The organism is Desulfobaccales bacterium (assembly GCA_041648175.1).
In the GTDB taxonomy this organism is placed as follows: domain Bacteria; phylum Desulfobacterota; class Desulfobaccia; order Desulfobaccales; family 0-14-0-80-60-11; genus 0-14-0-80-60-11.
In genome coordinates this window covers 1-43,055 of record JBAZPO010000024.1, presented here as the reverse complement: position 1 = coordinate 43,055, position 43,055 = coordinate 1, and the positions used below count along the sequence as shown (strand labels likewise).

34 protein-coding genes are annotated in these 43,055 nt (G+C 57.8%); 28 read left to right on the top strand and 6 right to left on the bottom strand.

Translation table 11 applies throughout. The features are described 5' to 3' along the window. The 11 genes from WC600_16830 to cbiB form a co-directional block, all read left to right on the top strand. Window positions 1-694: precorrin-8X methylmutase (locus WC600_16830; GenBank protein ID MFA4904401.1), on the top strand; the 694-nt coding region annotated here is incomplete at its 5' end. After that, complete coding sequence (gene cobI, locus WC600_16825; GenBank protein ID MFA4904400.1) at window positions 691-1,413, top strand: precorrin-2 C(20)-methyltransferase; 723 nt, start codon at window positions 691-693, stop codon at window positions 1,411-1,413. The genes WC600_16830 and cobI, both read left to right, overlap by 4 nt. Then, the gene (locus WC600_16820; GenBank protein MFA4904399.1) at window positions 1,410-2,471 is read left to right on the top strand and encodes a hypothetical protein; all 1,062 of its coding nucleotides are present in this window, start codon (window positions 1,410-1,412) and stop codon (window positions 2,469-2,471) included. The genes cobI and WC600_16820 overlap by 4 nt, the downstream gene beginning before the upstream one ends. Before the next feature lie 107 nt (window positions 2,472-2,578). Further along, window positions 2,579-3,751, top strand: coding sequence for a cobalt-precorrin-5B (C(1))-methyltransferase (locus WC600_16815; protein MFA4904398.1), 1,173 nt, complete (start codon window positions 2,579-2,581; stop codon window positions 3,749-3,751). Beyond that, entirely contained in the window at window positions 3,748-4,983 is a 1,236-nt protein-coding gene (gene cbiE, locus WC600_16810) for a precorrin-6y C5,15-methyltransferase (decarboxylating) subunit CbiE (protein ID MFA4904397.1), read from the top strand. Before WC600_16815 ends, cbiE begins: the two co-directional genes overlap by 4 nt. 48 nt (window positions 4,984-5,031) lie before the next feature. Then, the gene (cobM, locus tag WC600_16805; protein ID MFA4904396.1) at window positions 5,032-5,820 is read left to right on the top strand and encodes a precorrin-4 C(11)-methyltransferase; all 789 of its coding nucleotides are present in this window, start codon (window positions 5,032-5,034) and stop codon (window positions 5,818-5,820) included. Between the two features lie 116 nt (window positions 5,821-5,936). Beyond that, the gene (locus WC600_16800; protein ID MFA4904395.1) at window positions 5,937-6,983 is read left to right on the top strand and encodes a cobalamin biosynthesis protein; all 1,047 of its coding nucleotides are present in this window, start codon (window positions 5,937-5,939) and stop codon (window positions 6,981-6,983) included. A 5-nt stretch (window positions 6,984-6,988) separates the two neighbouring features. Then, window positions 6,989-7,774: a precorrin-3B C(17)-methyltransferase gene (gene cobJ, locus WC600_16795; protein ID MFA4904394.1), complete on the top strand. Its 786-nt coding sequence runs from the start codon at window positions 6,989-6,991 to the stop codon at window positions 7,772-7,774. Between the two features lie 31 nt (window positions 7,775-7,805). Further along, entirely contained in the window at window positions 7,806-9,326 is a 1,521-nt protein-coding gene (locus WC600_16790; protein ID MFA4904393.1) for a cobyric acid synthase, read from the top strand. Further along, window positions 9,323-10,405: a threonine-phosphate decarboxylase CobD gene (cobD, locus tag WC600_16785; protein MFA4904392.1), complete on the top strand. Its 1,083-nt coding sequence runs from the start codon at window positions 9,323-9,325 to the stop codon at window positions 10,403-10,405. The genes WC600_16790 and cobD overlap by 4 nt, the downstream gene beginning before the upstream one ends. A gap of 225 nt (window positions 10,406-10,630) precedes the next feature. Beyond that, entirely contained in the window at window positions 10,631-11,599 is a 969-nt protein-coding gene (cbiB, locus tag WC600_16780) for an adenosylcobinamide-phosphate synthase CbiB (protein ID MFA4904391.1), read from the top strand. A gap of 143 nt (window positions 11,600-11,742) precedes the next feature. On the opposite strand, the gene cobO is transcribed toward cbiB, so the two are convergent. After that, complete coding sequence (gene cobO, locus WC600_16775) at window positions 11,743-12,279, bottom strand: cob(I)yrinic acid a,c-diamide adenosyltransferase (protein MFA4904390.1); 537 nt, start codon at window positions 12,277-12,279, stop codon at window positions 11,743-11,745. A gap of 234 nt (window positions 12,280-12,513) precedes the next feature. On the opposite strand from cobO, the gene WC600_16770 reads away from it, so the two are divergent. Beyond that, a complete protein-coding gene (locus WC600_16770) occupies window positions 12,514-16,143 on the top strand; it encodes a PAS domain S-box protein (protein ID MFA4904389.1) in 3,630 nt (1,209 codons plus the stop codon). 59 nt (window positions 16,144-16,202) lie between these two features. Here the strand turns inward: WC600_16770 and WC600_16765 are convergent, their stop codons facing one another. Then, complete coding sequence (locus WC600_16765; GenBank protein MFA4904388.1) at window positions 16,203-16,673, bottom strand: NUDIX domain-containing protein; 471 nt, start codon at window positions 16,671-16,673, stop codon at window positions 16,203-16,205. Window positions 16,674-17,070: 397 nt separating this feature from the next. Between WC600_16765 and WC600_16760 the strand changes: the two genes are divergently transcribed. The 10 genes from WC600_16760 to WC600_16715 all read left to right on the top strand — a co-directional run bounded on the left by WC600_16760 (window position 17,071) and on the right by WC600_16715 (window position 31,196). After that, on the top strand, window positions 17,071-17,727 hold the full coding sequence (locus WC600_16760; GenBank protein ID MFA4904387.1) for a hypothetical protein: 657 nt from the start codon (window positions 17,071-17,073) through the stop codon (window positions 17,725-17,727). A 501-nt stretch (window positions 17,728-18,228) separates the two neighbouring features. Then, window positions 18,229-18,858 carry a hypothetical protein gene (locus WC600_16755; GenBank protein ID MFA4904386.1) on the top strand — a complete coding sequence of 210 codons (630 nt, stop codon included), beginning with the start codon at window positions 18,229-18,231 and terminating at the stop codon, window positions 18,856-18,858. A 161-nt stretch (window positions 18,859-19,019) separates the two neighbouring features. Continuing rightward, a complete protein-coding gene (gene glgB / locus WC600_16750) occupies window positions 19,020-20,954 on the top strand; it encodes a 1,4-alpha-glucan branching protein GlgB (GenBank protein ID MFA4904385.1) in 1,935 nt (644 codons plus the stop codon). Window positions 20,955-21,739: 785 nt separating this feature from the next. Beyond that, a complete protein-coding gene (locus tag WC600_16745) occupies window positions 21,740-22,387 on the top strand; it encodes a DUF2284 domain-containing protein (GenBank protein ID MFA4904384.1) in 648 nt (215 codons plus the stop codon). A gap of 300 nt (window positions 22,388-22,687) precedes the next feature. Continuing rightward, window positions 22,688-27,133 (top strand): FAD-dependent oxidoreductase, encoded by a 4,446-nt coding sequence (locus tag WC600_16740; GenBank protein MFA4904383.1) that lies wholly within the window; start codon window positions 22,688-22,690, stop codon window positions 27,131-27,133. Window positions 27,134-27,204: 71 nt separating this feature from the next. Beyond that, window positions 27,205-27,624, top strand: coding sequence for a hydrogenase iron-sulfur subunit (locus WC600_16735; protein MFA4904382.1), 420 nt, complete (start codon window positions 27,205-27,207; stop codon window positions 27,622-27,624). A gap of 130 nt (window positions 27,625-27,754) precedes the next feature. Next, complete coding sequence (locus WC600_16730; protein ID MFA4904381.1) at window positions 27,755-27,949, top strand: hypothetical protein; 195 nt, start codon at window positions 27,755-27,757, stop codon at window positions 27,947-27,949. 80 nt (window positions 27,950-28,029) lie between these two features. Further along, window positions 28,030-28,974, top strand: a complete 945-nt coding sequence (locus WC600_16725; protein ID MFA4904380.1) for a hypothetical protein — start codon at window positions 28,030-28,032, stop codon at window positions 28,972-28,974. An 11-nt stretch (window positions 28,975-28,985) separates the two neighbouring features. Continuing rightward, the gene (locus WC600_16720; GenBank protein MFA4904379.1) at window positions 28,986-30,332 is read left to right on the top strand and encodes a Ni/Fe hydrogenase subunit alpha; all 1,347 of its coding nucleotides are present in this window, start codon (window positions 28,986-28,988) and stop codon (window positions 30,330-30,332) included. A gap of 324 nt (window positions 30,333-30,656) precedes the next feature. Then, window positions 30,657-31,196 (top strand): YceI family protein, encoded by a 540-nt coding sequence (locus tag WC600_16715; GenBank protein ID MFA4904378.1) that lies wholly within the window; start codon window positions 30,657-30,659, stop codon window positions 31,194-31,196. Between the two features lie 30 nt (window positions 31,197-31,226). On the opposite strand, the gene WC600_16710 is transcribed toward WC600_16715, so the two are convergent. Beyond that, window positions 31,227-31,781: a GAK system XXXCH domain-containing protein gene (locus tag WC600_16710; GenBank protein MFA4904377.1), complete on the bottom strand. Its 555-nt coding sequence runs from the start codon at window positions 31,779-31,781 to the stop codon at window positions 31,227-31,229. 101 nt (window positions 31,782-31,882) lie between these two features. Then, the gene (locus WC600_16705; GenBank protein MFA4904376.1) at window positions 31,883-33,787 is read right to left on the bottom strand and encodes a cation:proton antiporter; all 1,905 of its coding nucleotides are present in this window, start codon (window positions 33,785-33,787) and stop codon (window positions 31,883-31,885) included. A gap of 336 nt (window positions 33,788-34,123) precedes the next feature. On the opposite strand from WC600_16705, the gene WC600_16700 reads away from it, so the two are divergent. After that, entirely contained in the window at window positions 34,124-34,510 is a 387-nt protein-coding gene (locus WC600_16700; GenBank protein ID MFA4904375.1) for a hypothetical protein, read from the top strand. Between the two features lie 98 nt (window positions 34,511-34,608). On the opposite strand, the gene WC600_16695 is transcribed toward WC600_16700, so the two are convergent. Both WC600_16695 and WC600_16690 read right to left on the bottom strand, forming a co-directional pair. Beyond that, a complete protein-coding gene (locus WC600_16695) occupies window positions 34,609-35,379 on the bottom strand; it encodes an ion channel (GenBank protein MFA4904374.1) in 771 nt (256 codons plus the stop codon). 445 nt (window positions 35,380-35,824) lie between these two features. Continuing rightward, window positions 35,825-37,483 (bottom strand): adenylate/guanylate cyclase domain-containing protein, encoded by a 1,659-nt coding sequence (locus WC600_16690; GenBank protein ID MFA4904373.1) that lies wholly within the window; start codon window positions 37,481-37,483, stop codon window positions 35,825-35,827. Window positions 37,484-37,781: 298 nt separating this feature from the next. On the opposite strand from WC600_16690, the gene WC600_16685 reads away from it, so the two are divergent. From WC600_16685 to pstB, 5 genes are all read left to right on the top strand, one after another. Beyond that, window positions 37,782-38,666 (top strand): phosphate ABC transporter substrate-binding protein, encoded by an 885-nt coding sequence (locus tag WC600_16685; protein ID MFA4904372.1) that lies wholly within the window; start codon window positions 37,782-37,784, stop codon window positions 38,664-38,666. Beyond that, complete coding sequence (gene pstC, locus WC600_16680) at window positions 38,663-39,505, top strand: phosphate ABC transporter permease subunit PstC (protein MFA4904371.1); 843 nt, start codon at window positions 38,663-38,665, stop codon at window positions 39,503-39,505. The genes WC600_16685 and pstC overlap by 4 nt, the downstream gene beginning before the upstream one ends. 93 nt (window positions 39,506-39,598) lie before the next feature. After that, window positions 39,599-40,435 (top strand): phosphate ABC transporter permease PstA, encoded by an 837-nt coding sequence (gene pstA, locus WC600_16675; GenBank protein ID MFA4904370.1) that lies wholly within the window; start codon window positions 39,599-39,601, stop codon window positions 40,433-40,435. A 22-nt stretch (window positions 40,436-40,457) separates the two neighbouring features. Next, the gene (locus tag WC600_16670; GenBank protein MFA4904369.1) at window positions 40,458-41,225 is read left to right on the top strand and encodes a phosphate ABC transporter ATP-binding protein; all 768 of its coding nucleotides are present in this window, start codon (window positions 40,458-40,460) and stop codon (window positions 41,223-41,225) included. Further along, window positions 41,197-41,997: a phosphate ABC transporter ATP-binding protein PstB gene (pstB, locus tag WC600_16665; protein ID MFA4904368.1), complete on the top strand. Its 801-nt coding sequence runs from the start codon at window positions 41,197-41,199 to the stop codon at window positions 41,995-41,997. Before WC600_16670 ends, pstB begins: the two co-directional genes overlap by 29 nt. Window positions 41,998-43,055 lie beyond the last annotated feature (1,058 nt).

Sequence of the window (43,055 nt, the reverse complement as noted above, 5' to 3'; positions counted from 1 at the left end):
CGGGGGACCCTCGTCCCCCGGTCCTCCCCTCAAGATATGCTTCAAAGGAGAAAACATGAACTGGCAACCCCGTCTCCCCTCAGAGATCGAGGCCGAGAGTTTCCGCCGCATCGAAGCCCAGGTGGGACCGCACCACCTGCCGCCCGAGGTCTGGTTCGTGGTCCGGCGCATGATCCACACCACCGCGGACCCGGAGTACCTCACTTCGGCCCGTATTCATCCTGTGGCCATTGCCGCCGGGGTGGAGGCTTTGAAACGGGGCAACCCGGTGGCCACTGACACCCGCATGCTCCTGGCGGGCATCTCCACCGGCCGTCTGGGCCGTCTGGGGGCGGAGGCCTTCTGTCTCATGGACGATCCGGAAGTGGCGGAAGAAGCGCAGCGCCGCGGCACTACCCGGGCTGCGGTAGCCCTGGAGCGGAGTTTGCCGAGACTGGCCGGAGGTATCGTGGCCATCGGCAACGCCCCCACCGCCCTGTTGCGCTTGCTGGAGTTGCTGGCGGATGGGGCCCCGCGGCCGGCCCTCGTAGTGGGAGTGCCGGTGGGATTTGTCAACGCTGCGGAATCAAAAGACGCCCTGGCTCGCCAGGATTGCCCTTACATCACCGCCCTGGGGCCGAAAGGCGGCTCCGCGGTGGCAGCCAGCATCATCAATGCCCTGGCCATCATGGCCTTGGAGGAGACGCCGTCATGACCACAAAAACCGGGACACTTTACGGGATCGGCGTAGGACCGGGAGATCCCGAATTGATCACCCTGAAGGCGGTCAAGGTGCTGCATCGGGTGCCCCACATCTTTGCGGCGTGCTCCACCAAAAACAGCTACAGTCTGGCCCTGAGCATCGTGCGCTGCCACCTTAATGGCGCCGGCATCGAGCACCTGCCTTTCCCCATGAGCAAGGACCCCCAGGTGCTGGCCTCCGCCTGGGAGGAGAACGCCCGGCGAGTCCTGGAAGTGCTGGATACCGGCAGTGACGCTGCCTTCGTCACCCTGGGAGACCCCCTGACCTACTCTACTTTCGGGTATCTGTTGAAGACCCTCAAGCGGCTGCAACCCAAGGTGCGCATCGTCACCATCCCCGGCATCACCTCCTACAGCGCCGCCGCGGCCCTGACCCACATTCCGCTCACCGAAGGGGAGGAATCTTTCTATTTGGTGTCGGGGGCCTTGGGTGCGGCCAACCTGAAGGAAGTTATCGATAAATCAGATAATATCGTGATCCTCAAGACCTATCGCTATTTTGATGAAATCTATCAGACCTTGGAGGAGATGGACCTTCTGGACCGAACCACGTGCATCAGCCGCTGTGGCCTGGATGGTGAAACCGTCGTAGAAAACCTGCGGGACCTGAAAGGCCGGGAATTGCCCTATCTCTCCATGGTCATCATTAAGAAGCAAGGCAAAGGCTATTGAAAGTCCATTCCAAGGCTCTGGGAGGCCGGGGAGTCTGGCTGTTCCTTCTGGCTCTGAGCCTGCTGGTCGCGATCTCCTGGCTGGGTCTGGGCGGGGCCTCGGACCGCCTGACGGTCAGGAAACTTTACCATCATCTGGGCTCTCCTTTGCTCTGGCTTCTGGCTTATATGGGGGTAGGCCTGCTGGTGGGGCAGGCCATCGAATCCCTGGGTTGGGCGAGCAAACTGGGAGGCTGGACCGCGCCTGTGCTGCGTTGGGGGCACCTGAAACGGGAAAGCGGGGCCACTTTTACCGCGGCGTTTTTCTCCAAAATCCTGGCCAACACAATGTTGTGGACTTTTTACCAGGAAGAGAAAATCAGCCGCGAGGAGATGACTCTGACTTATCTGTTCAACGGTGGGCTGCCGGTTTACCTGCTCCATCTCCCCACCACGTTTTTTATCATTTTGCCCCTGACCCGGGAGGCCGGGCTTATCTACTTGGCCCTGACCGGGGTGGCGGCCTTGCTCCGGAGCATGGTCATTTTGGGCTATGCCCGCTGGCGGCTGCCAGCCGGGACCGATGCCGGGCCAGGGATTTCCGAACCAACTCTGCCGGTCAGGAAGGAAAAGGTGTCCCAGGAAATCTGGCGGAAATTTCGACGGCGGTTTTCCCGGGTGGTGCTGTTCACACTGCCCATCTATTTTCTGATCTTCCTGGTGAATGACTGGGGTCTGTTCAAGTGGCTGCGGGAGGCCACGGCTTCCCACGTGGCTTTAGGTTTTTTTCCGGTGGAAGCTGCCAGCGTAGTAATCTTCAGCGTGGCCGCGGAATTTACTTCGGGAATGGCCGCAGCCGGGGCTCTTCTCCAAACCGGCGCCCTGACGGTCCATCAGACCGTGTTGGCCCTGGTCCTGGGCAATATTGTAGCCACCCCCATCCGGGCGCTGCGTCACCAACTGCCGTCTCACATGGGGATCTTTTCGCCAGGCCTGGGGACCAAGCTCCTGCTGTCAAGTCAGGGTTTGCGGCTCTTAAGTCTGGTACTGGTGGCGGTGCCGTACGCGGTGTGGAGTTGAGTTGAGAGGGACTGTTGTCAGTGACCAGGGTCAGTTGCCAGAAATAACGGAACCTTACATGTCTCGGGATACCTCTTGCTGAACCATGAAACAGGCTGTAAAGCGATTTGAAAAAATTATCCAAAAATTATCAACACCTTGAAGACGACGACCTGCTGAAGCCCCCCCGGCCTCGGAAGGAACTGCGCCAGGGCTTTTCCACGGGCACCGCGGCGGCAGCCGCGGCTGAAGGGGCGCTGTATGAACTCCTGGGTCGACCCTGCCCGGAGCGGGTGGAGGTGCCCCTGCCCGGGGGAGGCAGCCTCACTATCCCGTTGTGCCGGCATGGGCGAACCGGTGACACGGGTGAGGCAGTGGTGATCAAAGACGCCGGCGATGACCCCGACGTCACCAACGGGGCGGAGATCGGAGCTCGGGTTTGGCGTCTGGAATCTCCGGGAACGGCAGAGGACATCGCTTTCCTCGGCGGGGCAGGGGTGGGCCGGGTAACCAAGCCGGGCCTGGCGGTGGCGGTGGGCGAGCCCGCCATAAACCCGGTGCCCCGCAGGATGATCAAAAAGGCCTTGCTGCAGGTGTGGCATGCAGTCGGTCCCGCCGAACCCCTGCGCCTGGCGGTGGAAATCTTCGTGCCTCGGGGGGAGGAACTGGCCCGGCACACCCTCAACCCCCGTCTGGGGATCGTGGGGGGCATCTCGATTTTGGGCACCACGGGGCTGGTGAAGCCCTTTTCCCATCAGGCCTACCGGGCGACCATCGCGGCCAGTCTGCGGGTCGCCCGGGCTGCGGGCCTCAAACATATTGCCTTCAGCACCGGAGGCAAGAGCGAGGGTTACCTCAAGGGACTCCTGCCTGACCTGCCCGAGGAAGCTTTTGTCCAGATGGGCGATTATGTGCGCTTTGCCCTGAAAGTGGCTGCGGGTATGGGATTTCCCGAGATCACGACAGGGGCTTTTTTCGGCAAGGCCCTGAAGATCGCCCAGGGGTTTGGGCATACCCATGCCTCACGGGGGCTGGCTGATTTAAAGGAATTGGGGCGCTGGACCCTGAATCTGACCGGGGACGCACTTCTGGCCCAGGCGGTGGCCAGGGCCAATACGGCCCGGCAGGCCCTGGAAATTCTTAACCAGGCCGGGGCCGGCCAGGTGGTGGCCCAGGTGGGTGAGCGCATGCTGGCGGCCTTGCGGGACTATACCGGACCCAGTCCCCAGCTTACCGTCGTCGTGCTCGATTTTGACGGCGCTACCCTCTGGCGGGGGGAGAGCAACGGGGTGGCGGCATGATTCCGGTGCAGGTAGTGGGTCTGGGGATGTCACCCGCGGATTTGACCCCCAAGGTCTTGGAAATTATCCGCGAGGCCCAGGTGTTGGTGGGGGGGCGGCGGCTTCTGGATTACTTCCCGAAGCATCGGGCCATGAAGATTCCCCTGGGCAAGGACCCGGAGGGGACCCTCAGGCAACTGGCGGCCCTGGCCGCAGCCAAACGAGTGGTGGTGCTGGCTTCCGGAGACCCTAATTTTTACGGCATCGGGCCGCTAGTTGTAAAAGTCCTGGGGGCCGAGCAGGTGGTGATTCACCCCAACCTCACTGCGGTCCAGGCCGCCTGCGCCCGCCTGAAGATGCCCTGGCAGGACGCCACTATCATCAGCCTGCACGGGCGTTCGTGGGAGCTGTTGCGCGCCGCTTTGAGAAAACCGGGCGCCTTGATCATCTATACAGACCCGGTTCATACACCCGGCGAGATTGCCCGGTTCCTTCTGGACCGGGGTTTAACGAGGTCGCGCCTCTGCGTGGCGGAAGACCTGGGCCAGGACACCGAGCGGGTCACCTGGTTGAGCCTGGAGGAGACTTTGGGGCGGGAATTTTCGGCCTTGAACCTGGTGTTGGCGCTGTCCGAGCCGGGCGAGGCGGTTGCCCCTGGGCCACAATTACACCTGGGGCTCCCGGAGGAGGTTTTGGTCCATCAGGCCGGGCTCATCACCAAGACCGAAGTGCGAGCTGTGGTTCTGGCCAAACTGAGGCTTCTCCCTGGCCAAGTCCTCTGGGACGTAGGGGCCGGTTGCGGCTCCGTGGGGTTGGAGGCCAGCCTGCTTATCCCCGACGGGAAAGTTTTTGCGGTGGAGCGCCACCCGGAGAGGGCGGCCCAAATCGCCGCCAACCGGGATCAGTTTGGGGTGCCTAACCTGGAAATAGTCTGCGCCCCGGCCCCATTGTGTCTGGCGGCCCTGCCCGACCCCCAGCGGGTTTTCGTGGGGGGCGGCGGCCCGGAAGTCGGGGCTATCGTCCGGGAAGCCATGCGGCGCTTGATGCCCGGTGGCCGGGTGGTGATCAGCGCGGCCCTTTTAGAGACCTTGGAGACGGCCCGAAACGTCCTGACCGAAGCGGGCTGGGAGGTTGAAGTGGTCCACCTCCAGGTAAGCCGTTCGCACTCCCTGGCCGGCGGGACCGCGTTGCAGGCGTTGAATCCGGTGTGGATAGTTACTGGAGTCAAGAACCAGGCAGGGGTTAGGGTTTAGAACAAAAAATGGCAACTTTCCGCTGGCTGCTGAAAGAAGGGAAATTGCATGACTGAGCGTCATCCCGTTATCTTCATAGGAGCCGGGCCCGGTGACCCGGAGCTAATCACAGTCAAAGGGCAAAAGGCCCTGGCCGCGGCAGACCTGGTGCTCTATGCCGGGTCCCTGGTGTCGCCGGCTATTCTTACCTGGGCCGGCCCAGGGGCCGAACTCGTGGACACCGCGGCTCTGAACCTGGAAGAAATCGTTGGCCGGATGATGGGGGGGCACCGGGTCGGCCAACGGGTGGTCCGGGTCCACTCCGGCGACCCTTCCCTCTACGGGGCCATCCAGGAGCAGCTGGAAGTTTTGGAACAAGAACAGATCCCTTGCCAGGTAATCCCCGGAGTGACCGCGGCCTTTGCTGCGGCTGCGGCTCTGGCCCAGGAACTCACCCTGCCGGAGGTGACCCAGACCGTTATTTTAACCCGGGCGGCGGGGCGCACCCCGGTGCCGCCGGGGGAGGCCTTAGGTGATCTGGCTCGTCACGGGGCCACCCTGGTCATCTATCTGAGTATCAAACTTATAGATGCCGTGGTGGCCGAACTCACCCCCGCCTACGGTCCGGAAACGCCGGTGGTGGTGGCCTACCGAGTGAGCTGGCCGGACCAGCAGATTATCCGAGGCAAGATGGCAACTATCGCCGGGTTGGTCAAGGAAGCGGACATTGAGCGCCAGGCCTTGATCCTGGTGGGTCCGGCCCTGGCCGCCAGGGAAGGGCAGTTAAAGGCCAGGTCCAAACTTTATGATCGAGATTTTGCCCATGGGTTTCGGCCCCTTGTTGGGGAAGATTTGTAGGCGCGGGTTTAAAACCCGTCCCTACAGGCCCGTCCAGTTCCAGAGGGCGTGCCGTGCACGCCGCTGAATGGCGGCCACGGGCCGCCCTATGATTGTTGTTAAAAATTGGTGATGAAATGATTTCCCCGCCCCGTCCCATCAAAATCCTGGCCCTGACCCCGAAAGGCGCGGTCCTGGCCCGGCGGCTCTGCCGGAGCCTGCCCGGAGCGCAGTGTTGGTTGTCCCAGGCCCAGGCCGGGGAGCCGGGGGACCTGGTTTTCGTCAGTCTCTCCCAGACGTTAGGGGAAGCCTTTGCCCGGGGAGAAAACCTGGTCTGCGTCATGGCCGTAGGCATCGTGGTGAGGAGCATCGCGCCTTTCTTAAAGAGCAAGGCTTGTGACCCCGGGGTGGTGGTGGTGGATGAGGCCGGACAGTTTGCCATCAGCCTGCTCTCGGGGCATCTGGGCGGGGCCAACGAACTGGCCCATGAAGTAGCCCGGATATTGGGTGGGACTCCGGTCATCACCACGGCCACCGACGTACAGGGGCTGCCGGCGCTGGACCTGCTGGCGGTGGAGCATGGTCTGACCATCGAAAACCTGCCGGAGGTCCGAGTAATTTCCATGGCCCTGCTGGAAGGCCGGCCTGTCCGGGTGGTGGACCAGTATAATTGCCTGGCCGAGATGGTATCGGCATATCCGGAGCTGTTTGTCCCGGAGACTGACCTGGACCGGGCCTTGGGCATTCCAGGCCCTGTGGTTTACGTAGGTTTTCGGGAGCGCCCCTGGCCTGCCGATTGGCTGCGGCTGCGGCCCCGGAACCTGGTGGCCGGGATGGGCTGCCATAAAGGAACCCCTGAGAAAGAACTTATTGATTTCATTGAATATACATTTCAGCAGGAAGGGTTGTCCCTTCTGTCCCTGAAGGCCCTGGCTACCATCGAGGCCAAAAAGGAGGAACCCGGGTTGCGGATGGCCGCCCGGAGTCTGGGAGTCGAATTTTTATGGTTTACCGCACAAGAACTGGAAGCAATGCCGGCGCCGAACCCCTCGCCCCGGGTGGCTCGCCATATGGGAGTGGTGAGTGTCAGCGAGGCGGCGGCCCTGAAGGCCGGGGGAGTGGAACTGATCGTCCCCAAGCGCAAGGCCGCCAACGCCACCCTGGCAGTAGCCCGGGTCGCTTAACGGTGGTGAGCCTGGGACCCGGGTTTGCCGAATATATCATTCCCAGGGCTCAGAATGCCCTGGCCGAAGCTCAGGTGGTGGTGGGCTATCAAACCTACATCGATCTGGTGCTTCCCCTGTTGACCGACCAGGAAGTGGTGGCCACCGGCATGAAGGCCGAAGTGAAGCGCTGCCAACTGGCCCTGGACCGGGCGCTGGCCGGGCAACGGGTGGCCCTGGTCTCTAGCGGCGATGCCGGCATCTATGGAATGGCCGGGCTGGTTTTAGAGATGTGCGCCGCCCAGGAGCTCAAGGTGGGGCCGCCCGAAGGCGAGGCGGAGGTGGATTTTCACCTGGAAGTCATCCCCGGAATCCCGGCCCTGGCCGCAGGCGCGGCCCTGTTGGGCGCGCCCCTGATGCACGATTTTGTCGCCATCTCCTTAAGCGACCTCCTCACTCCCTGGGAGACCATTGCAAAGCGGCTGGAACTGACGGCCCAGGGGGATTTCGTTATCGTGCTCTATAACCCAAAGAGCAAGAAACGGGACTGGCAACTGGGCGCGGTGCGGGAGATGCTCTTGCGCCATAAAGACCCGCTGACTCCCGTGGGCATTGTCTCCCGGGCCATGCGCCAGGAGCAGGCGACTATCGTCACCACCTTGGCGGACATGCTCCAACATCCGGTGGATATGCAAACCATTGTTATTATAGGCAACTCTCAGACCCACGCTTACGGCCCTTACATGATCACCCCTCGGGGCTACCGGGACAAGTACAGGGGGCAGGTTTCAGGTGTCAGGGAAAAAAGCTGACTGCTGAAAGCTGAAGGCTGATAGCTAAAAAATGAAATATCGTCCTTTAATGATCCTGGGTTCGGGCTCGGATGTGGGCAAGAGCATCATGGTGGCCGGGTTGTGCCGGATCTTCCGCCAGGAAGGCATCCGGGTGGCGCCCTTCAAGGCCCAGAACATGGCCCTGAACAGTTTCATCACCCCGGAAGGCGGGGAGATGGGCCGGGCCCAGGTGGTGCAGGCCCAGGCCGCGGGCCTCACTCCCCACGTGGACATGAACCCCATCTTGCTCAAGCCCAGCAGCGACGTGGGTTCCCAGGTGATCGTCCACGGCCGGGTGTATGGGAATTATCCGGCCCGGGAGTACTACCGGCTCAAGCCCCGGCTGGTGCGCAAGGTCATGGAGAGCTACCGCCGCCTCGCCCAGGCTTATGAACTCATCGTGCTGGAAGGAGCCGGCAGCGCGGTGGAGCTGAATTTAAAGAAAAATGACCTGGTGAACTTCAGCATGGCTAAAAGGGCGGGGGCCGCGGTGCTCCTGGTGGCCGACATCGACCGGGGCGGGGTCTTTGCAGCCACCATCGGCGCCTTTCTCCTCCTGACGCCCGGCGAGCGCCGGATGCTTAAAGGCTTTATAATCAACAAGTTTCGGGGCGATGCGGCCCTGTTCGATTCGGGCGTAACCATCATCGAGACCCGCACCAAACGGCCGGTCTTGGGCGTGGTGCCTTACGACCGCGACCTGGTGCTCCCCGAAGAAGATAGTGTGGCCCTGGGCAAAAAGCGCGGCGACGGCACCTGGGGGGAGGCTGGGGGCCTGAAGATCGGCGTGGTGCGCCTGCCCCATATTTCCAACTACACCGACTTCGACCCTCTGGAGCAGGAGCCGGGGGTGGCCCTGCGCTATTTGGATCACCGGGATAAGCTGGATGGCCTGGACCTGTTGATCCTGCCGGGCACCAAGAACACCATCAGCGATTTGCTTTATCTGAAAGGGAGCGGCTTGTTCCCGCAGATTCAAGCCTACGCTCGGGCAGGTGGCCGGGTGGTGGGGATTTGCGGGGGTTACCAAATCCTGGGGCAGGAAGTCCGGGACCCCCTGGGGGTGGAAGGCGACCCCCGGACGGAGGCGGGGCTGGGACTTTTACCGCTCATCACCACCATGGCCGGGGCTAAAACGACTACCCAGGTTGAGGCCCGGTGGCAAGACCGGGCAGAAAACGGGCTGCTTTCTGCATATGAAATCCACATGGGAGAAACCGAGCCTCTGGGGGCGGGGAAGCCGGCTTTCGAGATCATCAGTCGGAACGGGGAACCCTTGCGGGTGGCCGATGGCTGGGTCAGCCCGGACCGGCGAGTCTGGGGCACCTATCTCCACGGCCTGTTCGACAATGACGGCTTTCGCCGAGCCTTCCGGGAGGAACTGCGGGAGAACCGGCCGTCTCCAGAGATGGCCCCGTTGGAAATGTCTTATGAAAAATTTCAAGAAGCCCAGTTGGACCGCCTGGCCGACTTGCTGCGGCGGCACCTGGATATGGCGCATATCAAAAGGATGATTCAACCTGAACTATGACAGATTTACCTAACAGGACTCCCCCGCATGGGGGCGACGTGTACCATCTGGTCCGCAGCCTGGGGATCGATCTTGCCGACCTCCTGGATTTCTCCGCCAACATCAACCCCCTGGGATTTCCTCCGGGGCTGTCAGGCGCTATGCAGGAGGCTATGCGTGAGATCGTCCACTACCCGGATCGCCGCTGCCTGGCGCTGCGCCAGGATCTGGCGGCCTATCACCATCTTACTCCTGAGGAGATTTTGGTGGGGAACGGCTCCACCGAGCTCCTTTATCTGCTGGCTCGGGTCCTGAAACCTCGACGGGGCCTGATTGTGACCCCGGCGTTCAGCGAATATGAGCACGCGCTTCAGGTGGCCGGAGTGCCGGTGGCATTTCAAGCCACCACGGAGGCCCACAATTTTGCCCTGCATGAGGTCTTTCAAGCCCAAGCCGGCGATTTGGTCTTCCTGGCCCACCCTGCCAGCCCCAGCGGGGCGCTGCTTGACCCGGAGTTGCTTTTGACGGTGGCGGCGCGTCTCGACGCCACGGGGGCTTACTTGCTGCTGGACGAAGCGTTTATCGATTTCGTGGAGGAGGCTTCCTTCAAGTCCCATCTCAGGCGGTTTCCCCGGTTGATGATCCTGCGCTCCTTTACTAAATTCTATGGCATCCCGGGGATGCGCCTGGGTTTTTTGTTAGGGGCACCGGAACTGGTGGCTCGTCTTGCCGGGGACCAGGAGCCCTGGTCGGTGAACACCATGGCCCAAGTCATGGGGCGGGCCTGCCTGGCTGACCAGGATTATATGGCCCAGACCCAGACCCTGATAGCGCAGGAGCGGCAATTTCTCTTCGACCGGCTGGCGGCGCTGCCGGAACTCACCCCGTTTCCCAGCACGGTGAATTATCTTTTGGTGAAGCTGAATCGGCCGGGGGCGACCGCGGCAGACCTCAGAGAGCAGATGCTGACCCACCACATCGTGATTCGCGATGCCAGCAATTTCCGGGGACTGGATGAGCGCTTCTTCCGCCTGGCGGTACGGGGCCGGGAGGAAAACTCGCGACTGCTCGCAGCGTTGGAGCAGTGTTTGGGAAGTTAATGAAGATTATAAAGGACTGATACCAATTCGCATTCAAACGGTGGCACAGGCGTCTCGCCTGTGCAGGCGCAGGCTAAAGGCTGCGGCTCCCAAAAGTAGCTATTTGAACGCAAATCGGTATGAGAAGAGAAAAACAATATGGTTGGCGGGCACGGAGGCCCGCCCCACCGTCCCAATTATCCTGGTGGGGCAGCCGTCCCTGCCTGCCGCCGAATGGAGTGAATCGTGAACCTGGCGCTGCCGTTCCTTCTGGCCTATATCCTGGATCTCCTGGTGGGAGATCCTCCCAGTTGGCCCCACCCGGTGCGCCTGTTGGGCCGTATCATTCAATACTGGGAGTCAACCTTGTACCAGGATCGGGTAATGGCCGGCGCCCTCTTCTGGCTGGCGGTGATGGGCAGCACTACGGTCCTGATCTTTGGGCTGTTGCTGCTCCTGGCTTTGCTGCCGCCCTCGGCCGGGATCGCGCTGCTCATCTATTTTCTGTACGCCGGGTTGGCCACCCGCAGCCTGCACCAGGAGAGTCAAAAGGTGGAAATGGCCCTGAAGCGTGGCGACCTGGAGGCGGCCCGGGCGGCCCTATCCATGATTGTAGGTCGGGAAACCGCCAATCTTTCCCCGGAAGAAATGTGGCGGGCGCTGATCGAAACGGTTGCGGAAAACCTGGCCGACGGAGTGGTGGCCCCCATGTTTTTTATCCTGACCCTGGGCCTGCCGGGGCTGATTTTCTATAAGGGCGTCAACACCATGGACAGCATGGTGGGCTATAAAAACTACTGGTATGCCCGCTTCGGCAAGGTGGCGGCCCGCCTGGATGACGTCCTGAACTTGATCCCGGCAAGGCTCACGGCCCTCTTGATGATTCCCACAGTCGCCCTTCTGGGCCTGGATTGGCGGGGAGCCTGCCGTACCCTGTGGCGGGACCGCACCCATGCCGCCAGTCCCAACGCGGGCTGGCCGGAGGCCGCCATGGCCGGGGCTTTAAGAGTGCGCCTGGGCGGTCCCAGCACCTACTTCGATCGCCTTGTGGAAAAACCATTTATCGGCGAAGCCCTCGAGCCTCTGGACCGCCGCCGTTACCGCCGGGCCATCAGGGTCCTGTACGGCACCTCATTGATGATGGCCACACTGACCCTGGTGGGCCTGCAGGTGAGCCAGGCCGGGGTCTGGGGATTGCTGTCATTGATGAGATGATGCCAAGTTGCGAAGATTATTTATCCACAGGTCTTATCGAAAAGCCAAATCCCCCTAAATCCCCCTTTCCCAAAGGGGGACTTCCCTGCCGCAAGTTCCCTCTGAGCACCGACGGGGGCAGCGCTGCCACATCTTTATGGCCATCACCATTCAATTCCGCGGCGGGCCCGCACGCCGGCCTGGTAATAGTGCTTTACCGGGACCATCTCCGTGATCAGATCAGCCAGGGCTAGCAGTTCCTGAGGAGCCCGTCGGCCGGTGAGGACGACCTCCACCCAGGGCGGCCGCTGGCGCAGGACCGTGAGGGCTTCTTCCAGGGGGATGAGACCGTGGGCCAGGGCCAGGTTGATCTCATCTAAGATCACCAGGTCGTGCTCCCCCGCCGCGAGCACCTGGCACGCCGCTTCCCAGGCCTGCCGGACCCGTTCCAGGTCATCTTTGGCCGGGGACTTCAGGTTTACTAGCCCCGGCCGTCCAAAGAAGCGCAGGGTCAGCTCCGGAGCCAGCCGCGCTGCAGCCCTGCTTTCGCCGGTCTCCCGGCCCTTCATGAACTGCAGCATGGCGACCTTGAAACCCTGGCCCACGGCCCTAAAGGCCAACCCCAGGGCGCAGGTGGTCTTGCCTTTGCCGTCGCCGGTGTAAACCTGGATCAAGCCCTGGGATAAGCGCTCTGGACTCATATCTGCAATCTCCCCTTACCCCTCATTAGTTGCGCCTGGGCCGTCCTGTTGTTTCCTGCCAAACCTGTCATCAACGGTGGGAATACATATATTTAGCAATTATAATACCTTTCCAGTAAAATCAGATAAATTATCTCGGTGTGCAAACGGCTATACTACAAAGCAGGTCGGTCGAGTACTGATGATGAGAACGCTTTCCCGGGTTCAGGGTATCAGAATAGAAGGATAGCGCCTATGGACGACGGTGGTAAGACCAGAAAGGAACTGCTTCTCGAAGTTGAGAGGCTGCAGTCGCGGCTGACCGCGGCCGAGCGGGATAATCAGATTGTGATGGCACATCTCAGGGACGAGTACCGGTTGGCCGAAACCGAGTGGCGTCGGCGGATAGAGACCCTGGAGGCGAAACTGGCCGAGTCTTCTTCTGAGACGCACCCGCCACTCTCCTGTCCCCCTGGGGAAAGTGACCTTCAGGGTCGCGAGCGGCAGCGTTTGCTTGACCTGGCCCAGAACCAGGCGGAAGAATTGCAGGTTGCTAATGAAGAACTGACCGTCCAGGCCGAAGAACTGCGCATCTCGAACGAAGAATTGTCGGCCCAGGCCGAAATCCTGGAACAACAGAAGGTCGAACTTGAGCACCTGGCCCGGGAGTTGGAAACCGAGCGGGCGCTCCTCATGTCCGTATTGGAACAGATGCCGGCCAGCGTGCTTATTGTCGCCGCTCCGAATGGTCCCCTGTGGTTGAGCAACCACCTGGCGAACCAGATCTGGGATGCATCCTTACAGGATCTACCCGACCTCGAGACCTTCTGGCAGATTCCCCGGCACCATCCCGATGGCCGGGTTTACCGGAAAGAAGAGATGCCTCTGTGGCGGTCCCTGCACCTGGGCGAAGTGGTGTTGAATGAAGAGTTCAGTCTCCGGCACAAAGGCCGCTCCCCCATTCATCTCAACGTTAACTCCGCCCCGGTCCGGGACGACCAGGGCTGCATCGTGGCCGCGGTGGTCACCCACTTCGACATTACCGCCAGGAAGAGCGCCGAAGAGGCCCTTAAGGAGAGCGAGGCCAGGTTCCGGGGTTTATTCGAATGTATGACCGAGGGAGTGGCGCTGCACGAGGTCATTTACGATGACCAGGACAAGGCGGTGGACTACCGCGTCCTCGCCACCAATCCTGCCTTCGCAGTGCACACCGGCCTGCAACCGGACCAGATTCATGGAAAGTTAGCCAGCCTTGCGTATGGCGTAGGCGAGGCCCCCTTTCTGGAAACCTATGCACGGGTGGCGCAAACCGGGGAACCTGCTACTTTCGAGGTCTTTTTCCCGCCGCTGCAACGGCACTTCTCTATTTCCGCCACTTCCCCCAAGCCTGGGCAATTTGTCACCGTTTTCGAAGACATCAGCGCACGCAAAAGCATGGAGGCGGCCCTGCAAGAGAGCCGGGAGGATCTGAACCGGGCGCAGGCTGTGGCCCATACCGGCAGTTGGCGGCTGGATGTGAAGTGCGAAGAGTTGTCCTGGTCCGACGAGACCTACCGAATGTTTGGAATTTCCCCGGGAACGCCGCTGACTTATGAGGCGTTTCTCGCGGCCGTACATCCCGAGGATAGGCAGTACGTTGACCGGAACTGGACCGCGGCCCTCGGTGGTGAGCCCTACGACATCGAGCATCGCATCGTCGTGGATGACACCGTGAAGTGGGTGCGGGAGAAGGCCGAACTGGAGGTCGATCCGCAAGGCCGGTTGCTCGGCGGTTTTGGCACGGTTCAGGATATCACTGAACGCAAGCAGGCGGAAGAGGCCCTGAAGCGGTCCCACGACGAACTGGAGCAGCGCGTCAAAGGGCGCACCGCGGAACTGCGGGATACGGTAGCCCAACTGATCGAGGAAGTGCAGGAGCGTCAGCGGGCCGAAGAGTCCCTGCACAAGCAGGCCCAACTCCTGGAACTGGCCCAGGAAGCCATCATCGTCCGGGACCTGGATTCCCGGGTGGTCTTCTGGAACCGGGGGGCGGAAGAAGCCTACGGCTGGCCTAGGGAGCAGGCCGCGGGCCAGGTTACTCATACCCTGCTAAAGACCCGATTCCCCTCCTCCCGGGAAGAAGTTGACCAGGACCTGTTCCAGACGGGGCGATGGGATGGGGAATTGGTGCACATTAGGGCCGATGGCGAGGAAATCGTGGTAGCCAGCCGCATGGTGGTGCAACGGAACGACGAGGGCGTCCCGGTGGCGATTCTGGAGGTCGACCGGGATGTCACGGCCCGGCGGCGGGCGGAAGAAGCCTTGCAGAACGAACGCCAGCGCCTCTTATCCGTGCTGGAGCGCATCCCCGCACACGTGGCTTTGCTGCGCCCGGATCGTGGCTTTGCCTATGTCAACGGCGAATTTATCCGGCGTTTTGGGGAACCGGGATCAAAACGTTGTTATGAGGTTGCGGGGCAGCAAAATCCTTGCGAAGAATGCCAGGCCGTGGCGGTTTTTCAAACCGGACAGCCGGTGGTCTGGGAATGGCCCGGCCCGGATGGTAACACCTACCAGATCTATGATTATCCCTTTATCGATATGGACGGTTCGCCCCTTGTGCTGGAAATGGGTGTGGATATCACGGTGCGCAAACGGACCGAAGAACAGGTGGCCAGCCTCGGCCGTATGTACCGGATGTTGAGCAAAGCCAACGAAGCTATCGTGCGGGTCACCGGCAAAGAAGAGCTTTTCCGGCGGATATGTCGCCTGATGATGGAAGAGGGCGACTTCCGGCTGGCCTGGATCGGCCTGATAGACCTGGATACGCGTTTAGTCAAGGCTGCGACCAAGTATGACTTGTCTGACGAATACGTTCAAAGTATCGCGATTCCTGTTGATGATGTCCCGGAGGGCCGCGGCCCCACCGGCATCGCCGCCCGGGAAGGGAGGTATGACGTCTGTAATGACATCGCCACCGACCCCCGCATGGCCCCCTGGCGGGAGCAGGCGTTAGCCCGAGGGTTTCAGTCCTCGGCGGCTTTTCCGTTAAAGGTGGGATCAGAAGTGGTGGGAGTTCTGTCGGTTTACGCCGACAGGCCGGGGTTTTTCACGGCTGACGAAATCGCCCTGTTGGAGTCGCTGGCTGACGACCTCTCCTTTGCCCTGGAGTTCCTGGCCCAGGACGCCCAGCGCCGCCTGGTGGAAGAGATCCTGCGGGAATCGGAAGAACGGCTGCGCTACCTGGCGTCCCAGCTCTTGCAGGCCCAGGAGAAGGAGCGCCGCTATCTGGCCCTGGAACTGCATGATGATCTGGGGCAGTCTCTCATGGTCTTGAAGATGCAGCTCAGGGCCATCGAGAAGATGGTCCCCCCGGAGCAGTGGCGGACTAAGGAGGAATGCGCCCATAGCCTAGACTATCTGAACGGGGTCATTGACAATGTCCGCCGTCTCGCCCGGAACCTGCGCCCGTCGGTGTTGGACGATCTGGGCCTGGTGGCGGGGCTGCGGGTCCTGGGGGAGGAGTTCTGCAAGTACCATGAGATTGAACTGTCACTTAAGATGGATGACATCGAAGGCCTGTTCTCCCGGGATGAAGAGGTCAACCTTTACCGGATTTTCCAGGAAACCCTCACCAATATAGCCAAACACTCCCAGGCCAGGCAGGTCAGTATTGTCATCAGACGCTCACCCGATGGGGTGTCGTTTCAGGTGACCGACGACGGCGTGGGGTTCGATCTGGACCAGATTTTGGTCCGGGACGCAGCCAAGAAGGGGTTGGGCCTGGCCGCCCTGGAAGAGCGGGTGCACATACTGGGAGGCGCACTGACGATCAAGGCTCAGAAGCATCGGGGCACCGAAATTTTCTTTACGGTGCCGTCCATGGAGAAACGACCAACCGATTAGGGCGAGGCTGCATCAACACCATCATCCAAAAGTCCCGGGACCCCTCATTGGGGGTAGGATCAGGGGCGCGAGTCCTGCACTAGGTACCCGAGTTCCTCCAGAAACCCCGCTTGACCCTTAATAATCTTCTTCCGGGCAACTTCGAGGGAAAACCAGGCGGCCCGATCCACTTCCGGGAATTCTTGGAGGTGGCCGGAGCGGGGCGGCCACTCCAGGGTAAACGTATTGCTGTGGATGGCCTCGGCGTCGCAGTCGCCCTTCAGGGCCCAGGCCTGAATAAGCTTGCCGCTGGGCTGCTTCAAGGAGGTTAGCCGGATGACCCCGCCAGCCGCCAAACAACTCGTCTCCTCGTTAAACTCACGATAAGCCGCAGCCAGGGGGTCCTCGGGCGGGTTGAATTCGCCTTTGGGGATGGACCAGGCCCCGTCATCTTTTCCCGCCCAAAACGGCCCGCCGGGATGCACCAGCAAGACCTCCAAGCCACCCGAACGCCAGCGGTACAGAAGTAATCCGGCGCTGTGTTTGGACATTAATACCCTCCGGGTTCCTTTTCCTCAGCAAATTTAAAGCTGCATTAATTTACCCAATCAGTGTTCAAAAATACAGACATACTCAATAAAATGTCTCATATTATTAACAAAATATAATACAGATATAATTTTATTCATCAATAATTTAGACAAGTTAAATATCAAATTAATGCGGTATATAAATTGCATAATATTGTTAGACATGATTCTCGGTCCGGATAACCTGAAGGAGTGTTTTAAAGTCGGGACGTCAGAGATCAGAGAAGGAGGTGAAAACTTAGCGGCAAACGTGCATGGGATGGATCCCGAAGCCTTCGTCTTGGGGACATTTTGTAGAGCTTAGATCCATCTGCGAGGTTTGAATGATAAATCACGGCTGGACCCTAAGGAGGAAAAAATGAGAAAATTTGCAATAGGATTGGCGCTGGGCCTGGTGCTGGTGTTTGGCCTGGCTATGCAGGCCATGGCCTTCCATGTGGAAGCTACTGCTGTCTATGACAACCTAAATACGATAGAGAACGTTAACACGACGGGTTCAGGGTTTGCGATCTTTGAAGATTACAATGAAACCTTTCTGACCCCCTATCCGTCGCATGACGGCTTTGCGGTCGTCGACTCGGCGGGGCATTTTTTTGACAAGGTCATTGATTTCACCGACTCTCCAGTTGGCGATCACCTTGCGACCTTCCACATCACTAACACCAGTCCCTATTGCTGGTCCGATTACCACTTTGAGCTGTGGAATGCGGACTTTACGGAACGCGCCACAGGTGTTGTCATGAAAGAACCTTTTAACAGCGACGATTTTAAACAGTTCGAGCTTTCCGCTGACGGTCTGACCCTGAACTTCTGGAATGGTGGTTTTGGGGGCAGCCGCGATGTTTGTCCTGGACCAGCCCCGGCAAATTTCGTGATAACCTTTGATGTTGCTGATGATGCTGATTTGAGCTTCGGCCTGCGGCAAATAGCCACCGCGGTGCCCATTCCCGCGGCTCTGCCGCTGTTCGGATCTGGGCTTCTGGGCTTGGGCCTGTTAGGCTGGCGGCGGAAGTAAAATCATAGATTTTACCAAATGATATGGGTTTAACGGCAGGGTCAGGGATGACCCTGCATTTTTGATTTCCCGCAAATTTTTACGGTCGCGCCAGCTTATTCGCCTGCTGCTTGATAAATTTCCCAAGCTCAATCTCTTTTAAGACCTCCGCCCACTGGCCTTCGCTTCATTAACTAACCACCATTAATTATTAATAAATTATAACCATATTTCAAAACCACCCATGCCTTAAAGATAGTGCTAATCACATTGTAATTATTTTTAATAAAATTATCTATTAGTTGACTTCTATTACATTAATATTTATATAAATATTTACACATATGTCTCGTAAGAGGCCTCAAAAGCTACAGGTCTCATGGATGAGATAACCGGCTGGCCCGAGGCGATAATCCGGTTAATCTTTTTAAGAAGGAGGTAAGGAGCGGTCAATCCAGATTGGAAGTGGAATTTTCCTCTTAACCGGTTAAAAAAAGCTAGGGCATTAAATGAGGAGGAAATATGAGAAAAATTTCAATTGCTTTGGTCTTGAGCCTGGTGCTGGTGTTCGGCCTGGCCATGCAGGCGTCGGCGTTCAACGTCGTCAATATCTCGGGCGATCCTTATTTCATCACCGAAGTGAGCGGCCACAATGTTAAGGAGGATTACAACGCCCTGTCGTTGATTCCCTTCCCGTCGCACGACGGCTATGCGGTCGTCAACCTCCCTGGCCCCCCGATCTGGTTTGATAAGGAGATCATTTTTAACGCCGATGACGCCGGTGATAACAATTTTCAAATCACCTGGGACATTACCAACACCAGCCCCTATACCTGGTCTGACTACCACTTCATCTTCAGCGATGTGGGCCAGGTCATCAGAGACCCCAATACCAGTTCCGCCGAATTCAAAGGCAAGGATACCTTCGGCAACACCGAGATAGACTTTTTCTATGACCCCCCGGGGGGCAGTCTCATCGCCCCGGGTGAAACCCTCCACGTAACCTTGGGTCTGGATTTGACGGGCCTCCCCGATGAAGGGGCTATCATGCTCTGCCGGCAGATCGCCACCGCGGTGCCCATTCCTGCGGCCCTGCCGCTGTTTGGCTCTGGCCTCCTTGGCCTGGGCCTGCTTGGTTGGCGGCGCAAGTAAGGTCATAAGTTCTGTTGCGTTCCCTCCCAGTAAGGCGGGGTCAGAAATGACCCCGCCTTTTTTCATGCGCGGGAGCCAAGGCCCGCCGCTACGACGGCATATCTCTCTCAGGCCGTGCAGCTAATCCTTGCATTACCGGGCTAAATCGAGAAAAATAGGCTATGGCAAAAACCAAGACTCCTCCAGGCGCGGTGCGGTATGACGTCTCGCTGTTGACCGACGACGACCTTTACCTCTTTAACGAAGGCAGCCACTACCGCCTTTATCATAAATTGGGTGCGCACGTCTTGAAAGAGCCCGAGCCCCTGGGAACCTATTTTGCCGTCTGGGCCCCGGATGCACAGCAGGTCTGGGTCAGCGGTGATTTCAACGGCTGGAGCAAGAGCAGCCATCCCTTGGGAAACAGAGCCCAATCGGGTATCTGGGAAGGATTTATCCCGGGTCTTCCGGCAGGGTCGCTGTACAAGTACCACCTGGCCTCCAAATATGGCGCCTACCGGGTGGACAAGGCCGACCCTTTCGCCTTTTCTCTGGAAGGTCCGCCCCGCACCGCCTCCATCGTCTGGGACCTGGACTACGCCTGGGAAGATGGAGACTGGATGGCAGGCCGCTACCGGAAAAACGCCCTGGACGGTCCCATGTCGGTCTATGAGGTGCACCTGGGGTCCTGGCGGCGAGTGCCGGAGGAGGGCAACCGCTCCCTGACCTACCGGGAACTGGCCCCGTTGTTGGCCGGGCACGTCCAGCGCCTGGGTTTTACCCACGTGGAACTTTTGCCGATCATGGAGCATCCTTTTTACGGCTCCTGGGGCTACCAGACCACCGGCTATTTCGCCCCCACCAGCCGCTACGGCACTCCCCAGGATTTCATGTTCCTGGTGGATTACCTGCACCAGCACGGCATAGGCGTCATCCTGGACTGGGTGCCTTCCCACTTTCCCGCGGATGAGCACGGCCCCGGCTTCTTCGACGGCACCCACCTCTATGAGCACGCCGACCCCCGCAAAGGGTTTCATCCCGATTGGCGCAGCTCTATTTTCAACTTCGGCCGCAATGAGGTGCGGTGTTTCCTGATGAGCAGCGCCCTGTTCTGGCTGGACCGCTATCACGCCGACGGCATCCGGGTGGACGCAGTGGCCTCCATGCTCTACCTTGATTATTCTCGCAAAGAGGGGGAATGGCTGCCCAACCAGTACGGCGGCCGGGAGGATTTGGAAGCCATCGCCTTCCTGCGCCAGTTCAATACCGAGGTCTATAAGAGCTATCCCGACGTCCAGACCATGGCCGAAGAATCCACCGACTGGCCCATGGTCTCCCGCCCCATCTATGTGGGGGGCCTGGGCTTCGGCCTCAAGTGGGACATGGGCTGGATGCACGATACCCTGAGATATATGAGCGTGGATCCGGTCTATCGGAAGTTCCACCACAACACCCTGACCTTCCGGATGCTATACGCCTTCCACGAAAATTTCCTCCTGCCCCTGTCCCACGACGAGGTGGTCTACGGCAAGGGGTCGCTTTTGGCTAAGATGCCCGGGGACGACTGGCAGAAGTTTGCTAATCTCAGGCTACTCTTCGGGTATATGTACGGCCAGCCCGGCAAGAAGCTGCTCTTTATGGGGGGCGAGTTCGGACAATGGTCGGAATGGTACCATGAAGCCTCCCTGGACTGGCACCTGCTGGACGACCCCAGGCACGCGGCCTTACAAAGGTGGGTAGAAGATTTGAACCGGGTCTATTGCCAGGAACCGGCTCTATTTGCTCAGGATTTTAGCCCTGCGGGGTTCGAGTGGATCGACTGCAATGACGTGATCCAGAGTGTCATTACCTTCCTCAGGAAGGGGCGAGAAGGAGAAATGATGCTGGTGGCTTGCAATTTCACCCCGGTGCCCCGGCACCATTATCGGGTGGGGGTGCCTGCCGGTGGGTTCTGGCAAGAGGTGCTGAACAGCGATGCCTGGGACTATGGGGGCAGCGGCCATGGCAATCTGGGCGGCCAGGAGGCCACGCCGATCCCTTGCCATGGCCGGACCCATTCCTTGAATCTGACGTTACCGCCGTTGGGAGTGGTGTTTTTTAGAGCAAGGAGGTTATAAGCTATTTCAAAACCTCAGTTCCTCATAAATTTATGGTGTGGTTGCAACCCTGATCATGTCCGCACTTGCAAAAAAAAGCTGTCACTTTCCTCATCATTGCTGGATGCCGTCACAGTTCTGAGTTTATGCTGTCTCCATGACTTGCCGGGATAAAAGCGGATCACTGCTAGCCAACCTGAGAAAAATCGGCAGACTCCAGCCGTCCCGCCTGTGCCGTGTCCCGGCACGAGGATGCCAGCTCATCATTAATTTATTGATATTAAAGACTAAATATCACGGAAGCCGGATTTTTACCCCGGGACAGGGGCGGGACAAGCGTGTGACAACCTCGGGACCGCCTCGACCGGAACGCACTTGCACGCGGGTTTAGACCGGGTATATGGCGAGGATACCTCGGCAATGTCCCGGCACATGTGCCGGGTTTGCCCCCACAATCGGCCCGCGCCCGGCCATTTTCAGCGATTTTTGGGGTTGTTTTGAGGGACTAAAAGCCATTTCAAAACCGTTTTTCTCTGTCATCCTGAACCAAGCGAAGACTCTTAACTTGTTAAAATATAAGATTCTTTGCTGCCTCAGGATGACAATTCTTATCGGAGCAGGTTTTGAAATGGCTTGTAGTAGGGGTCAATTGAAAAGAAGAAATGAAAACGGAATGCGGTCCCAATCATAGCGCCGGGTGCCTGCGGTGGAGTATAGGAACGTCAGCGGACGGGATTCTTTAAGTCAACCGCAACAAGAAGATGGATAATGCAGTCATGAACCTTCATACCTAACAGGGAGGACGTATGGGCCGGAAAGTGGAGAAGATCACGGTGGATATGCAGGAGGGCCGTTTGCTCCAGGATCTGGAGCGATACCGGGAGCGCGCCCTGGAGCTGGGAGCTACCCAGGCCAAGATCGTTAAAGCCGCAGACATCGTCGTAGATGAGCGGGTGACTCTCAAGTGCCAGATTCCCCGGTGTTTCGGCTACGGGGTGAGTGCGCAATGTCCCCCCAATACCATGAAGCCGGCAGAACTTCAGGCCCTGCTGGATAAATACCACTGGGCCGTGTTTTTCATTATGGACGTGCCGCCGGAAGTCATCGTCCGGGACAAGGCGACCATCAAAGAGCGGGTGGCGGCTTATCAGTTGATCTATAAGATCGTCAACGAGGTAGAGTCCATGGCCTTTTACGACGGTCACTACCTGGCCTTCGGTTTTGCGGCCGGATCTTGCCGCCATACCTTCTGCGGCCAGCAGGAGGGCTGCCTGGCCATGGAAGGCAAAAAGTGCCGGTTTTCTTTGAAGTCACGGCCGTCCATGGAGGCCGTGGGTATCGACGTCTACAAGATGGCGGCCCAGGCCGGCTGGGACATTTATCCCATCGGCAGCGGGGCCAAGCCCGAAGATATGCCCAAGGGCACCCTGGCGGGTATCGTGATTGTGCAATAAAGGCTGGTACATTCTTCCCCCTGGCCTGGGGCAATTTGTCCAACTTGCGGGGATAAAGACACAGTGGGACACACTAACTTACCTTAATCGTGTTGAAAAATGTAATAGAACCATTGGCATGGAAATAGCAAAACAAACAGGGTTGAAGCAGGTTCGCTATGAACCGGCAAGGGGGTGGTTTACCCCAAAATTTCTTCTTGACAAAAATGGGTGCATATATTTAAGATGAACTTAAGATAATTAATTCGTAATCTCACAAGAGCTCAAGTCTTTATAAATCAATAGCATCAAGGATGTGTTATGTCCGACAAAGTTTTGGGATCGGTGATGGTTGTCGGTGGCGGTATTGCCGGGATGCAGGCGTCGCTGGATTTGGCCAACGCGGGCTATTTCGTCCATTTGGTGGAGAAGAGCCCGGCCATCGGCGGCACCATGGCGCAGATCGACAAGACCTTTCCCACCAATGACTGCGCCATGTGAATTATCTCGCCCAAGCTGGTCGAGGTCGGCCGGCACGCGAACATCGAAGTCCACGCCCTCACCGAATTAAGTGATGTCACCGGTGAGGCCGGGAATCTCACGGTCACCCTGGATAGGCAAGCCCGCTACGTCAACCTGGAGAAATGCACGGGTTGCGGTGAGTGCGTCAAAGTGTGTCCGGTGGAGATGTCCAACCAATTTAATCTGGGTCTGGACGAAAATAAGGCCATCTATCGTCTCTACCCCCAGGCGATTCCCTCAGCCTTTACCATCAAGAAGCTGGACCGGGCCCCCTGCACCCTGACCTGTCCCGCGGAGATCAATGTCCAGGGCTACGTCCAGCTCATCAAGATGGGCAAATACGCCGAAGCCGTGAAGCTTATCATGGAACGGCTGCCCCTGCCCGGGGTTCTGGGCCGGGTCTGCCCCCATCCCTGCGAAACCAAATGCCGCCGGGCCGAGATGGATGAGGCCGTGGCGATTTGCAACTTGAAACGCTTTGCTGCGGACCAGGTGGACCTGGCCAGCATCACCCCGCCCCTGGTGGAAGCCAAAAGCGAAAAGGTGGCCATTATCGGCTCCGGCCCGGCGGGCCTGGCTTGCGCCTATCACCTGGCGCTGAAGGGTTATCGCCCCACCATCTTCGAGGCCCTGCCCAAACCCGGCGGCATGTTGCGGGTGGGCATTCCCGACTACCGGCTGCCCAAGGATATTCTGGATCAGGAAATCAATAACATCCTGCGCCTGGGGGTGGAACTGAAAACCGGTACCGCCCTGGGCCGGGATTTCACCCTGGACGAACTGCTGGAAAATGGTTATAAAGCTGCTTTTCTGGGGATCGGCTGCCACGTTGGCAAACCCCTGGGGATTGACAACGAAGACGCCAATGGCGTCATTCAGGGCGTGGAATTCCTGCGGCGGCAGAACCTGGGCGAACCGCTGACGGTGGGGAAAAGGCTGGCGGTCATCGGCGGCGGCAATGTGGCCATTGACGTGGCCTGCACCGCCCGGCGCCTGGGGTCGGAAGTGACCATCGTCTACCGCCGTTCCCGGGAGGAGATGCCCGCTTTTGCCCATGAAATTGAACAGGCCATGTGTGAGGGCGTGGAAATCGTCTACCTGGCCGCGCCGGTAAAAGCGGTGACCGGCAAAGACGGCTCTGTCGTAAAAGTCACGGGTCTCATCTGCCAGAAGATGGAGTTGGGCGAGCCCGATGCTTCGGGCCGGCGCAAACCGGTGCCCATCGAAGGCGCCACCTTTGAGCTGCCGGTGGACATGATTGTGCCGGCCATCGGGCAGGAAGCGGCTCAGAATGCGCTTGCCGCCTGCGGCGTCAAGACGTCCCGCTGGGGCACCATTGAGGTGAACGAAATCACCTACGAGACCTCCCGGCCCGGCGTGTTTGCCGGGGGCGATGTGCATACCGGCCCCTGGATCGCCATCGAGGCGGTAGGGGGCGGTATCGAAGCCGCGGAATCCATCGACCGCTATCTGAAGGGCGAAGATATGGCCGCGGGCCGGACCGAGGGCAAAGAGGCCCACAAACGCTGGGCCGAGATTCCCAAAGATGAGACCGGGGCGCCCCGGGAAGTGATGGCCGCCTTGCCTCCGGAGTATACCTGTAGCTGCTTTGATGAAATTTCCCAAGGATACACCGAGGAACAGGCCCAACGGGAAGCCACCCGCTGCCTCAACTGCGGGGCGTGCTCCGAGTGTATGCAGTGCGTTGCCGTGTGCCAGGCCGGGGCCATCGACCACAGCATGCAATCCCAGACCGAGGAACTCAATGTGGGGGCCGTTATCCTGGCGCCCGGTTTTAAAATCTTTGACCCCACCGGCATCGGGACGTATGGCTACGGTAAGTACCCTAATGTCTACACCAGTCTGGAATTTGAACGCATCCTCAGTCCCGGCGGCCCTTATGCCGGCCACATAGTGCGGCGTTCTGACCACAAGGAACCCCAAAAAATCGCCTGGCTCCACTGTGTGGGTATGCGCAGCGAGCGGGAAGGCGAGTACCCGTACTGCTCCAATTTCTGTTGTATGGCAGCCTTGAAACAGGCCGCCATCGCCCGGGAGCATATTGGGGAACACCTGGATATGGCCCTGTTCTATATGGATATCCGCACGCCTCGGAAGGATTTCGAAAAATACATGGTGCGCATTAAGGACCAGGGGGCCCGTCTGATCCGGTCCCGAGTCCACACCATCAATCCGGTGGGTGATACCGGCGACCTCGAGGTCCGGTACGTCACCGAAGCCGGCGAGGTCCATGACGAAGTCTTCGATATGGTCGTCTTGTCGGTGGGCATGGTGACTCCGCCGGATGTGGTGGCTCTGGCTAATAAACTGGAGATTCCGCTGAGTCCCAATAACTTTGTGGAGACCAGTTGTTTCACGCCGACCTCGACGCTACGTGAGGGAATCTATTCTTGCGGCGCCTTCAACGGCCCCAAGGACATCCCCCAGTCGGTGATGGAGGGGAGCGCCGCCGCGGCTGCCGCTACCCGAGCCCTGACTGCGGCCCGGGGCACCTTAACCAAAGAGAAGACATACCCTCCCGAAGTGGAGGTGTCGGCAGAGCCGGTCCGGGTGGGGGTTTTTGTGTGCAACTGTGGCCTGAACATCGGGGGCATCGCCGATGTGCCCGCCTTGGTAGAATATGCCAAAGAAATACCCGACGTGGCCTATGTGCAAGACAACCTGTTCAGTTGCTCCCAGGATGCCCAGAGCCAGATGGCCGAGGTAATCAAAAAGAACAATCTGAACCGGGTGGTGGTGGCGGCGTGCAGTCCCTCCACGCATCAACCCATCTTCCAGGATATGCTCCGTACCGCGAGTCTCAATAAATACCTCTTTGAGATGGCCAACATCCGCAACCAATGCACCTGGGTCCATCAGACGATGCCAGAGATGGCCACGGAGAAATGCAAGGATCTGATCCGCATGGCCGTGGCTAAAGCCCGCCTGCTCCAGCCCCTGGAATACCTCTCAGTGCCAATCAACAAGACGGCCCTGGTGGTGGGGGGTGGTCTGGCCGGCATGACCTCCGCTTTGGGCCTGGCGGATCAGGGTTTTCAAGTGCATCTGGTGGAGAGGAAAAAGCAACTGGGCGGAAATGCCCGCAAGCTCCATACCACCTGGCGGGGCGGGTTGGTCTCCACGCGTCTGGAGGCTGTGATCGGCAAGGTGACCTCGCACCCCAACATCTCGCTGCACTTTGATGCGATTGTCGAAGAAGTGGCGGGCGTAGTGGGTAATTTTACCTCCACGCTCTCTAATAACGAGGTCATCCAGCACGGTATCGTGGTGTTGGCCATCGGCGCCGAGCCCTACCGGCCGGAAGGTGAATATCTCTATAATCAGAACCCCAATGTCCTGCTCGGCCTGGACCTGGATGCGGAAATCCTCCAGGCAACCGAGCGGCTCAAGAACGCCCAGGGGGTTGCCTTTATTCAGTGCGTCGGGTCCCGTATCCCCGAGCGCCCTTATTGCAACAAGGTGTGCTGCACCCATTCCGTAGAGAATGCCATCAAATTGAAAATCATGAACCCGGACATGGATGTCTATATCCTCTACCGGGATATGCGGACTTACGGCGAACGGGAGCTGCTCTACAAACGGGCCCGGGAATTGGGCGTGGTCTTCATCCATTACCGTCTCGCCGACCTGCCCCAGGTGGAAGAAGCCGACGGCCGCCTCAAAGTCACGGTCGTGGATCAGGTCCTGGGGAAGCCGGTGAGCCTCATGGTGGATCTGTTGACTCTGGCCTCCGCTATCATTCCGCACAATAACGCGCCGCTGGCGGAACTCTACAAGGTGCCCTTGAACGCCGAGGGCTTTTTCACCGAGGCCCACGCCAAGATCAAGCCGGTGGAGGCTTCCACCGAAGGGATCTACCTGACCGGGCTGTGCCATTATCCCAAACCCATCCAGGAGTCGGTGGCCGAGGCCCTGGCCTGCGCCTCCCGAGCCACCACCGTGTTGTCCAAAGACTCTTTGCTGATGGATTCCATCATCTCCACTCCGGTGGACGCTAACTGCGACGGCTGCGCCTTCTGCGTGGACGCCTGTCCGTTCCGCGCCATCACGCTGATCGAATACATGAAAGGCGGCGAAATCAAGAAGTCCATAGAAGTCAACGCCATCCAGTGTAAGGGCTGCGGCTCGTGCATGGCCACCTGTCCCAAGCAGGGCGTTTACGTGGCCGGGTTTACGCCGGAACAATTGGAAGCCCAGGTGGATGCGGCGCTGGGGTTGATTTAGTGTAGGGTGCGTTCCACGCACCATAAAACTGACTGCTGAAAGCTGATCGCTGACAGCCAAGAGGTTTTTTCATGGAAGACCAGTACGAACCGCTGATTATCGCCTTCTGCTGCAACTGGTGCTCCTATGCCGGGGCGGACCTGGCCGGGGTTTCCCGGCTCCAGTATCCCCCCAATGGCCGCATCATCCGGGTGATGTGCTCGGGCATGGTCCACCCCAACCTGGTGATCAACGCCCTCACCAAGGGGGCGGACGGCGTCCTGGTATGTGGGTGACACCTGGGCGAATGTCATTACCTGGAAGGTAATAAAAAAGCCAAGGACAGAGCGGAAGGAATTGACTTAATGTTGGAGGACTTCGGCCTGGAGCCGGAGCGCTTCCGACTTGAGTGGATTGCGTCGGCTGAAGCTCAAAAGTTCGCCGACGTTATGACGGAGATGACCGAGCAGTTAAAGGCCCTGGGCCCCAGCCCATACAGCACCAGGGCATGATTACGAGACCAAGGCGAAGAGGGAACAAGGGGGATGGGGATGGTAACCGGAAGGCTTCGGCTTTCTTGGCCATTTCGCCTACTCGCCTTTATCCCTCTTGGCCTTTTCTTTTTGATGGAGGAGAAAGCTCATGGAAGTACCCTTGGCCAGAAAGGTCGACGGTAAAAAATTCTTGTGGGACGGCGTCGTTTACGAAAGCGACGAGCAGGCCCAACAGATTATGGAGGGCTACGCCAAAAACGGATTCGAAGTGCAAAAATTTGACGAGGAGGGACAATTCCTGGTGTATTCCCGCAGGGTCGCAGACGCCGCGTCGAAATGCTAGCCGGGAAGGTCCAGGGTGCGGACGGCAGCTAGTCGAGACCGAAAGCTGACTGTCGAGCACTTAACAAAGGAGGGTATACCATGCCGGTAAATGTAGTTTCGGAGTGGTTGAATGCCTGTTCCGGTTGTGAGATCTCTATTCTCAACACCGGGGAGGCGTTGTTGGATTTGTTACCCCACCTCAATTTCGTCCACATCCCCGCTTTAGTAGATCACAAGTTTTTTGGGCAGCTGGGGGATGGGACGACCATGGAAATCCCCGAGGCGGTGGTAGGCATCGTCTCCGGGGGCGTCCGCAACACCGAACACGAACATGTTTTAAAAGAAATCCGGAGCAAGGTCAAGTTCCTCATTTCCCTGGGCAGTTGCGCCTGTTATGGCGGAGTGCCGGCCCAGGCCAACATGTGGAAGGGCGAAGATACCTTTGAGAAGGTTTTCCGCCATTGTGCCAGCACCGAACCTGCGGCTGATCCCAAGGATCCCAATCTGCCGACGTGGCTGGCCAGTTGCAAGGCCTTGGATGAAGTGGTCAAGGTGGATATCTCCATTCCGGGCTGTGCGCCCCATCCGGATTGGATCGCCGACGCCCTCACCGCGTTGCTTGCGGGCAAGACCGCCTGGGCTCTGCCGGAGCGGAGCGTCTGCGACACCTGCCCGGTCATTCGGGAACAGAAATCTGGTGGCGGCCCGGTCAAACGCTGGATTCAAAACATGGAGTTCAACCCGGAGGAAGGCCTGGAGAAGATGCGCTGCATCAACGAGCAGGGGTTCCTCTGCATGGGTCCGGTAACGCTGGCGGGTTGCGCCGGCAAGACCGGCGTGCCCCGGTGCATCCAGGCCCGGACTCCCTGCCGCGGCTGCTTCGGCCCCATCCGGAAAGGGGCTCGGCCCATGGTGGATATGATGGGCGCCCTGACCTCGGTGGGACTGGATCCCAAAACCGTGTTGGACCGGCGGGCCGTCATGAACCGCTACATCGGTGGTCATGGATTCCTGGCGCCGCTCCCGGCGCGGCCGGCAAGATAGGGGATTAAAATATGGGAAAAGTCATTAATATACAACCGGTAACCCGGATCGAAGGCCACGCCAAGGTGGTCATCAATCTGGACGATGCAGGCAACGTCAGTCAAACCAAGGTGCACGTCCAGGCGCTGCGCGGCTTTGAAAAATTCTGCGAAGGCCGCCCGGTGGAGGAAATGCCCCGGATCGTCTGCCACATCTGCGGGATCTGTCCCTGGGCCCATCACCTGGCCTCCAGCAAGGCGGCTGACGCCTGCTTCGGTGTGACCCCGCCCCCCGCAGCAGTGAAACTTCGCCGCCTGATGCAGAGCATTGCCTACGTCAGCGACAAGATTCTCCACTTTTACTTCCTGGCGGCGCCGGACTTCGTCATCGGTCCCGACGCGGACTACTCGGTGCGCAACGTGGTGGGCATCGTCCAGGCTGCCCCTGAGATCGCCAAGCAGGTAGTGAAGATGCGGCAGCAGGGCGCCATGATGTTGGAGCACTTCGCCGGCCGGGCCATCCATCCCACCTTCTCGCTTCCTGGCGGGGTCAGCAAGCCCATGACCGAAAAAGAGCGGGAAGAGTTGCTGCCCCAAGCCAAAGAACTGCTGGAGTTCGCTAAATTCTCCATCAACTTTGCCAAAGAAAACGTCTTCCCCAAATACCTGGATGCCATCAAATCCATCGGCGTCATCGAGGTGGGGTATCTGGGCACGGTCAGGGACGACGGCGCACTGGACTTCTACGACGGCAAGCTGCGGCTGATGAGGCCCGACGGCACCTACGACGATTTCGCCTACGACCAGTATGTGGACTACATCGGGGAATGGGTGGAGCCCTGGTCCTACCAGAAGTTCCCCTATGCCAAGAAGTGGGGCAAACTCAACCTGTCCCTGGACAACCCCACGGGCGTCTACCGCACCAACTGCCTGGCCCGCATCAACGTGGCCGACAAGATGGAAACGCCTTTGGCCCAGGCGGAGCTGGAAGAGTTCCGGGCGGCGTTCGGCCGGCCGGCCCACTACACCCTGCTGTACCACTACGCCCGCCTCATCGAAATGGTGCAGGCGGCGGAAACCTCAGTAATGCTCTTAGAGGACCCGGAGATCACCAGTACCGACATCCGGGTTCCCATTACGCCCAAGGCCGGCCGGGGCATCGGCTGCGTCGAAGCCCCCCGGGGAACTTTGATCCACGATTACACCTGCGACGACCAGGGGCTGATCACCAACGTCAATCTCATCGTCGGCACCACCCACAATAACGCCGCGATCAACCTCTCGGTGGACCAGGCCGCTAAGGAGTTTATCAAGGCCGGCCATTATGACCAGGGAATCCTGAACAAGGTGGAAATGGCCATACGCGCCTACGACCCGTGACTGAGCTGCGCTACTCACCGCCTGGATGGCGGTGTTGCTGTCGAGGTCACCATCCTGGACCAGAAGAACGAGGTGATCGACCAGCTCAGAAATTAAGAAAGCAGTTAGCTGTCAGCAGTCAGCTGTCAGCCAAAGAAAAGCAGGGTCACAAGGGAACTAAACAATCTTTGTGGCCCTGCTTTTTTTCGTCAATCATAAAGCCTGGTTTTCTGGGCAGGGGAGCCCCCCTCGGCGCCTTTACAAAAAGAGAAGCATCCTTATCTTTACAGAAATCGAAAATGATCGTACAGCGCGGCCAGGACAACGCCAGACCGGAGAAAGAATATGTCGAAATGGAAACTCAATGCCAACCATAGCGTCGCAGAATTTGCCGTACGTCATATGATGGTGAGTTGGGTGGTGGGACTGTTCAACAAAGTTTCTGGGACGCTCTCCTTTGACCCGCTCAATGTCGCAGCCTCGTCCGTTGAGGTGGAAATAGACGCATCGGTTATCTACACCGGCTTGGAACAGCGGGATGAACACCTGAAAAGTCCAGATTTCCTCGACGTGGAGAATTACCCGACGATCATCTTTAAAAGCGAAAGGGTTGAGCCGGCCGGTCTGGATCACGCCTGGGTCCACGGAAACCTGACCATACGCGGTATAACGCTTCCGGTGTTGCTGGATGTCCATTGGGCCGGACCGGCGCGCTTCAACGATGAGGGCAGAATCTACATCAGTTTTGGGTTCCGGGGCAAGACCAAGATCAATCGGGAGGATTTCGGCATGAGGTTTAATACCGAAATGGAACATGGGGGGTTTATGGTAGGCAAGCATGCCTATCTTACCCTCAATGCGGAAGTTGATCTGGTGGAGGAGTAGGATTCCGGACTGTTCTCTTGAGAAAACCGGTCAGGTTGCCCTGCCGCCCCGGGACTTGAATTCACGGTGGCAGGAACTCATGCAGGTTTGCAGGTCCCGGAGTTCATGGAGCATGACTTCCTGCTGACGGTTCCCCACCGCGTGCTGCAAATTGGCTAGGTGGTCCATATATTCCTGCATGGCCCCCTGCCAGTCCGGCTCAACCATGGCCGCGAAGGCCTGGGAGACTGCTATGAAATCTTCTAAGGTGCGGTCATCGGGAAAAGCACCCTGACCCACCGCCTGCTGGAGCGCTTTAAAGCTGGCGCCCATCCGCTTCTTCACGGTCTTCATGGATTCCTGGTAGCGGCTGACTTCCTCCCGTGAAGATTGGTCATAGTCCCCCAATGTGGACCAGGACCAGCTCAGCTTGGCCACCAGGTAACCCTTCTTTTCCTTGAACTCCATCCGCACGTCCAAGTCGTCCGGCACCGTCCAGTGGCGGCCATGGGTCTCTAAAGAGCCCCGGCGCAGTTGTTCACTGAGGTTTTCCAGATAATCCGCCAGCTCCAGCCGACTTAAGGTTTTCTCGGGCTTCTCTCCCATGCCGGGTAACCTCTTTGTACCGCTATTGGGGTATGAGCTTTATTGTACTGGATTTCCCGTTCCCGGCAAGCCCACGAGAGGCCAACCGGGCTACCCAGACTTTAGCGGATCACTTCATCGCGCTGGCTGAGACGTTCCACTTCTTTATCCTTGAGGACGATATCTTCTCCCAGCAGTAGACGCTGAACCACGGGCAGTAGATGTTGGGCGGCCAACTGGTTGGGCAGGAAAACATAGTCAGCTCCGGCATGATAGAGCACTACGGCCCGGGCTGAACTTTCGGCGGTGACGATAATCTTGGCCTGGGGAGCAATCTTCTTGATTTGGTCGATCAACCTGAGGTTACTTGTGCCCACCAGGATCTCATCGGAAATGGTGGAGATGACGATCTTGGCCTCTTCAATGTTGGCATGATGGAGGGTCTCCGGGTTACTGATATCGCCGTAGTAGACTTTGACGCCGTGGAGCGGTAATCGAGAGAGTACTCTTGGATTGAAATCCACTACTACTATCCGATCCCTAATTTCGGCTCCCGTGTCCTCGATCTCCTGGATCAAGGCGCTGGCGACCCGGAAAAAGCCCAGGATGGCGATGTCTTTGTGGGCCGCCTCCGGTCCCGTCTCCTCGCTCCGCAGGTCCCGGAAGCCGATATATCCCAGGGCCGTGCTCAGGAAGCCCTGGATGTTCTGGTTATATTTGATCATATAGGTAGAGGCGATGGAGGTCATGACAAACACAAAGACGATGATGGTCTGGATGTCCCGGACTATGTGTTGCTCCTTCAGCCCGATGACGCCAATCACCAGGGCGAACTCGCTGAGCTGGGCCAGGTTGATGGAAGTCAAGAGACTCACCCGATTGCCGTTTTTCAGGAAATAAAGAACCGGATAGACCGACAGGAACCGGGAGGCGATCAGGAAGAGGGCTGCTGCGCCCGCTACCTTTAACATGCCCAGATTAAGCAAAGGGTTGGGAATTATCATCCCCAAGGCCACGAAAAACAAGGTGATGAAAAAATCCCGGATGTTGATGATCTTGGCAATGATGTCCACGTTGTAAGGAAAAGTCGAGATGGCCACCCCGGCGATTAAAGCGCCCATTTCCATGGATAGGCCGAAAGAACTGGCCAGGCCGGCAATGAGGAAACACCAACCCAGGGAGGCCACCAGCACGAGTTCCGGCAGTTTGGCGATTTTCTGGAATATATACCTCAGCCCATATTTGCTCAAAACCATGCTGATCAAGATGACCAGCCCGGCCTCGCCGAAGTTCAGCAGGATTTCCAGGGCCTGGGGGTTGGCCAGGGAAGACTGGATGCTCAACACCACAATGGCCCAGATATCTTGAAAGACTAAGACCCCCAGGGTAAGCCGCCCGGCCAGAGTATCCAGTTCAAATTTTTCGTAGAGCAACTTCACCACAATAGTGGTGCTGCTCAAAGCCATGCAGACGGCCAGATAGAGCAGGTCATATTCTCCGCCCAGAACCTTGACGCCGAAGATTCTATATTCATAGGGCTCGCCGATGGTGAAGCCCAGCAACATGAAAAAGCCCAGGCCCATGGCGGCGCAGAGAATGAACTGGGAAATGCCCGTAGTGATAAGGGACTTACCCGACTCTTTCAGCTTTTTGAGATCCAGCTCCAGCCCGATCATGAATAAGAGGAGAATCAGACCGATCTCGGCGATGATTCGAATGTCTTCTTTGCTCTGGACCCAGCCGAAGCCGAATGCAGGGCCGATGGCTGCGCCCGCCGCAATATAGGCCAGGAGGAGCGGCTGTTTCAGCAGGTAGGCCAGGTAGCCCAGCACGGTTGCGGCGATGATGGAAATGCCGATGGCGCCTAACAGGCCGTGGCCGCCACCATCGCTGCTGGCCCAGGCAAATTCAGGCAACACCAGCAGGGCCCCGGTGAGCAGCACAAGAGGGGCTAACCGGTGTCTGAGCCTGACCCAAAGGGCTGGCGGCTGGATGGCAAATTTCAGGCCCGGTGGGGAGAACCTCATGATCACCTCAATCCTTTAAGGTGTTACCTCAAGAAACTTATCGACCGCGTTGAGTAATTAATTAAGAGATCGGAGTTTATTCTGAAAAAAATACCATGGCTGGCAAGGAAGGGGGAATATTTTTTTTCGAATAAATACCATTGCAGCCGAGCGCTTGACGCCAAGAAGAGCGCACCTCATCTCAGTGATTCCCTTACCCCCAATTCAGTTCAATCCCACAGCAAAATCCGCCCTCGCCCCGATTGTCAAGGAATCCTTAAGACCCCATACTTAAGCCAACCCGGGGACAATCTGGCAAAGTCTTTCAAGACCCTCGGCAAGAAAGGAGATTAAGCCATGCTATTCAGCGTCTATTACTCTTCCCGGGAAAAAGGTGAATATCTACGGCGAGTCGTGGATGCATCAGGGATCGGGCAGGTGGAGCATTTCCAAGAACTTGCCGGTCTGAATGGGGAAAAAGGGATCGACGTGGTGCTCCTGGAATACCAGGATAACGATCCGCAACTGGACAGGTGGATTGCCCAGACCACCGGCAAGTCGGATTGTCCGGAAATTTTCCTCTTTGTGCAAGAGGCACCCCCCCAATTCATTTGGAAGGCGCTTAAGTTGGGAGCCCGGGAGTTCTTTAGCTGCGCCATCCCATCGGAGGATTTTCAGGATGCCTTAAGGCGGGTGGAGTTGCGGAGCGGTTCTTTAAGAAGTCGGAGACAAGCTTGCCATTAAGGGTGCGCTTTGGTGCTGTCTGCCTCCTACCCCCCCTGGGAGGCGGCACAGCCAGAGGAGTAAGGGGCTATCGCCGCGCTCAGAATGCCTTTGCACATTTATGGCTTTCTCTGCTCCCGGGTATGGGCTACGTAAAGACCGACCAGCCAGGAAACCTGGATGATGAGGTATATCTGGCCGAGAATGGCTTCGAGAATAGTAAAAGATTGGGCCACCGGGGTTTGGGGGGTGATATCGCCAAAGCCCAAGGTGGTCAGGGTGACGAAACTGAAATAGACGAAAGGGCGGTGCCCAAATATTTTTTCACTCATATGGCTGAAGGAACCTGGATGCAAGGTTTCAAGCAATGAATAAATGAAGCTCCAGAGGAAACCGATCAGCAAATATACTACTATGGCCCCATGAATAACATTGCGATTGACTATCTTGGCTCTGAATGTAGAAATAAATATATGATAGGTAATAAATGATAAAAAAATAATATTAAAGGCAGAATAAGATGATTGAGAAAAAAAGCTATGGGAAATAAAATCCCACCAAATGCAAATAATCAAAGGCAAAAATAACAAAGCGCTTATAATAAAAAGGCTTTTTTGGCGAGTAATGGCATAGATGGCTGAAATAGAAATAAGAGAGAACACGACAGCAGTTATGATTTTTAATTCGAAAAAATTCTCGATGACCGGAATTCCCGCGATGAAGAAAAAGAGGCACACCAAAAGAAACCCATAGCGGTCCTGTTCAAAAAATTTCGGCAAGATTTTGGCACTCCTTAATAATCTGTCCGAGAACTTCTGGGATTGCTGACCGGCTTTTATCCCGCCGATTGCCAGAGTTCGGCTGCCCTTTTCCTTGTCCTCATACCGCAAAAGGTCCTCTTTGTAAATGGAGAAGTGAATTGGCGCTAGGATGGCCTTAGCCGGTTTCAGTAAATCATTGCATCAGAGGAGCAATGAGCTTATCTTTTTGGTACATCCAGGTTTGAGGGGGAGGGAACTAATATGAAGCGATTCTGCCTCTTGGCGTCTCTCGCGGTTATGTTCGCGGTGGCTGGTTGTTGAGGGGGGTCTAAGGCGCTGCGGTCAAGCAGCCAGGACTACGGCCCGGCAAATGAAGTTAAGTCCACGTCTCAATGTACCGAACCTTCTGCGCAACTCCAAAACATTTTGAATCACTCTGGCCCGGGTGGCGAAACTCTGAATTCCTAATCGTCACCTCCACATTCGGTAATGGAAATTCATCCGGACTTTCCGACGCCTTCTGGCATAAAACCGGACAATCATCAGCTTTGTGGCAAGGCGCTGAACCGCTGTATCAACCCGGCAAGTCCCCCACTACGTAGAGATTGGTGGGATCATGAATCCCCTTCAGCATGGTGCGGAAGGATCTTTGGACTACTATTTCCTCAGGGATTTGGCGGTAAGTGGCTTCCGAAATCACTACTTCGCCGCCCCGGGCTTGGGACTGAATGCGGTGGGTCAGATTAACCGCGGCGCCCACGATGCCATACTTGGCTCGGGTTTCTGAACCGATATTACCCACCACCACTTCTCCCACGTGCAGGCCAACCCCCATCTGGAGCTTGGGAAACTTAGAATCCGAGGCATTTTCAAGGGCGACGGCGGCTTCCATGTCCAGACCGCAGCGAATCGCGCGCCGCACCGTGGGCTCCAAAGGGCCGTACAAGGGATCGAAAAAGGCCAGGATGGCGTCGCCCAGAAAGTCCACAATGATGCCGCGATGCTGCTGGAGCACTTCGATCATTTGGGAGAAATGGCGATTTACCAGCTGGATGGTGGCTTCGGGACTCAGGGTCTCCGCAAGGGGAGTAAAATCCCGGATATCGGAGAACAGGATTACTACTTCCCGCTTTTCACCTCCCAGCCGGCCCGCTTCAGGGCGGTTCAGCAATTCTCGGGCGACTTCCTGGTCCACGTAGCGTCCGAAGGTATTGCTGATAAAGTCACGTTCCTTGAGACCCTCCACCATGTTATTAAAGCTCGCGGTCAACTGGCCGATTTCGTCCCGGGTGCGCACCGGTATGGGTTTGCCGTAGCGGCCCTTGGCCACCAAGGCAGCGCGCCGGGCTATCCGTTGAATCGACGCGATAAGCGGGTTGATTCCCAGGCGCATCAGGCCCAGGATAAAGGCGAGGCACAAGAGGACGCCCAGCAGATAATAGAAGCGAAAACGCAAGATGGGGGCCAGGATTTGACTCCCCCGGGCGTGCAGCATAATAGCCCAGGGAGCCTGATGCAGCTTGTAGAAGCCCACCACGCGCTCTGGCGTCCAACCCTGGCCTATGAGGGTGGCGTAAGGTTTTTCCGGTATAGCCTTCAGCATGGCCACTTCCAGAGGGTCCTGGGTTTCCCCCAGGCAGTGCCGGGCCTGCATGGAAGGGTTGGAATGGGCCAGGTAAAGACCTTTGTCATTGAGCAGACAGGCCATGTTGGCCTGCAACCACCCCGAGGTCACAACGTCTTCCATTAAGTAACTGAGTTTCAGGAGAACCTCGAGCTCTCCCAAGGGTTGCCCGTGCGCGTCGAGAAGCTCAGATCTTAGACCCACGGTCTCATGGCCCGGAGGATAGAAGTAGCGAGGCGGGGAAACACTTTTAACGGCTGGAAAGGTCCGCATGGCATCAGTCCCTGGCCAGGTTAGTTTAACCTGGCTGACACCGTCTTCTCGCTCCAACTGCTGCAAGATCCAATCCCGCACTGCTGCATGGTGCGGCTTGGTCGCAAGCCGGGCAAACAGCTCCATCCAGTGTTTGGGCTGGCTCAGCCGCATATCCATCTGATGTGCGGCCCGTTCCAGTCTCAGGATGGCGACCTTTTGCCATTCCTCCAGTAGACTTTCCCGAATAGAGACATAGCCGAAGGCCCCTGCGCCGACAAGAAACAAGCCCACCGGCAAGATCAGGAGCACGGCCAGGCGCTGCTGTAGACTTTTAAAGTCGAATCTATATTTCATGGTTTTCGCCGGCTCTGAGGCAGTAGCTTGTGCCCTTAGCAATCAAGTTAACCAGCAGTGGTGCAAGAGGTCAAGATTAATCAAGCGATTACTGCGGAACGTGGTGACGCTCTGTGACCAGAAATAATTATAGGTGACATCGGTCCGAAAAGAGGATAGCTTAAAAAAAGCTTTGACGGCCGACATATATCTTTTCCCGATTTTAGGTTGAAATTCCTAACATTTTTGAAATAATAGGACTGATCCTGCCCGAAGTTTCCCAGGGTTAATTTCAAAAGTCGCTTCACCTTTAAGAGCCATGTCAGATCCCACAAAAACAGCCTTAACGGCTCGGGGCTTAAGTCCTGTCCTCAGCAAAACCAGGAGATTTCCCGTAACGGCATATCCTTTCCGATGCATCTGCGCAGTAATCATAGCCCTCCTGGTGGCGCTGGGCTGTGACACATCCTCGCAAAGCACCGGTCGGCCCTTGTGTGTTGCCGGTTCCACGTCAATCCAGCCCTTTGCGGAAAAGTTGGCGGAAATTTATATGCACCGTCATCCCCAAGCCCGGGTCGATGTGCAGGGCGGCGGTTCCAGTGCCGGCATCTATGCCGCCACCCATGGGGCCGCGGATTTGGGGGCTTCTTCCCGAGAGCTGTTAGGCGAAGAGAAGAAACTAATAGAGATACCTATAGCGAATGACGGCATTGCAGTCATCGTCCACCCCAGCAATCCCCTGAGCACGATCAGCCTGATGGAGATTCGGAAGATCTTTAGCGGGGCCGTGAAAAATTGGAGTGCCCTGGGATTGCCGCCCCATGACATCGACCTGATAACTCGGGAAGAAGGCTCCGGCACCCGGGAGGCCTTCGAGCACCTGGTCATGAGCAAGCAGGAAATCACCCCCGCGGCGCTGGTCCAGGATTCCAACGGGTCGGTGCGGGAGATTGTCGCGGGGGACCGCCATTCCCTGGGCTACATTTCCGCCGGGCTGGTGGATCACCGGGTCAAGGCGCTAGCCATTGACGGCGTCTTCCCCACCCGGGAAAACATTAAAAATCATACCTATAAACTGGTGCGCCGTTTCCTGCTGGTGGCCCGGGCCGAGCCTGCCGGCGCGTGCAAGGCCTTCGTGGATTTCGTCCTGGGTCCCAATGGTCAGAAGATCCTCGAATCCGAGGGCCTGGTCGGGGTGAAATGATGCAACGGGAGAAATTCATCGAACGGGGACTCCTGCTTCTGGCCCTGTCTTCCATCGGCTCCCTGGCCCTCATCACCATCTTCATCTTCATAGAGGGCTTTCCCCTCATCCTCTCCACCGGCCTGAAAAACTTCATCCTTTCCAGCCACTGGGCTCCCACCAAGGGCCATTTCGGCATCCTGGCCATGATCATCTCGTCCGTGCTGGTTACTTTGGGGGCCATGGTCATCGGAGTGCCCCTGGGCCTGTCCTGTGCCATTGTGTTGGCGGAGTTTTCTCCCAAGCGTCTCAAGATGGTTTTGAAGCCCACCCTGGAACTGCTGGCCGGCATTCCGTCAGTGGTGTACGGCTTTCTGGGAGTCATCTGGCTGGTGCCCCTCATCCGCAATTATTTAGGCGGTCCCGGGCTGTCGCTGCTAGCCGCGTCCATCATCTTAGGTATCATGATTCTCCCCACAGTCATCAGCATTTCCATTGACGCCCTCACCGCGGTCCCGGACCTTTACCGGGATGGCTCTTTAGCTCTGGGTGCCACCCGCTGGCAGACAGTGAGCCGGGTGGTGCTGCCCGCGGCGTCCTCCGGTATTATCACGGCGATCATATTAGGGATGGGGCGGGCCATCGGCGAGACCATGGCGGTGATCATGGTGGCAGGCAACGCCCTCCAAATCCCCACTTCGGTTCTGGACCCGGTGCGCACTCTGACCAGTAATATCGCCCTGGAACTGGGCTACGCCGCGGGCCGCCATCGGGAGGCCCTATTTGCCACCGGCATCGTCTTATTCGTCATCATCATGATCCTGAATTTGAGCGCCACCTTAATTACCCGGCGAAGATAGGTAAGAAAGCGGTTTTCAGTTTTCGGTTAAAGAGACAGTGACGATTGAACCATTTGGTTTGAAGCATTTGAAAGGCAAAACGGAATAAGACTCGTGCGACTCGACCCCCATACCACTCAGCGTCTGGTCAAAGCCCTGCTTTGGGCCTTTACCGGTTTCACCCTGCTGATCCTGATCTTCATCATCGTGGATATCTCCATAAAAGGGCTCCCCCAGGTCACCCCCGGGTTCCTCTCTCAGGACTCCACAGATATGGGCCGGGCCGGTGGCATCTTTCCCACCATCGTGGCTACCGCCTATATCACCGCGCTGGCCATTTTGCTGGCCTCTCCCCTCGGGGTGGGAACCGCCATTTACCTTACTGAGTATACCCGGGAGGGCTGGGCTACCCGGATCATCCGCTTCGGAGCCGAATGCCTTGCAGGGGTGCCTTCCATCATTCTGGGGCTTTTCGGTTTCGTGTTGTTTGTCTTGAAGCTGGGGTTCGGCTGGTCGGTGCTCTCCGGCGGCCTTACTCTGGCCATTATGGTGCTCCCCATCATCATCCGCACGTCTGAGGAGGCCATCAAGGCCGTGCCCCAGGATTACCGCACCGCCTGTCTTTCCCTGGGGATGAGCCAGTGGCAGACCGTTACCCGGATTGTCCTGCCCAGCGCCTTGCCGGGGATCACGACCGGCATCATGCTCAGTGTCGGGAGGTCTTTGGGGGAGACCGCGGTGCTCCTGTTCACCGCCGGCGCCGCCCTGCGCACCCCGGTGTCGCTGTTTGATTCGGGACGCACCATGGCGGTGCACTTTTATATTCTGGCCCGGGAGGGCATATCCATGCCCAACGCCTATGGCACCGCGGCGGTTTTGGTGATTTCCATTCTGGTGATCAATGTGGTGGCTTATACTCTGATGCAGCGGCTCATGCGGCGCTATTCGTGATTCAATTGCTACTCTAAATTCCATGACTCAAGAAACCTCCGATAAAATCCGCCTTGAGGACCTGTCTTTCTTCTTTGGCGATTTTCAGGCCTTGGATGGGGTTACTTTATCTATTCAGCCCAATGAGGTTTTCGGTCTCATGGGTCCCTCCAAGAGCGGCAAGTCCACCCTGCTCCGGATTTTGAACCGCATGTGCGATCTCATCTCCGGCGTCCGGGTCACGGGAGGGGCCTGGCTGGACGAAGAGGATATCCTGGCGCCGGGCTATGACGTAGTGCAGTTGCGACGGCGGGTGGGGTTGGTGCTCAGTCGTCCGACCCCCTTGCCGCGCTCCATTTATGAGAACCTGACCCTGGCGCCCCGGTTGGCCGGGAAGAAAAGCCGGGGAGAGCTGAACGACCTGGCCGAGACCAGCCTTAGGGCCGCGCAGTTATGGGATGAAGTCAAGGACCGGCTTCGGGATTCGGCCTTAAAGCTTTCTGGCGGCCAGCAGCAGCGCCTCTGCCTGGCCCGCACGCTGGCCATGGAGCCCGAAGTGATCCTCTTGGATGAACCCACCAGCGGACTGGACCCGATTTCGACTGCCAAAATCGAAGAGACCTTGCTGGAATTGAAAAATGATTATACTATCGTCCTGGTGAGCAACAACACCAAACAGATCGCCCGGGCCACCGACCGGGTGGCGTTTCTGTTAATGAGCCATATCATCGAAATCGGGAAAACCAACCGGGTCTTCACCGTGCCCGCCGACCAACGCACTGATGACTATATTTCCGGCCGCTTCGGATAATGACACCCCGCGAATAGTTCCGGACATTATCATACTCCGGCGCCTCAATCTCTTCTATGAATCCTTTCATGCCCTGAAGGATATCGACGCGGCGTTCCCCAAAAAGACCATCACCGCGCTCATCGGCCCCTCGGGCTGTGGCAAGTCCACTCTGCTGCGCACGCTCAACCGGATGAACGACCTCATCGAAGGGGTAAGGATCAGCGGGCAGGTCATCATTGACGGCCAGGATATTTTTGGCCCCGAGGTCGTCCTCACCCAGCTGCGCAAGAAGGTGGGCATGGTCTTCCAGCGGCCCAATCCGTTTCCCTTGTCCATTTACGACAATGTGGTCTACGGACCTCGCCTCCACGGTGAGCCCCGGAAAGCCGAGTTGCAGGAAATCCTGGAGCGCTCCCTCACTGCGGTTGAGATGTGGGACGAAGTCAAGGACCGCCTGAAGGTGTCGGCCCTGGAACTTACTGAGGAACAACAACAGCGTTTGTGCATTGCCCGGGTGCTGGCGGTGGAGTCCGAAATCCTGCTTATGGACGAACCCTGTTCCGCCCTCGACCCTATGGCCACGCTGCGCATTGAAGAACTGATGCGGGAGTTGGCCCGGAACTACACTATTATCATCGTTACCCACAACATGCAGCAGGCGGCCCGGGCCTCCGACATGTCGGGTTTCATGTACCTGGGGGAACTCATCGAGTTCGGCACCACCGCACAGATATTCACCCGCCCCCGGGATTCCCGAACGGAGGACTATATCACGGGCAAGTATGGCTAAGTTCGTCCATCTCCCTGTCCACTTTGCCCAATCCCCAAGCTTTTTTAACCTTCCTCCAACTGTGGAGCTGATGGTAAGCACCATCAGGAAACGAAACATGGGATTTTGGTTGATTTGGGGCACGGGCTTTCCCTTTCCCTGGGCGAAATTGTTTAATACCAAGTTGCGTCCATAGAAGTAAAAATAGCTTCGGTTTTGTAGGATCGTACCTGCATGTGCGGCCACCATGAGGGCGGACACATAGGTCCGCCCCTACAAAAACAAAATTACCTGTATGAGCGCAACTTGGTATAAGAACTTCTGCATGCGCTTGAGTCCCAGGCGGCAAGGCAGGCACTTGCCACACTACTCCCCCTAACATAACGATAGTTCAAGGAATTCTTCTCGCAGGCTTCCCCCCGGGTGGAGAATTTGAAGGGGTGTAGAGCGTCTTTTTACCTGTTTATATCGGTCTACAGGAGCAAAAAAATAGGAAAAATGGCCAGCCGCGGGCCGGTTGGGCTGGGAAAACGCCGGACACGTGCCGGGCCATTGCGAGGTAGCCTCACCGTATACCCGGCCTGGACCCGCGTGCTTGCGTGTCCTGGTCGAGTCTGTGCCGGGGTCGTGCCACCCTGGTCCCGGGATAAATATCCGGCTCAAGCAAAAATTAGTCATTAATATCAACCTATTGATGATGAGCCGGCAGCCTCGTGCCGGGACACGGTACGGGTGGGATGGGTTCAACCTGCCAGTTATCCTCAGGTTGATTTTAAGTGTCTCACTACTGTCCCGGCAAGGCATGGGGACAGCATAAACCCAGGACCGGCAGGGCATCCAGCAGCGATGAGAAAGATGACGCGCTTTTTCAGGAGAGCAGGTTCAGGGTTAGTTTGCGCCCACACCCGAGAGAATGGCTTGCCGCATCAAGATTGGCTGATTGCCCGGTGGGTCCAGGACCATAATTGCACTTAACCTAGGAGCCTCTTGCAAAATTGCCGGACATTATGCAGTCGCAGGTTTTAGCCTATATGAGCACAGGCTGAAAAGCCTGTGCTACCGGCGATTTTTAAATACCC

What these genes read in the sequence shown, in the direction of transcription:
- WC600_16710 (MFA4904377.1), bottom strand. Translation starts at nt 31,781, where the DNA reads ATGGGAGAGAAGCCCGAGAAAACCTTAAGTCGGCTGGAGCTGGCGGAT.
- WC600_16755 (MFA4904386.1), top strand. Translation starts at nt 18,229, where the DNA reads ATGAGAAAAATTTCAATTGCTTTGGTCTTGAGCCTGGTGCTGGTGTTC.
- WC600_16770 (MFA4904389.1), top strand. Translation starts at nt 12,514, where the DNA reads ATGGACGACGGTGGTAAGACCAGAAAGGAACTGCTTCTCGAAGTTGAG.
- cobO (MFA4904390.1), bottom strand. Translation starts at nt 12,279, where the DNA reads ATGAGTCCAGAGCGCTTATCCCAGGGCTTGATCCAGGTTTACACCGGC.
- cobD (MFA4904392.1), top strand. Translation starts at nt 9,323, where the DNA reads ATGACAGATTTACCTAACAGGACTCCCCCGCATGGGGGCGACGTGTAC.
- glgB (MFA4904385.1), top strand. Translation starts at nt 19,020, where the DNA reads ATGGCAAAAACCAAGACTCCTCCAGGCGCGGTGCGGTATGACGTCTCG.
- WC600_16790 (MFA4904393.1), top strand. Translation starts at nt 7,806, where the DNA reads ATGAAATATCGTCCTTTAATGATCCTGGGTTCGGGCTCGGATGTGGGC.
- WC600_16760 (MFA4904387.1), top strand. Translation starts at nt 17,071, where the DNA reads ATGAGAAAATTTGCAATAGGATTGGCGCTGGGCCTGGTGCTGGTGTTT.
- WC600_16800 (MFA4904395.1), top strand. Translation starts at nt 5,937, where the DNA reads ATGATTTCCCCGCCCCGTCCCATCAAAATCCTGGCCCTGACCCCGAAA.
- cobM (MFA4904396.1), top strand. Translation starts at nt 5,032, where the DNA reads ATGACTGAGCGTCATCCCGTTATCTTCATAGGAGCCGGGCCCGGTGAC.
- cobI (MFA4904400.1), top strand. Translation starts at nt 691, where the DNA reads ATGACCACAAAAACCGGGACACTTTACGGGATCGGCGTAGGACCGGGA.
- WC600_16670 (MFA4904369.1), top strand. Translation starts at nt 40,458, where the DNA reads ATGACTCAAGAAACCTCCGATAAAATCCGCCTTGAGGACCTGTCTTTC.
- cbiE (MFA4904397.1), top strand. Translation starts at nt 3,748, where the DNA reads ATGATTCCGGTGCAGGTAGTGGGTCTGGGGATGTCACCCGCGGATTTG.
- WC600_16685 (MFA4904372.1), top strand. Translation starts at nt 37,782, where the DNA reads ATGTCAGATCCCACAAAAACAGCCTTAACGGCTCGGGGCTTAAGTCCT.
- WC600_16705 (MFA4904376.1), bottom strand. Translation starts at nt 33,787, where the DNA reads ATGAGGTTCTCCCCACCGGGCCTGAAATTTGCCATCCAGCCGCCAGCC.
- WC600_16720 (MFA4904379.1), top strand. Translation starts at nt 28,986, where the DNA reads ATGGGAAAAGTCATTAATATACAACCGGTAACCCGGATCGAAGGCCAC.
- WC600_16700 (MFA4904375.1), top strand. Translation starts at nt 34,124, where the DNA reads ATGCTATTCAGCGTCTATTACTCTTCCCGGGAAAAAGGTGAATATCTA.
- WC600_16745 (MFA4904384.1), top strand. Translation starts at nt 21,740, where the DNA reads ATGGGCCGGAAAGTGGAGAAGATCACGGTGGATATGCAGGAGGGCCGT.
- pstC (MFA4904371.1), top strand. Translation starts at nt 38,663, where the DNA reads ATGATGCAACGGGAGAAATTCATCGAACGGGGACTCCTGCTTCTGGCC.
- WC600_16730 (MFA4904381.1), top strand. Translation starts at nt 27,755, where the DNA reads ATGGAAGTACCCTTGGCCAGAAAGGTCGACGGTAAAAAATTCTTGTGG.
- pstB (MFA4904368.1), top strand. Translation starts at nt 41,197, where the DNA reads ATGACTATATTTCCGGCCGCTTCGGATAATGACACCCCGCGAATAGTT.
- WC600_16765 (MFA4904388.1), bottom strand. Translation starts at nt 16,673, where the DNA reads ATGTCCAAACACAGCGCCGGATTACTTCTGTACCGCTGGCGTTCGGGT.
- WC600_16690 (MFA4904373.1), bottom strand. Translation starts at nt 37,483, where the DNA reads ATGAAATATAGATTCGACTTTAAAAGTCTACAGCAGCGCCTGGCCGTG.
- WC600_16725 (MFA4904380.1), top strand. Translation starts at nt 28,030, where the DNA reads ATGCCGGTAAATGTAGTTTCGGAGTGGTTGAATGCCTGTTCCGGTTGT.
- WC600_16715 (MFA4904378.1), top strand. Translation starts at nt 30,657, where the DNA reads ATGTCGAAATGGAAACTCAATGCCAACCATAGCGTCGCAGAATTTGCC.